Source organism: Rhodobacter sp. JA431 (assembly GCF_900217725.1).
In the GTDB taxonomy this organism is placed as follows: domain Bacteria; phylum Pseudomonadota; class Alphaproteobacteria; order Rhodobacterales; family Rhodobacteraceae; genus Rhodobacter; species Rhodobacter aestuarii.
On sequence record NZ_OBMP01000012.1, the window covers coordinates 1 to 56,445 of the forward strand.

Below are 56,445 nucleotides of genomic sequence, written 5' to 3' on the forward strand. Positions count from 1 at the left end.
CTCGGTAAAACGTGTCTTCTTCATCGGAATCTCCTCGTTCATCCTGCCGAGAAAATTCCACTTCCGCATCCCCTTAGGATCGGGGGGGATTACCCCGGGAACAACAGGCAAGAAGCTACAGGACAAAATCCGGTGTCGCGCTGTCATCGCCGCGCGTAAGGATCGCCCGTTGGAAAAATTTTCATCCGAAAGCCAGCGCGATTCTGCCCGAAAGCTGGTCGCGCGCTACACATCGAGAAGCAGGAAGAGCACACAAAGCGAACATGCCCTGTAAACCGTGCTGTAAACGGTCAATAACGACGATGCTTGATAGCGATGTAAGTGATTGGTTTTATTTGGTGGCGAGGGGGGGACTCGAACCCCCGACCCCGTGATTATGAGTCACGTGCTCTAACCTGCTGAGCTACCTAGCCACTGGCGCGCTGACTAAGGGATGGCGCGCGGGGCGTCAAGGGCGAAATCTGCAAAAACTTGTTCGAGGGGCAAAGCCCGGGATGGTTCCGCAAATCGCGCCGCAAAACCACTCCCCCCATGCGCTGTTTGCGTCCCCTGCCCCGCGGGGGGGATTGCCGAAGCAAAATGCGGCGCAAGCAAACCGAGCGGACGCCCGCAGGGTGGAATTGCCCCCAAAAGCCCCCGCGCGGCATCCGAACCGGAAGGCAGGGTCAATAAACGGTAACGGGCGTGCCCATTTCGACCGTGTCATAAAGCGCGATCACATGGTCATTCACCATGCGCAGGCACCCATTCGACACCGCATGCCCGATTGAGGAGGGTTCGGTCGTGCCATGGATGCGGATCGCCGTATCGCGCCCGTTTTGGTAAAGATAAAGCGCTCGGGCTCCAAGAGGGTTGCGCGGCCCACCGGGCATACCGGTTTCGGCATAGCGCGCGTAATGGCTGGGGGAGCGTTGCACCATTTCAGGCGTGGGTTTCCAGCTTGGCCATTCGACCTTGCGCCCCACCACCGCTTGGCCACGGAATTTCAACTCGGCCTTCCCCACCGCCACGCCGTAACGCATCGCCTTGCCGGGCGCGGTGATGTGGTACAGGAAGAATTTGTCGGAGACGACGATGATCGTCCCCACCGGGATCTCGGCCTTCACATCGACCGGGGTGGGGTAGAACTGCGGCGCAATCGGCCATTTCGGGGGAGCAGGCGCCACCTCCGGCGAGGCGGCAGGGGCCGCAACGGCAGGCAGACTGGAAGTTACCAGCGGCACCGTAGCGAGGCTGGCAAGAAAGGTGCGACGGTCCATGCGGGTCTCCGGGATCGTGGTCAAATCAGGCTAGCAAAGCGCCCTCTACCACTCAACGATAAAAGGAAAGATTCGGTTCCCGACTTTGGGTGACGGGTCTTTCGCCCAGCCACCATGCAACAACGCACAAGAAGGTCGCGCCACGAGCACAAGAAAAGCCCCTTGCCTGCCCCCTGCGCAGTGCTAGCTCTGAAGAGAAACAAGGCCCGCTCAAATGCTTCTAGATATTGCCATTTTACTTCTTGCCGCCGCAGTGTTCGGGGGGATGTTTCTACCCAGCTTGCGCAATCGGCCCCGCTGGCGCGCGATGATCACCCCGCTGGCTTCCATTATCGGCTCGGGCTTTTTGGTGCTGGGGCCAATTTTGCAAAGCCGCTTTGGCGTGCTGGCCCCTCTGGCGATGGCGGCGCTTTGTCTTGTCGCTTGGGCCTTTGGGGCTGCCATTCGCGTCACGATCGCGGCGGAATCCGAACAGGCGACCACGACAGTTGCCAGATTGCAGAGCCTTTCACAGGCAATCCTTGCCTTTGCCTATGTGATTTCGGTCGCCTATTACCTCAACCTTTTCGGGGCCTTCGCGGTTGCGCTGACGCCTTGGAACAGCGAACTCGCCGCCAACCTGACCACGACAGCTATGCTCGCATTGATTGGGGTGGCCGGGTTTCGGGGCGGATTTCGCGCCTTGGAGCGGATGGAATATGGCTCGGTCTCGCTCAAACTGGCGATCATCGGCGGGCTGCTTGTCGGGCTGGCGGGGTATTTTGTGACGCGCGTGGAGGCAGGGGCCTTGATCTTTAGCCCGCCCACGATTGGGGCTTGGGATGCGGTGCGCCTTGGCTTTGGCCTGATTGTCACGGTGCAAGGCTTTGAGACCGCGCGCTATTTGGGCAAAAGCTACGATGCCCCGACGCGGATCGCGGCGATGAAATGGGCGCAGATGCTCTCGAGCGCGATTTACATGGCCTATATCGGCCTGCTTGCGTTCCTCTTTGCCCCGACAAGCGAGATGCTGAGCGAAACCGCGATCATCGACATGATGCGCGTTGTCTCCCCGATCTTACCAGCCATGCTGGTGGCCGCAGCGCTTGCAGCGCAACTTTCGGCCGCCGTGGCCGATACCTCTGGCGCGGGCGGGCTAACGGCGGAACTCAGTCGGGGCAAGTTGCCGCCGCAGCCCGCCTATTTGGCGCTGGTGGCGGCAGGCATTGTGCTGACGTGGAGCACCGATCTTTTTGCCATTATCTCTTACGCCTCGCGCGCCTTTGCGGCCTATTACGCGGTGCAATCGCTGCTGGCGGCCTTGCACAGCCATGGTCCGCGGCGGATGGGCTTTGCGGCATTGGCACTTTTGGGCGTGGCGATCACCGTTTTGGGCACCCCAGCCGAAGGCGGATAAGTGCCAGCTTAACCCGGCAAGACAAGGCAGGTTGCGCCAAGCCGGTGCAGCTTCGCGCCGGTGCCCATTTTGAAATGCATCAGACCGGCACCCGCTTCTGAGTTTACATCGCCCAAATCCAAAAGCCGCACACCGCGCGCTTTGAGCCGCAGCGCAAGGTGCCAAAGCAAAAGGTTATGGGCGCCAAGGGCACGCCCCTCTGCACCGCTCCAGCCCAAGTGATAACTGGCAAGCGCGCCCGAAACGAGCGCCATGACCCCCGCGAGCCGCTGGCCTTGTGCGTCGCGCACCGAAAGTGTCAGCACGCCGTCAGGGACGGCCATCCCCCAAGCCGCAACAAAGCCGGGCGGCAAGGCGCGATAGCCGCGGTCGTCCCTTTGGCGCGCCTCGGCCTTAATCAGCCAATCGGTCTCGGTTTCTTCGCACAAGCGCAGCTTTGCCTTTTCCGCCGCGACCAGCCGGTTGCGCCATTTGCCCTGCATCCCCGCACGCAGTTCTGCTTGTGCGGGGTCAAGATCCCAATGCGCCTGATGACGAGAGGTAATAAGCGGCACAAGCCCAAAGCCTGAAACCGGCACCTCGGGCGTGGCAATGAACACCCCCGGAACCGCCCGCGCGAGCCGCCGCAGCGCCGCGCGCTGCAGATCCGGCGCAAGATCGGGTGCCAAGACCGGCCCGCGTGCGGCCAGCCATAGCCCTGCGCGCCCAACCAACTGCGCCAAACCGATCCGTTGCGCCCCAAGCATAATCTCATAGCGGCGCAGCCCGCGCCCGCCGCCTGCCGCAATTTCCCCGTAGCCAAAACGGTTTTGCAGCGCCGCCGCAGGGGCAAGCGCCTCCACGCCTGCCTCCCAAACGGGCGCTGCCACAGAAAATTTGCGAAGCGTGATCTGTTCCATGGTTTCGTTAAACACCTGTTTACCTAAGCTTTGGTTAATGCCCGCAGGACGCACCTCAAGCGTTGATGAAGAAAGACCGCGAGCATTCGAATGACCAAGACCCGACCCGCCGCCGCCCGCAGACCGCGCCCTGCCCCGCCCGCCTCGGCCCCGCTTGACATCCCCGCCCCGCGCTACACGCTTTGGGCCGCCCTGCTTTTGGCGATTTTGCTTTCTGGATTTTGGCTGGCGGCCGTGATCACATGGCAGTTGATTGGCATCCTCGGGCTTGGCTGAAACCACTAGACACCGGCCCCGCACAGGCGCAGGAGAGGGGAAGACCTGCCGGAGCCCCTCGTGACCAAGCCCCCCTGCCCCGCCACACCAACGCCCGCCCTTCCGACATCCGCTGCGCATCCGCCGATTGGCCGTGTGGCCCTTTGGATGCTCGGCGCGATTGGGGGCTTCACCACAATGGCCATGGCGGGCCGCGCCGCCGCCCCCTATCACGACACGTTCGAAATTATGCTTTGGCGCTCGGCCATTGGCATTTTCTTGGTCATGGCAGGCGCCGCACTGACCGGGCGGCTGGGCGAAATTCGTGCGCGCAACCTGCGCCTGCATGGGGCGCGCAATATCAGCCATTTCATCGGCCAAAACCTATGGTTTGCCGCGCTGCCGCTTATTCCGCTGGCACAGGTCTTTGCGCTTGAATTCTCCTATCCGCTGATCGTTGCGCTCGCCGCGCCGTTTGTTTTGGGCGAGGTGCTGACCGCGCGGCGCCTCTTTGCGGCGGCGCTTGGCTTTGCGGGAGTTTTGATCGTCGCGCAGCCATGGAGCGCGGGCACGGTGAACATTGGCACTGCCCTCGTTTTGGCGGCAGCCGTTGGCTTTGCAGGCTCGGCCCTTGCCACGAAACAACTCACCAAACGCGCACCCTTGGTAGAGATTTTGTTTTGGCTCACGGTGATGCAATTCGTCTTTGCGCTGATCTGTGCGCTTTGGGATGGGCAGCTGCGTTTGCCCAATTGGCATTCGATTGGGCCGTTGATTTTCATTGGTTTCGCGGGGCTTGGCGCGCATCTGTGCCTAACCCGCGCGCTGAGCCTCGCACCCGCCTCTGTCGTGGCACCGTTTGACTTTGCGCGCCTGCCAGTTTCGGCTTTGGTGGGGGTTGCGGTTTATGGCGAGCCACTCACCGCCGCGCTGGTGGTGGGAGCCGCACTGATCCTTTATGCGAACTGGATCAACATAAAATCTAAACCAAACCGTTGAGTTTACTTAATTTTCGTGTCCGTTCCGCCACAGCGCCCCCGCCGATTGTCACACAGACGTGACGTAAACGGAACGCAGAATTGATTCACCTGATCCGCATGCTCTAGGGTTTTGGGCAGGAGAGAGTGCAATAAACTCTGGGGATAGGAACACATGAAAAACATTCTGATGACGGCGAGCGCGCTGGCCCTTTGCGCCACCGCAGCCACCGCGGGCGGGATTGAACGGTCGAGCCAATCGGTCGGCATCCTGTTCGAAGAAGGCAATTACATTGAATTCAACGCAGGCCGTGCAAAGCCGAACGTTTCTGGCGTGCAAGAGGTAAACGCAGGCATAATGTCTTTGGCCGGGTCAAACTCGGGAGATATGGCCGAAAATTACAATACCTACAGCCTGAGCGCAAAATTCCGCATCAACGACAAGCTCGACTTCGCACTGGTCTTGGACGAACCGGTGGGTGCCGATGTTTATTATCCGATGGGCAGCAGTCTTGCTGGCTTCAACTACCTTTACGGGGGATCGACGGCAGACATCAATTCGCTCGCGACGACCGCGATGCTGCGTTACAAGTTGCCAAACAACTTCTCGGTGATTGGCGGCATCCGTCAGATCAGCACCTCGGGCACGGTGGCATTGTTTAACGGCTACCGAATGTCAACGGACACCCAAACCGACTACGGCTATTTGATTGGCGTAGCTTGGGAAAAACCAGAAATTGCAGCACGGGTCGCCTTGACCTATAACTCGGCAGTGACTCATCGCTTCAACGCCAATGAAGTATTCTTGGCGACCCCAGCTTTGAACGCGACGACCGTTTTTGAAACCGAAATCCCTCAATCCGTGAACTTTGAAGGACAAACCGGGATTGCCGCAAACACGCTGCTTTTCGGTTCGATCCGTTGGGTGGACTGGTCCGCTTTTGAAATCGCGCCGCAGCAGTATATGGCAGCTCAAGGCTTGGTGCCGGGGACGAACCCGGCCACCCACAGCGGTCTCGTGTCCTATGACGACGACAGTTTCACCTATACCTTGGGAATTGGGCGGAAGTTTAACGAGACTTGGTCCGGCGCCGTTTTCGTCAGCCACGAGACGAGCAAAGGCGGCTATGCGGGGAACCTTGGACCGACCGACGGACAAACCGCCCTTGGGGTCGCGGCGACCTATACGCGTGACAACCTGAAGGTCACTGCTGGTGTTCGCTACGTAAAGATTGGCGGCGCCTCGACCGAGACGCCAGAGCAGGTGGTGATTGGCGGCGGTGGAAGCTGTAGCGCCGGTGGCGATTGCGGCACCTTTGCCTCCTTCGAAGACAACCATGCGGTCGCGTTCGGTCTCCGTGTTGGCTATCGCTTCTAAGCCACACCCAAAGTCATTCAAAGGCCCCGCCACGGCGGGGCCTTTTGCTTTGTGCTTGGCACAAGTTCCGGGTGGCTGAATTTGCGTGGCTCGGCTAGCGTCGCGCCACTATGACTGCGCCCCGTCTTACCCCCTTCGTCTGGATGCTCCTTGGCGCGCTTGCGCTGATTTGGGGCACCTCTTTTCTGTCGAACCGCGCAGCCCTCGAGGGCGCGGGAGTGCTGACCGTTGTAAGCTTTCGCGTCAGCGGTGGGGCGCTTGCGCTTTGGCTTTATGTTGTGCTGCGCCGCCTGCCCTTGCCCGCCCATCGCGGCATTTGGGGACGATTTTTGATCATGGGCGCGCTCAACAATGCCATTCCCTTTTCGCTGATCGTCTGGGGGCAGCAACATATTGAAAGCGGGCTTGCTGCGATTTTGAACGCGTCAACCGCGCTGTTTGGAGTGCTGGTCGCCAGCGCCGTCTTTGCCGATGAACGGCTGACGGTGCCGCGCCTTGCAGGTGTCGGGATTGGCTTTGCGGGCGTGGTGCTGGCAATCGGGCCAGAGGCGCTTTCCAGCTTTACCCTCACCTCGGCGGGGCAATGGGCGGTGGTGGGCGCCTCACTGTCCTATGGCTTTGCGGGGGCCTATGCGCGCTTTGCGATCAAGGGGCTTGTGCCCGAGGTGGCGGCGGCGGGGATGCTGACGGGTGGCATGGTCTGGCTGATCCCGGCGATGCTTCTGATCGAGGGTGTGCCAAGCTTTGACTATGCCACACCTGTTTGGATGGGCATCGGCTGGCTGGCGCTTGGCTGTTCGGCGGTTGCCTATCTGATTTATTACCGCATTTTGGCGCTCGCCGGCGCAGGCAACCTGTCGCTTGTTACGCTGCTCATTCCGCCTGTCGCCATTTTGGCGGGCTGGGCGGTTTATGGCGAACGGCTTGGTCTGCTGGAGCTGGCGGGTTTCGCGGTTCTGACGGCGGGGCTTTGGTCGCTCAACCGCGTGCCCAAAACCGCGTGACGCCGCCTGCCCGGCGCGTTAAACCTGCCCCGACACAACGCGAGACGAGGCGGGGATGATCTATAAAACGCGCGCGGACTGGCTTTCGGCAAACCGCAAACGGCTGCTGTTTTTCGGCATGTCGGGCTTGGGCAAAACGCATGTGTCCTCGATGCTGCGCGCAGCGCCCTCGGGCTGGTTTCACTACTCGGTCGATTACCGCATCGGCACGCGCTACATGGGCGAATATATCGCCGATAACTTCAAGCGCGAGGCGATGAAGAACCCGTTTCTCGCGGAACTGCTGTTGAGCGATTCCGTCTATATTGCCTCCAACATCACCTTCGACAATTTGGCCCCGCTTTCCACCTATCTGGGCAAGCCGGGCAGCCCGTCGAAGGGCGGCTTGGCGTTTGAAGAATATATGCGGCGGCAAAACCAGCACCGTCAGGCCGAGCAATCCGCGCTGATGGACACGACCTATTTCATCCGCCGCTCGCAAGACATCTACGGCCTGCCGCATTTTGTGTGCGATTCCGGTGGCTCGATCTGCGAAGTGGTGGACCCCGAAGACCCGCAAGACGCGATCTTGAAAGAGCTTTCGTCGAACCTGTTGATGGTTTGGATCGAAGGCAGCGAGGAACACACCGACGAGCTGGTGCGCCGCTTCGACCGCGCGCCGAAGCCGATGTATTACCAGCCGCAATTCCTTGAAAAAGCGTGGCTCAAATACCGGGTGGAGCGGGGCTTAAAGGAAGAAGAGGTTAACCCCGATGACTTCATCCGCTGGACGTACCGCCAAGCTTTGGAGCATCGTCAACCCCGCTACGCGGCGATGGCGCGCAACTGGGGGGTGAAAGTGAAGGCTGCAGATGTCGCACTTGTGCGCGACGAGAAAGACCTTACATCCTTGATAGCCTCGGCCCTGCCAGCCTGACCGGCTCGCTTTGCGGCGCCGCGTAAGTACCTAAGTAACGGACCTAAAATGCCCATCACCTTGCCGGAGAACCTGCCCGCCTTCGATATTTTGTCGCGCGAAGGGGTAATGGTGATGACGCCGGAGCGCGCCGCTACGCAGGAAATCCGACCGTTGCGGATTGGGCTTTTGAACCTGATGCCGAAAAAGATCCAGACGGAGAACCAATTCGCCCGTCTGGTGGGCGCAACACCCTTGCAGATCGACTTTCAGTTGATCCGCATGACCGAGCATCAGACCAAAAACACCGCCGCCGAGCATATGGAAACCTTCTACCGCCCCTTTGCCGAGGTCGAAGAGAGCGGTGAGAAATTCGACGGCCTCATTGTCACCGGCGCACCGATTGAGCATCTGGCCTTTGAAGAGGTCACCTATTGGGATGAGTTGCAGCGCGTCTTTGACTGGACCCAGACCCATGTGTTTTCGACCTTTGGCGTCTGCTGGGGAGGTATGGCAATGGCCTACCATTTCCACGGCGTGCAAAAGCATATGCTCGATGCGAAATCTTTTGGCTGCTTCCGCCAGCGCAACTTGGCGCCGACCTCGCCCTTCTTACGCGGCTTTTCGGACGAGGTCTTGGTGCCGGTCAGCCGCTGGACCGAGATGCGGCAAGACGAGTTGGATGCGGCCGGGTTGAAAACGCTGATTGCCTCGCGTCGCACCGGCCCGTGCTTGGTGGAAGACGCCTGTCATAACGCGCTCTATGTCTTCAACCATTTCGAATATGACAGCACGACGCTGAAAGAAGAATACGATCGCGATGTGGCGGCGGGCAAAGAGATCAACGTGCCCGACAATTATTACCCCGAGGATGATCCGAGCCGGAAGCCGAAGAACCGTTGGCGCAGCCACGCGCATCTGCTTTACGGCAACTGGATCAATGCGATCTATCAAGACACGCCCTATGATCTTTCAAAGATCGGCCAAGGGGCCTGAGCCATTCGTTTTGCCGTTGGCTCGGGCGCCCAACCCGGGTCGGGTGCGGCGCTTTGCGCAAGCTTCCAAAGAGCCGTTCTGAGTAGATAAAAAACTGGCGGGCAAAGCAAAGCCCTGCCCGCCAGTTTCTTCAGCTCGCTGCAACGCCATGTGTGCTCGGCGCGTGGCCCATTTGCACGCTGGCGGCACCGGGCTGCGCCATGGTCAGTTGCACCGTATCAATCGCGATCATCTTCTCTTCATCGGTCGGCACAACCAAGGTGGCCGCCCGCGCGCTGATGGCGCTGATATTGGGGTGGCCCTTGCGCGCAATCTCGTTGGCGCGCGGGTCGATCTCGACGCCTAGGAAGCCAAGCCCTTCGCAAACCTTCGCGCGGATCTCGGCGCTGTTTTCGCCAATGCCTGCGGTGAAAACGAGCGCATCCAAGCCCCCCATCGCCGCCGCATAGGCGCCAATGGTTTTGCGGATATGATAGACAAAGACATCCACCGCCAACTGGCACCGCGCATTGCCTTTGGCGGCCGCTTCGCTCACTTCGCGCATGTCGTTTGAAAGGCCCGAAAGCCCCAAAAGCCCGCTTTTCTTGTAGCAAATTTCTTCCACTTCCTCGAGGCTCATGCCCCGGTCTTTGACAAGGTGGAAGATGATCGCCGGGTCAAAATCGCCCGCCCGCGTGCCCATCGGCACGCCGCCAAAGGTGCCAAACCCAATCGACGTATCAATGGATTGGCCGCCTTTCACTGCATCCATCGTCACGCCATTGCCAAGGTGGCAAACCACCATCGACAGGCTCTCAATCGGACGGTTCAATAGATCAGCCGCGCGCTGGCTGACATAGCGGCACGAGGTGCCGTGGAAGCCGTAGCGGCGAATGCCGTGTTCTTGGGTCAGCTCATAGGGCAGCGCATACATATGCGCACGCGCCGGAATCGTTTGGTGGAAGGCCGTATCAAACACCACCACATTGGGCGTGCCGGGGAACATCCGCTGCGCCTCTTCAATGCCGATGATATTGCACGGGTTATGCAGCGGCGCATAAGACGCGCATTCATGCAGCGCTTTCATCACCGCATCATCCACCAACACCGAGCCAAAGAAGACCGAGCCCCCATGCACGGCACGGTGCCCGATGGCGGTGATCGCGCGCGGGCATTCGATCACGTGATATTCGGGCGATTGCAGATATTCCATCATCAGCGCAAAGGCGGCGCGATGGTTTGGCACCGGGCAGCGGTGATGCTCGCCGCGATGGCCGACGAAATGGTCGATATAGCCTTCCGGTTCGCCGATTTTCGCAATCATCCCCGAGGCGACCACTTGCGCCAGATCAGGGGTATAGAGTTGGTATTTGAGGCTGGAACTGCCGCAATTGATAATCAAGATCATCGGGGTCGTCCTTGTGGGGTCAGGAATTAGGCAGCGCGACGGAAACCGCCGCGCCACCGTGATCAAATGAAACGGCTCAGACCGGCAGCGGCACCAAAGCCCAGAAGCCCAAGAAGCTCAGCAGGTTGACCACAAAGGTCATCACCGCAATCGCGCAGGCCGGGGGGTCAACGTGGGTGTCGCCATGGCACAGGAAGGCGCGGGCAAAGAATTCGCCCAGAAATGCGGAGAGTATACCGATCACTGCGCCCCAAACCACGCTGCCAGATGCCACACCAGCCAGCGCCGCCGGCAACATGATGTGGTGCGAAACCGGGGTCAGCACGCCAAGGGTCAGGAACAGAAGGCTTGAAGCTGCGATGCCGAAGGCCAAAAGCGCACCGGGCACGCCATAGCTCACGCCAAGCCAGCCACCGAGCAGACCGCCACCAAGGCCAATCACCCCGATTTGCGCAAAGCTAGATTGGAAGGCCAGCCATTTGGTGGCATCGGTCGGATGGAAGAAGCCCCGGCCCGGATCGGCCTTGCCGCAGAACCCGCAGGTGCCCCACAGGAAGCGCGCGATGAAGGCAGAGATCACCACGCCCACCGCCGGAAGGTCGCTAAACGCCAAGCCTTCGCCGAAGCTCGGCACAAAGGTCAGCGCCCAGAAGATCAGATAGCCGACAACACCGAAGATACCGCCCACCAGCAGCACATCGGGGCTGTTGAGGCCCATGCCTGCGGTCACAATGTTGCGCCCGCTATCAAGCTTGCCTTTCTTGGCGGCATAAGCGGCCGCCGCCACGCCCGCGGCAAAGCCACCGGTATGCGGGCCAAAGGCACCAAAGGGGATGCCAAAGAAATCCGTCGCTTCCGGCGCCACGGCGAGCTGGATCGCCACACCGATCATCGTCAAGAAGCCGACAAAGGTAAATGCCGGCAAAGCACCAATGGCGGCGCCGAATATACCGCCGCCAAAAGCGACGAGCAAACCAAGTAGTGACATTCTGGTCTCCTTGTATTTCCGGGCGGTCCTTGTTGGATTTTGTCCGGGTCATAGGGCTGTATTTATTTCAAGATGCCATTTGGCATTTGAAACGACAGTCTCCGAAATAAAGGCACGCCAAAATCGGCCCCGGAAAATTATATTTCCGAGTGAGCAGCCCGACTTTATTTAAGACGTGATTTCCTCCGATCGCGGATATGCCGATCGGGCATCAAATTACGCGCGCGCCCGCCCATGGATCAAGATGAGCCCCTTGGCCAGTGCGGGTAGTTTCTTGCGACAGGATCACGAATCGTGTGCTCGGCGGCCCTACCCCACGCAGAAAAATCCACACAACAAATTGATTACATTAGATTCTGACGCGTGTCATGCGAGTCGCCGTACACTGCATTTTGCGCCTTGGCGCAACAGCTCCCACGCCCCACCGGGTCAGCCTTGCCATGCGCACCGGGGCAAGCTTGCGCTCCCCATGACAAGAAATTACCCGGCGCTGTCTTTTCTTGTTCTGCGCAGCACAAGGGTTTTCTTGACGCACGTCACAAAAGCAGGCGCGTCACACGAAAACACCAATGAACAAAGGGCTTGGCAAGTTATTCCCCTTCCATGTCAAGGCCGTCACGTTGCTGTTTAACACCCCCCGGCCTATTCCTTTTTTCACGGCGCCGATGAACGGCACCGAAGGAACGGATCTTCATGAAACGCACTGTCGGACATAAAATTCTGATGATCGTCGGAGATTATACCGAAGATTATGAAGTGATGGTTCCGTTCCAAGCGCTCGAAATGCTCGGCTTCGCGGTGGATGTTGTCTGCCCGGGCAAACGCAAGGGCGAAACGATCCGCACCGCGATCCATGATTTCGAGGGCGATCAAACCTATTCGGAAAAACCCGGCCATCTGTTTCGGCTCACCGCCTCCTTCGCGACGGTCAGCCCGGAAGACTACGCCGGTCTCTATCTCGCCGGTGGCCGTGCCTGTGAATATCTGCGTCTCGACGCGCAGGTTCTGGCCATCGTGCGAACCTTCATGACGGAGAACCGGCCCGTGGCCGCGATCTGCCATGGCGCGCAGCTCCTGACCGCCGCTGACGTGGTGCGCGGACGTCGGTTGACGGCCTATCCGGCTGTCGAGCCCGAAGTGCGGGCGGCTGGAGCCACCTTCGTCGCAGTCGCGCCGGAGCAAACCGTGGTCGACGGGAACCTTGCAAGCGCACCGGCCTGGCCGGGGCATCAAACGCTGATGCGCGCTTTCGTGGGGCTCGTCGCTCCGACTCTTTTGACCTGACCGGCTTTCCGGCGCGTCGGCGTCGGGGGGCTTCCACAGCCTGGAGGATGCAATGATTGAGAAGGGCTTCACCCAACCCACCGACCGTATTAAACGGTTGAAGAACCAGATCCTGAACGCCCGGCCGCATGTCGAGGCGGAACGGGCGGTCTTGGCCACCGAGGCCTATAAGGCGACCGAAGGTCTGCCGGCGATCTTGCGTCGCGCTAAGGTGGTGGAGAAAATCTTCGCCGAACTGCCGATCACGATCCGTGACGACGAACTTGTGGTGGGCTCGATCACCATCAACCCGCGCTCGACCGAAATCTGCCCCGAATTCAGCTTTGACTGGGTCGAAAAAGAATTCGAAACGATGGCCGGTCGTGTTGCCGACCCGTTTGAAATCCCGAAAGAAACCGCCGCCGCGCTGCATGAAGCGTTCAAATACTGGCCCGGTCACACCACTTCGGACCTTGCCGCGTCGTACATGTCGCAAACCGCGAAAGATTGTATTGCAAACGGCGTCTTCACCGTCGGCAACTACTTCTACGGCGGCGTTGGCCACGTTTGCGTGGACTACGGCAAAATCTTGAAAATCGGCTTCTCCGGCGTGATCATGGAAGCGATCCGGCTGCGCGAGCAACTGGACGACAAAGACCCTGACACGATCAAGAAGAACCAGTTCTACACCTCGGTCATCATCGCTTACAAAGCCGCCATCGACTTTGCACACCGCTATGCTGACAAAGCCGCCGAACTGGCGAGCGCCTGCACCAACCCGACGCGCAAAGCGGAACTCGAGCAAATCTCGAAAAACTGCCGCCGCGTGCCGGAACATGGCGCAACCACCTTCTGGGAAGCTTGCCAGACGATGTGGTTCATCCAATGCATGCTGCAAATCGAAAGCTCGGGCCACTCGATCTCGCCCGGCCGCTTCGACCAATACATGTATCCCTACCTGAAAGCCGACAGCTCGATCAGCCGCGAATTCGCACAAGAACTGATCGACTGCATCTGGATCAAACTCAACGACGTCAACAAAACGCGCGATGAAGTTTCGGCCCAGGCCTTCGCTGGTTACGCAGTGTTCCAAAACCTCTGCGTGGGTGGGCAAACCGAAGACGGTCTCGATGCGACGAACGACGTTTCCTACATGTGTATGGATGCCGTCGCCCACGTTCGCCTTCCGGCCCCGTCCTTCTCGATCCGTGTGTGGCAAGGCACGCCCGATGAGTTCTTGCATCGTGCCGCCGAAGTTGTGCGCCTCGGCCTGGGTGTCCCCGCTGTCTACAACGACGAAGTGATCATCCCCTCGCTGCAAAACCGTGGCGTTTCGCTGGCCGATGCTCGCGACTACGGCATCGTTGGCTGCGTGGAACCGCAAGCGATCCACCGCACCGAAGGGTGGCACGACGCGGCCTTCTTCAACGTGGCCAAAGTGCTTGAGATCACGCTCAACAACGGCAAAGTGGGCAACACCCAACTTGGCCCGGTCACCGGCGACGCGAAAGACTGGAAATCGCTCGAAGACTTCTATGCAGCCTTCACCGGTCAGATGTCCTTCTTCGTCAAATACCTTGCCGAAGCCGACAACTGTGTTGACATCGCCCACGCCGAACGCGCGCCGCTGCCGTTCCTTTCCGCGATGGTCGATGACTGCATGGGTCGCGGCAAATCGGTCCAAGAAGGTGGGGCGATCTACAACTTCACCGGCCCGCAAGCCTTCGGTGTCGCTGACACCGGTGACTCGGTCTATGCGATGAAGAAATTCGTCTGGGACGACAAAAAACTCACCATGGCTGAACTGAAGGAAGCGCTGGACGCGAACTTCGGCATGGCGATGGGGGCGGATGCTCCGACCGGCGAAATGAGCGAAGCGCAAATCTACGAAGCGGTGAAAAAGGTGCTTGCCACCAATGCGTCGCTCGATGTCGCCGCGCTCAAAGACGAAGTCTATCGCACGCTCTCGAAAGGGGCCGCGCCTGTCGATGCGTCTAAATATGAAGGCATCCGCCGTCTGCTCGACTCCGCTGAAGCCTTCGGCAACGACAATGACGACGTCGACCTGATCGCCCGCAAATGCGCGCAGATCTACTGCAAAGAAGTGGAAAAATACACCAACCCGCGTGGTGGCCAATTCCAAGCTGGGATCTACCCGGTGTCGGCCAACGTGCTCTTCGGCAAGGATGTGGGCGCTCTGCCCGATGGTCGCCCGGCCAAGCTTCCGCTCGCCGATGGTGTGTCGCCGCGCCAAGGCAAGGACCGTCTCGGCCCGACTGCTGCGGCCAACTCGGTGGCAAAACTCGACCACTTCATCGCCTCGAACGGCACGCTCTACAACCAGAAATTCCTGCCCTCCGCTTTGGCTGGTGACACTGGTCTGCAGAACTTCGCATCGCTTGTGCGGTCCTACTTCGACCACAAAGGCATGCACGTGCAGTTCAACGTGATCGACCGCGAAACCCTGCTGAAAGCGCAGAAAAATCCCGAGGATTACAACGACCTCGTGGTTCGAGTGGCTGGTTACTCGGCACAGTTCGTCGTGCTCGCCAAAGAAGTGCAAGACGACATCATCAGCCGCACCGAGCAAGCGTTCTAAGCTCTCCCGCAGGCCCCGCCAGCCCATGGCGGGACCTGCCCTCCGGGGGGCATCGGCTACTCTCCCCTCCCGAGCCGATGCCCTCCGGGCCGTCCCTTCCACCAACAGGTGTTCCGATGACCCGCTACCAAACCTTCACGCCCCGCACCGAGATCGTCTTCGGCGATGGGCTGCTGGAGCGCCTGCACGCCTACCGTGGCCAGCGCGTCGGCATTGTGACCGATGAATTCATGGCCAAATCCGGTCCGCTTGATCGGGTGATGAGCTTCCTCGATGGCTGCGAAGTGAAAGTCTTCGCCGAAGCCATCCCCGAACCGCCGCTCGCCACCGTTTCGGCTGGGGCCCGCCTGTTTGCCGACTTCCGCCCGGATGTGGTGCTGGCGCTTGGTGGTGGTTCCCCGATTGATGCCGCCAAAGCGATCTTGTCTGTGGTGCGCGGCATGGACCCGGCGCATCCGATCCGCCTTGTGGCCATTCCCACCACCTCTGGCACCGGCTCCGAAGTGACCGCCTTCGCGGTGATCTCGGACCCCGCCAACAACCGCAAATTCCCGCTGATTTCCCCCGATCTGATCCCCGATGTGGCGATCTTGGACCCGGAATTCGTGCGCACCGCCCCGCCCAAAGTCACCGCCGATACAGGCATGGATGTGATCACCCATGCGATTGAAGCGGTTGTCGCCAAAGGCGCCTCCAACTTCACCGATGCCTTTGCCGAAAAATCGCTTGAGCTGGCCTTTGCCGCCCTGCCCAAAGCCTTTGACAATGGCAATGACATCGCCGCCCGCGATGCGATGCACCAAGCCTCGTGCCTTGCGGGGATGGCCTTCACGGAAGCGGGCCTTGGTATCAACCACGGCCTTGCCCATGCCATCGGCGGGCAGTTCCACCTCGTGCATGGCCGGATCAACGCGATCTTGCTGCCGCATGTCATCGCGTGGAACGCCGGGCTTGAGGACAACGCGCCAGAGACCCGCGAAACCGCCGCCCGTTATGCCCGCATCGCGCAACGCGTCGGGCTGGATGTGCCCGGCACCCGTGCGGGTGTTTTAGCGCTCATCCGCGCCATCGAAGCGCTGAACGCGCGCTTTGGGATCCCCGCCAGCTTGCGGGGGCTCGGCCTCGATATCGGGGCCTACCGTCGGGCGATCCCCGACCTTGCGGCAGCCGCATTCGCGGATGCCTGCACCGCGGGCAACCCGCGGCGTCCCGGACTTGCGGAGCTGTCCATGCTCCTTGACCGGGCCGGCGGTTGAATCGGGGAGGAGCACGCCTGGCACAGCGAAAAGAACCCGATTTCCCCAATTTAACCAACGTATGAACACCGGAAACCAAGGAGAAAGTCATGCAACAAGAAGCACTCGGAATGGTCGAGACCAAGGGTCTGGTCGCCGCCGTGGAAGCCGCCGATGCAATGGTCAAATCGGCCAATGTGGCGATGGTTGGCTATGAAAAAATCGGCTCGGGCCTCGTCACCGTGATGGTGCGCGGCGATGTCGGCGCGGTCAAAGCCGCCACCGACGCCGGTGCTGTGGCTGCCGAAAAAGTCGGCTCGGTCGTGTCGGTCCACGTGATCCCGCGCCCGCACACCGAAGTCGAAAAAATTCTGCCGGCGCCGAAAGCCTGAGACCCAGCCTAGGAAGGAGGATCAACGATGAAAGACGATCTCGTTGAAAAACTGATGGGTGAGGTTATGGCGAAGATGGGGGCCACCGCCCCCGCCGCGGCCCCCACCTGCGAAGCGGCCCCCACGCCGAAAGCAGCGCCGAAAAAAGCCTGCAACCTGACCGAATTCGTTGGCACCGCCATCGGCAACACGGTCGGTCTGGTGATCGCCAATGTCGACCCGCTTCTGCATGAGCAGATGAAAATCGACAAGAAATACCGTTCGATCGGTATTGTCGGTGCGCGCACCGGTGCTGGCCCCCATATCTTCGCCGCCGATGAAGCGGTGAAAGCGACCAACAGCGAAGTGGTTCTGATCGAACTGCCGCGCGACACCGAAGGCGGCGCTGGCCACGGCTCGCTCATTCTGTTTGGCGCGGAAGATGTGTCGGACGCGCGCCGCGCGGTCGAAGTGACGCTGTCGGAACTCAACCGCACCTTTGGTGACGTGTATGGCAACGCGGCTGGCCACCTGGAATTCCAGTACACCGCCCGTGCGTCCTATGCGCTCAACAAAGCCTTCGGGGCGCCGCTTGGTCAAGCCTTCGGCATCACCGTGGGCGCGCCCGCCGCGATTGGGGTTTTGATGGCCGATACCGCCGCCAAAGCCGCGACCGTGGAACCGGTGGCCTATTCGTCGCCCGGCAACGGCGGCACCAGCTTCTCCAACGAAGTGATCCTGTGCTTCACCGGAGACTCCGGTGCGGTGCGTCAAGCGATCATCGCCGCGCGCGACGTTGGCAAGCAGGTGCTCTCGGCGCTTGACGGCACCGAACTGGTCTCTTCGACCACGCCCTACATCTAAGACTGAAAGGAAATCGTCATGTCGGAACAAAGCCTTGGACTGATCGAGACGCTTGGCCTGACAACGGCTGTGGCTGCCGCAGATGCGGCGATGAAATCGGCCAATGTCACGCTGGTCGGCTATGAATTCGCCAAAGGCGACGGCATGACGATGGTCAAACTCCGCGGCGATGTGGGGGCGGTGAAAGCCGCTATCGCCGCGGCAGAAGCGGCTGCGGGGCGCGTCGGACGGGTGGTTGCCACTCGGGTCATCGCACGCCCCGCCCGCGGTCTCGCTTTGATCGTGGACAGCCAAGAAACCGTTGGGTTGGCCAAAGCCGAAAGCGGGGACACCCCTGCCGAGGCCACGCCGCCCCAAGCGCCCGTGCAAGAGGCGCTTACGCTCTCGGAAACGCCCGATGCGGGCGTGACCGAAACGCCGGTCCCCCCGGCGGCGGAGGTCCCGGCCGCAGCCCTGGAAGAGACCCCCGCGCCGGAGCCGACCGTAGAAGTTGACCCCGAAATCAAGCCCGAACCGGTGGTTGAGACCGCCGCGCCGGAAGCCGAGGCCCCCGCGCCTGAAGCGGTGAGCGACCCCGCCCCGGAGCCTAGCCCGGAAGCCGCGCCAGAGCCGGAGCCGAAAGCTGAGCCCGCGCCGAAACCCGCCGCCAAACCCACCCATTCGGGCCGTCCTGGTCGGGGGCCGAAGCGCCGCTAAGCCCCCCTGCCCCTTTGTTGAAAGATGTCCGCTATGTCCACAACCTCCACCATGATTGAGCGCATCGTCGCTGAACTTCTGGCCCAAGGCCAAGCCGCCGCAGCGGCCACGCCCCAAGGTGCCCGCGACCCCGCGCTGATCCCGGTGGGGGTCTCGAACCGCCACATCCACCTCTCGCGCCCCGATATGGACGTGCTCTTTGGCCCCGGCGCCAGCCTCACCCGCATGAAAGCGATGAAGCAGCCCGGCCAATATGCGGCCAAAGAAACCGTCACCCTGCGCGGCCCGCGCGGTGAGATCGGCAAGGTGCGGGTGCTTGGGCCTTTGCGCAAAGACACCCAGATCGAGGTTTCGGTCGCCGATGGCTTTGTGTTGGGCATCAAGCCGCCGATGCGGATGTCGGGCAAGCTCGATGGCTCTGCGGGCATCACGATAGTTGGCCCCAAAGGAAGCGTCACCAAAGAGAGCGGCGTGATCGTGGCGATGCGCCATATCCACATGCGCCCCGAAGATGCCCAGCGCCTGAACGTCAAGAACGGTGAAACCGTTGATGTGCTCGTTGATGGGCCGCGCGGTGGCGTGATGCACAATGTGGCCGTGCGCTCCGACGAGGTCTCAGAGACCGAAATGCATATCGACATCGAAGAGGCCAACGCCTTTGGCCTGAAAAACGACGCGCTTGTGCGGTTGCGCAAGCTTTGAGGACCCCGCCATGCCCGGCATCGACGACACCCTGCGCGCCTTCGGAGATCTTGTCCGCACCGGCGCCATCCTGCCCCAAGAGGCACGCGCCCAAGGGCCGCTGCGGGTGGGCGTCGATCTGGGCACGGCGAACCTTGTTTTGGCGGTGGTCGATGCGGCGGGCCAACCCGTTGCAGGCGCCACGCAACGTTCGGGCGGCATCCGCGACGGGATCGTGGTCGATTGGCCCGCCACCGTGCGCGCCGTGCGGCAGATGAAGGCCGAGCTGGAGAGCCGCCTTGGTCAACCACTGCCCCGCGCCGCAACTGCCATCCCCCCCGGCATCCACCCCGGCAGCTCCAAAGCCATCGGCAATGTGCTTGAGGCGGCGGATTTTGAACTCGCTGAAATCATTGATGAACCTGTTGCTGCTGCGCGCCTTTTGGGCCTACGCGATGGCGCGGTGGTCGATGTGGGCGGCGGCACCACCGGGATCTCGGTTCTGGAAGGGGGCAAGGTGCTCGCCTCGGTCGATGAGGCCACGGGCGGCACGCATATGACGCTGGTTTTGGCGGGCGCGATGCGGCTCAGCCTTGAGGCCGCCGAAGCGATGAAACACGACCCCGCCCAAGCGGGCGAGGTCTTCGCGCTGGTGCGCCCCGTGGTCGATAAAATGGCCGCCATCGTGGCCGAGGTTCTGGCGCGCTTTCCGCAAATGGACACGGTGCATGTGGTCGGCGGGGCCTGCAGCTTTGAGGGTTTCGTTCCGGTTTTTGAAAAGCATCTGGGCCGCAAAGTTATAAAACCCGCCGAGCCGCTTTTGGTCACACCCTTGGGCATCGCGCTTTACGAGGGGGCCCGGTGATGGATCTCGACCGTATCTTGATTGATCTGCTTTCAGACAAGATCGTTGCCGCGCTCAAAGCCCGCGCCACGCATGGGATCGTGCTTTTCTCGGACACCGATCTGGGGCTGGAACCCGCGCTGAGCGGGCTGGAAGGCCTACGCGCCAAGGGCTGGACGATGGAATGGCAGGCTGCACCCGCCTTTCGTGACATGCTCGCCCCCCGCCTGCCCTTCGCGGAAGCCCCCGCACAGGTGCAACTGGTGCGGGCGGGCCTTGTGCTGGTGCCGACGCTGAGCCTGTCGCTTGCCGCAAAAGTCGCCACCGGGATTGCCGATGACCCGCAATCGGCCCTTTTGGGCGAGGCGCTGGATCGCGGCCTGCGGATTGTGGCGGCGCGCGATGGTGTCTGCCCCGGCGCGCGTGACCGTGCGGCCCGTGGCCTGACCCCGCAAAACCCCGCTCGCCGCGCGCTGATGAGCGGGCATCTGGAAAGCCTTGCCGCGCAGGGGGTCGAGCTATGCTGGGCCGCGCGCTTGGCCCACACCGTTTTGGGCACGCAAGAGGCCGCTGCGCCTGCCGCCGTGGCGCAAGACACCGGCATCTTCGGCTGGCAACAGGCCCGCGCCTATGGCGCCCCCGTTTTGCGCCTTGGGCGCGCCGTTTTGCTGACGCCACTTGCCGCCGACATTTTGGCCGCGCGCGGCATCGCGATTGAGAGAGAGTGAGGATCAACCATGTATCTCGCCAAAGTCATCGGACGGGTCGTCGCCACCACCAAGGATGTCAGCCTTTCGGGCGCGAAACTCTTGATCGTGCGCCGCCTTGACGCGCAGCTTTCCCCCGAGGGCTGGAACGAAATCGCGGTCGATACCGTGGGCGCGGGTGATGGTGAAACCGTCATTGTCACCACCGGCAGCGCCGGGCGCTTCGCGGGCACCTTTGACCATTCGGTGGTCGATGCCTCGATCGTCGGCATTGTCGATACGGTCGAATGCCAACGCGGGGTGGAGGGCTAAGCGATGTCCACACTCGACATGATCTTGGCCACCGAACTCGCCGCCCGCCGCCCGCTGACGCTTTCAGAAGCCACCCGCATCGCGGCCTTGGCAGAGATCGAAGCCCGCCGGATCGCCCTGCCGGTCTGCATCGCACTTTGCGACGCGGCAGGCGAGGCGCTTTTGTTCCACCGCATGGACGGCGCGCTGCCCGCTTCCATCACACTCGCCCCCGCCAAAGCACGCACCGCCGCGCGCTACCGCATGGGCACCGATGAATTGGGCCACCAAACCCAACCGGGCGCGATGCTTGAGGGGTTGGGCGCCGCCGAAACCGGCACGGTGTTGTTTGGCGGCGGGCTGCCGATTTGCGCGGGTGCGGCTGTTCTGGGCGCCATCGGCATCAGCGGCGGCACAGTTGAGCAGGATATGCAGATCGCCCAAGCGGCGACCCGCGGACATTGGGGCGCGGCCCTTACGAAAGGACAAGTGAAATGAAAGACATAGACATTGAAAATGCCGTCGCCCGCGTGCTGAGCGGCTATACTGGCCCCGCCGAAACCCCCGCCCCGGCGCCCGCCTCCAAACCCGGCACCACGGGTTGCGTCTGGGAGACTGTCAAAGCCGTTGACCCGGTGGATGATATCATCGGCGGAATGTTGACGCGCGCTTTGGGCGAGCGCAATTGCTCCAACTGCAAAGCGGGCGATTGCCAAGGCAAAGCCGGGTGTCTGTCGATCTCGGATGCTGAAGCGCTGGAACTCGGCGATGGCGTGTTCGCGACGATGGATGAGGCAGTGAACGCCGCTGCCGAGGCGCAACGCAAATACCTTTTCTGCACGATGGGTGACCGCAAACGCTTTGTGGAAGGCATCCGCGCGATCTTCACCGATGAAGCGGTGCTGGAGCGCATCTCGCGGCTGACGGTCGAGCAAACCGGCATGGGCAATCTGGCCCATAAGATCATCAAAAACCGCCTTGCCGCCGAAAAAACCCCCGGCGTGGAAGACCTGACCACCGAGGCGCAAAGCGGCGACGACGGGCTGACGCTGGTAGAGCTTTCGCCCTTTGGCGTGATCGGCGCGATCACCCCCACCACCAACCCCACCGAAACCGTGATCTGCAACTCCATCGGCATGTTGGCGGCGGGCAATGCGGCGGTCTTCAGCCCCCACCCCCGCGCCAAGGGCGTGTCGCTTCTGGCGATCAAACTGATCAACCGCAAGCTGGCGGCACTCGGCGCGCCCGCAAACCTTGTGGTGACGGTGCAGGCCCCCTCGATCGACAATACCAATGCGATGATGGCCCATCCGCAAGTGCGGATGCTGGTGGCCACCGGTGGCCCCGGCATTGTGCGCACGGTGATGTCGACGGGCAAAAAAGCCATCGGCGCTGGCGCGGGCAACCCGCCCGTGGTGGTCGATGAAACCGCAGATATCCCGAAAGCCGCGCAAGACATCGTCAACGGCGCAAGCTTTGACAACAACATGCCCTGCATCGCGGAAAAAGAGGTGATCGTTGTCGATCAAGCCGCCGATTTCCTGATCTCGGAAATGCAGCGCAATGGCGCGTGGCTGGCCTCTGATCCGTCTGTGGTGGAGCGGCTCGCACAATTGGTGCTGACCGAAAAAGGCGGCCCGCAAACCGGTTGCGTCGGCAAATCAGCGGCGTGGCTCTTGGGGCAGATCGGCATTCAGGTCGGCCCCGACGTGCGCCTGATCATTTTGGAAACGACCAAAGATCACCCCTTCGTGCAAGAAGAGCTGATGATGCCGATCTTGCCGGTGGTGCGCGTGCCCGATGTGGACACCGCGATTGATCTGGCCGTCGATCTGGAACACGGCAACCGCCACACCGCGATGATGCATTCGACCAATGTGCGCAAGCTGACGAAAATGGCGAAGCTCATCCAAACCACGATCTTCGTGAAAAACGGCCCCTCTTACGCCGGGATCGGGGTGGGCGGCGAAGGGTATACCACCTTCACCATCGCCGGGCCGACAGGCGAGGGCCTGACCTCGCCGCGCTCCTTCGCGCGTCGTCGTAAATGCGTGATGGTCGAAGCGCTGAACGTGCGCTGAGACCCAAAGATCGAGGACAGAGCCATGCAAATTCGCATCATCAACGCCCCGCAGGAAAACCTGTTCGACATGCTGTCGCGCCGCGTCGCACCGCATGTGCGCAAATGGGTTGAAGAGCATCCGGTCTCGGCGATGGGGCTGGTGCAGGCCTCTGTCCCCGATCTGTTCTACTTCGCCGATATCGCCTCGAAATCGGCCAATGTGATGGCGGTGGAGCTGTTTGGCACCTGCCCGCAGACCACCACCACCTTGGCCGTTTTGGGCGAAACCTCGGCCGTGCGCGCGGCAATGGCCGCCATCGAAGAGGCCAGTGGCCCCGCTTTCTGAGCCCTCCCCCACAGGGTCAGACCCCAAATAAGGAAGTCCCTCATGTCCGTCATTGACACCACCGCCGAAGGCACCGTCTTCGATATTCAGCGCTATTCGATCCATGACGGGCCAGGGGTGCGCACCATCGTTTTTTTGAAGGGTTGCCCGCTGCGTTGCCGCTGGTGTTCTAACCCTGAATCGCAGGCGCCGGAACCGGAACTCTTCTTCCGCGCCTCGGCCTGCATCGGTTGCGGACAATGCGTGCCCGTCTGCCCGGTGCAGGCACTCTCCAAGGCCAATCCCGGTTTTGTGGATCGGTCGAAATGCATCAAATGTGGCGAATGCACCAAGGTCTGCCCGACCGAGGCGCTTAAACGCACGGGCCGTCGCATGACGCTGGCCGAAGTGATGCAAGAACTGCGCAAAGACGCGATCCACTACCGTCGCTCGGGCGGGGGCGTAACGCTTTCGGGCGGCGAGCCGCTGATGCAATCCGCCTTCGCCAAACAAATCCTGATGGCCTGCCATGAGCAAGGCTGGAACACCGCAATGGAAACCACGGGCTGCACCACGCGCGAAGTGATCCGCGATGTGATCCCGCATGTGGACAATTTGCTGATGGATATCAAAGCCATCGACCCGGCGGTGCATCAGGCCAATACCGGCGTCGATAACCGCATCATCTTGGAAAACGCGCTGATCGCCGCCTCGCTCAGCCCCAATCCGGTGGTGCGTGTGCCTGTGGTGCCCGGCGTGAATGATAATGAACGCGAAATCGGCGCAATTGCCCATTTTGCGACGCTGATGCCCAAGGTCAGCACGGTGCATCTGCTGCCCTATCACAGCTTTGGTGAGAACAAATACACGCTCCTTGGCCGTCAAAGCCCGATGGGAGCCACCAAAGATCTGCGCCCTGAATCGATCCTGCCGCTCAAAGCTGTGGTCGAGTCCGCTGGGCTCAATTGCGTGATCGGCGGCTAGTCCCTATCCACCCAGCGCACAAAGTGCAAACAAACCAGCCAGACAGGCCAAAAATCGTTCAAAAACAAGCCGGAAAATTGCGCTAAGTCATGTTGCATACTAGTTTCTGCGCTAAGTTCTGGGGCGAAAGAGCCGAGTCGGAACGGGGTCGGAGCAAGGCCGGGAAACCGGGTGCCTGGGATGTCTGGTCAGCATCCCCGGCAGCTCCCTCTCACCGCTGTGGGAAGCGGCGGAACTGGAAGGGGTTAGCATGGGAAGTGGCATACCGTTTGGGCATTCTGCAGGGTCGGTGCAGGATGTGCTCACGAGGGGCTCTGGTGGCGCGCGGGTTGCCCCAGAACCGGGCGGCGCGGGCGATCATACAAGCCCTGCCGAAAAAGCAGCCAGACGCCGCAAGCTTGCGGATCTGATGAGCACGGAGATGCTGCAAAAGGTCCAAGACAATTTCTCCGCCGCTGTCGGTGTTGCGATGGTGATTGTGGACCCCGATGGCGCGCCTGTGACGCAGCCCTCGGGGTTTTCGCCATTTTGCTCGGCGGTGCGCAAACGCCCCGATTGGCGCGAGCGCTGCTTTCACTGTGATGCGGTCGGCGGGCGCACCGCGCTGTCGACCGGGGAACCGGCAATCTACAAATGCCACTGTCAACTTGTGGATTTTGCCGCGCCGATCATCATGCGCGGCGAATATCTGGGCGCGGTGATCTGCGGGCAGGTCAAACTCGACAAACGCCACAGCGGCCCGGATTTCGTGGACCTGTCGAACATCTTCCCCACAGAAGGCTCGTGGAGCGAAAACGACGGGCTTTTGAAACTGCACAGCGAGATTGGCGAGATCAGCTATGAGCGGCTGCGCTCTGCCGCCTATTCGCTTTACTACATCGCCTCACATATCGTCGAAGAAAGCTATTCCAACGGTGTCACGCAGGAGCTTTACGCCAAAAACCTGCGGCTGGCCGAGGAATCCCAGCGCCGAGCGGAGTTAGAGCGCCTTCTGCGCGAGGCGGAATTGCAGGCGCTGTCCTATCAGGTGAACCCGCATTTCCTGTTCAATGTGCTCAACACGATCGGGCGGCTGGCCTTGGTCGAAGGCGCGCCGGAAACCGAGACCACCGTGCATGCTTTTGCCGATATGATGCGCTACATCCTCAAGCGCTCCGGCTCGCAATTCGTGCCGCTGCGCACCGAGGTGGAGCACGTCCGCAACTATCTCTATTTGCTCAAAATCCGGCTGGGCGACCGGTTCGATTTCACGCTTGATGCACCGGAAGAATTTGACAATGTGCTGAGCCCCTTCATGGTGCTGCACCCGCTGGTTGAAAACTGCATCAACTACGCGATTGAGCCGATGGAAAGCGGCGGCTTGATCGAAGTGTCGCTGTATCGCGATGGCACCGATGTGATCATTGACGTGGTCGACAATGGCCCCGGCATCAATGCTGAGCGCCGTGTTGAGGTGTTGCGCGGTGAGGCCGATCACGGCGGGCGCAAGAGCATTGGCGTCTACAACATCCATGCCCGGATGAAGCAGTATTTCGGCGACAGCCATGGGGTCGAGATCATGAGCCCGTTCCGCCAAGGCCGCGGCACATTGGTGCGACTGCGCCTGCCGCTCGAATTCGATCCTTGCGATTTCTAAGACCGGAGGCCCCGAATGGCCGATATTGTCATCGTCGAGGACGAAGAACTGGAACGCCGCGCTTTGCGCACGATTTTGGAGCGTGAACTGCCCGATGTGCGGGTGGTTGGCGAAGCCAAAAACGGCGCCGAGGCAGTGCAGTTGATCGAAAGCGTGCACATTGACCTGATGCTGCTCGACATCCGCATTCCACGCCCCAACGGCTTGGAACTTTTGGAGATGTTGCGCACCAAGCAATTGCCCACCAAGGTGCTGATCATCACCGCTTACGATCATTTTGAGATCATGCAAGCGGCCATTCAGCAACGCGCGGATGGCTTCCTGCTCAAACCCGTGCGCACCGAAACGCTGCTCAAATCGGTGCAAGATTGTCTGCAGATGGTACCGACAGAAACGATCCGCCCTGCTCCGGTGCCCTCGCCCCGTTTGGGCCCCGCCCCCTGCCCCGCCCAGCCTGACCCGGTGAGCCCCATCGCCTCGGTACAAGACCCGGCGACGATGCGCGAGCGGATCGGGGCGCTGGTGCAGGCCCATGCCTACCGCGATTGCCTGACGCTGGTGCGCCGCCAGATCGAGGCGCTCCACGCGCATCGTGAAACCGCGCCGCGCCAAGGGGTGCTCGACCTTTCGGAGATTCTGACCGACCTTGTCGCCTGCACCGGACGCCCCCTGCCCGACGCTTTGGCGCGCAAGATCGACGCGCTGACCGCGCAAAAGCTCGACCAGCGCAACCACTATAAGGTGCAGGAACTGTTCAGCGAGATCACCGATCTGCTTTTTGCCGATGATGAGGATCATGGCAGTTCCGCCGAAGCGCGCATTGAAACGGTGCGCAACTATATCGAGCGCAATCTGAACAAATCCGTCACGCTCGAAGATGCGGCAGAGCATGTGCACATTAGCCCCTGTTACCTGAGCCGGTTGTTCCACAAGCACATGGACATGACCTTCATCGCCTATCTGAAGGAACGCCGGGTTGAGCGCGCAAAGGAATTGCTGGCAGGGTCCAGCCTGCCCATCGTCAATGTGGCGCTGGATCTGGCCTATCAAGACGCGAACTACTTCTGCAAAGCGTTCAAAAAGGCGGTTGGCGTCTCCCCGACCGAATACCGCCGCCAATGCCTGCCCAGCACGTCCCCGGCCTAAGCACCGCGTTGCAGGCGCGCTGAGCCGCGCTTGCCGATCAGCCGCAGGCGCTTATAGTAAAGCACCGTAACATCGGCTGGGAGGGGTTCATGTCTAAGCATAAGGACAGCGCAAAAGGCGCGATCGAGATCCCACATGTGGGCGATATCTCGCATTACCTGCGCAAAGAGGCGCCCGAGGCGATCCGCAAAGCGATTGAGCACGCCGACAAGGATGAAATCCTCTCAAAAAGCTACCCCTACCGCACGGAGCTTTCCAAGAAAGACTACAAAGAGGCGATGGACCGACTTCAGGTCGAGCTCGTCAAAATGAGCTGGGGCCTGAAGGAAGCCGGGCGCCGCCTTATAGTGCTGTTTGAAGGGCGCGATGCGGCGGGCAAAGGCGGCACGATTGAGCGCATCCGCGAAAACCTCAACCCGCGCCAAGCCAATATCGTGGCCCTCCCCAAACCGACCGAGCGGGAGGCGACGCAGTGGTATTTCCAGCGCTATGTCGAGCGGCTGCCCGCTGCCGGGGAAATCGCGCTTTTTGACCGCTCTTGGTATAACCGGGGCGTGGTTGAACATGTGTTTGGCTTTTGCACCCCCGAACAGCGCGCGCATTTCTTTGCCCAGCTTCCGGGCTTTGAGAAAATGCTGGTTGATGAAGGGATCACGCTGGTCAAACTTTGGCTGTCGGTCGACCGGGCCGAGCAGCTCAAACGGTTCTTGGCGCGCGAAAAAGACCCGCTCAAGCAATGGAAACTGAGCTGGATCGACGTGGAAGGGCTGAAGAAATGGGATGCCTATACTGTCGCCATTTCCGAGACCCTGCGCCGCTCTGATACCGCCTATGCGCCTTGGACGGTGATCCGCTCCGATGACAAAGGCCGCGCCCGGATTGCCGCCATTCAAACGGTGCTGATGGCGCTGGATTACCCCGGCAAGGACATGGAGGCGATTGGCACACCCGATCCGGTCATTTGTGGGGGCATTGACCACGCCGATGGCTAAGGAAGGTTTGGCAAAGCAAGGCTACCATCACGGCAATCTGCGCCAAGCGCTGGTGACAGCGGCTCTGGAACTGATTGCCGTGCGCGGCCCGCAAGGGTTCACGCTGTCGGAAGCCGCCAAGGTCGCGGGTGTGACCCCGGCGGCCGTCTACCGCCATTTCGCGGGCCGCGAAGATCTGATCGCGGAATGCGCCCGCCAAGGCTATGCGATCTTTGCCGATCTGATGGAACATGCGTGGAATGATGGCCAGCCTTCGGCGCTCGCGGCGTTTGGCGCCACGGGCCGCGCCTATCTGGCCTTTGCCAAGAAATTCCCCGGCCATTACATGGCCATGTTTGAAAGTGGGCTATCGCCCAACCGCTCGCCGGAATTGGCCGCAGGCGCGGCGCGGGCCGAAGCTGTCACGCTCAAGGCGACGCAAGCGCTTTCAACCCATATCCCCGAAAGTCGCCGCCCGCCCGCCAGCATGGTGGCCGCGCATGTGCGCGCGCTTTCGCATGGGGTGGTGGAGCTTTACGCACGCGGCACGCCGGGCGGGCAATCCCCCTTCTCGCCCGAGGAATTGCTCGAAAGCGGCATCGGGGTTTATCTGCGCGGCTTGGGGCTGATCCCGCCCGATTGAGGCTTAGCGAAACGCCGTCGCAAAGGCCCAAAGGCCAAAGCCCGCCATCGTCAGGCTGGAAATCCGCGCCGTCCAAAGCGCGAAGGCCGGCGGCAAACGGTGGTGCAACCCCGCGACCAAACCGGCCAGAAACGCCCACCAGAGCATTGAGCCGAGAAAGACCCCAATCACCAGTGCGACAAGCGCGCTGGTCGCTGTGCCCTGCGCCAACCCAAGCGCTGCGAAAATGCCCGCAAAGAGCAAGATCGTCGGCGGATTGGTGATCGTCAGCCCATAGGTCACAATCGTGGTGCGCAAAAGCCCGCGCGTTTCTGGCGCTTTGGCGGCTTTGGGCGTATGGCTGTCGCCGCGCGGCCAACCTCGCCACGCCAGCACCATCATAAACGTGCCGCCAATCAGCCCCAAAGGCAGAGCGATCTGCGCCACCACACCTTCAAAGACCGCAAAGCCGGTGGCCGCGAGCATGGCAAAGCTCAAATCCGCCAAAGCGGTGCCCAAACCTCCCGCAACACCCGCCCAAAACCCGCGCGCAAGCGTGCGCTGAATGCACAAAGCCGCCATCGGCCCAACCGGGGCCGCGATCGCAACGCCAATCGCCAAGCCCTTCAAGAACATCGCTAAAATCAGCATCTCAGCCCCTCAACCGGAATGGCGGTTCGACCACGGTCGAAAGCGCTAGCATGGTTTCTGACCGCGCGATCCACCCTTCCGCCTTCAAAAGCGTCAAAAATTCTTCCACCGCCGCCAAAGACGGCATCCGCACCTGCACCAAATAGGACCACGGGCCCGTGACATGGTGGCAGGCTGTCACCTCGGGGCGCGCGGCAATGAAGCTGCGAAAGCCCGGCTCATCCGCCGCCTCGGGCAAAGCCACCCAGACAAAGGCACTGACCGGCAGCCCCAAAGCCTCGGCATCTAGATCCGCCAAATAGCGCCGCACCACGCCCCGCTCCGAAAGCCGCCGCAGCCGATCATTGACCGCCGAGGTCGACAGGCCCACCTGCGCACCGATCTGCGCCATGGATTGGCGCGCATCCGCACTCAGAAGAGTGCAAATCTTTCTGTCAATCTCGTCCATGACCGGAATCTCTATCGCCAAATAGATCAGACCCCGGATATTCGCCGCATCCTGAGCTATGGCAAGCCCCTTCCGGCAAGGGTCAAATTTTTTCCGATATTTGCCCAATCTATCCCCATTAAGCCGCAAATTTTCCGGCACAGATACCGCCCGCCAGCCCCAATTCGACTGCACCGCGCCGATTGCCAATCTGTTGATGTCAAAAAAATGAAAAAACCGGTTGCAAGCCCCGAAGCGGCACGCTAAATCCCCGCCTCACGAAGACCCCTGACGCGGAGAGGTGGCAGAGTGGTCGAATGCGGCGGTCTCGAAAACCGTTGTCGGTGCGAGCCGACCCAGGGTTCGAATCCCTGTCTCTCCGCCACTTCCTCTAAATCGTTGAAATGAAAACGTTTTCAGGAAAGATGTCCGAAGGCTCGTTGTCCAAACCAGACAACAAGAAGGCCCTGAAAGAGGACATGCGCTACCTCAAGCAACCCCGTGGCCCCGGCACGAGCTGGGTGTTCAAGATGGATACGCCGCCCGAGTTGATTGGGCTTCCGAACCCTTGGGATGGCAAACCGTTTCGCAAGGCGATCACCAGAGGGCTAGGCACCCGCCGCCTCACAGACGCCCGCAAGCTGCGTGACATCGCGCTGGGCGACATCCGCAGGCTTCAGGATGGATTGCGCGACAACGACGCGTTCACGCTGACCTCTGCGCTGGAATGGCGCGAAATGGTGAAAGCCGCTCGCCAAGAAGCCATCGAAGAAGGCGATCCCTTCAACGTGGGTGTTGAGTTCATCCTGCACGACAAACTGGAAGACGCCGCCAAGCGCAACGCCGTCCCACCCGAGGAGTTGAAGCGTTTCGCCCGCGTGGCGACCGGGACAGGCTTCCCGCTTGATCATGCCCATGCGCAATATGTCGAAGCGCGGCGAGAGGGAAACCCCTATGGCTATGCGCCGCTGAAGCGCACCACGGTGATGAACCTCGACACGGCGATCAAGCACCTCCGTGCATTCCTCAAGGATGACGCGAAGACCGCTTGTCTGGAGGATGTGTCGCCCGAGGATGCGCGGCGTTTCCGTGATGTCTATCTCCCCTCCGTTCGCGGTCACCGCAGCCCAGAGGGCCTTTCCGCAAAGACCATTGAGAAGAACACCACCCTCCTCAAACAGTTGTGGGTTTGGGCCATTGAAAGCGGCCACTTGGACAAGGACACAGCCAATCCTTGGGAGTTCACCCGAGGGCTGCGCCGAACCAAGAACCGGGGCGAGCAGAAGCGTGAGGACTATCAGCCAAGCGAATGCGCCGCGCTGCTGAAGGCCACGACACGCGGCAGCAAGGAAGGCGATCTGATCCGCCTCGCCATCGCTACAGGCTGTCGCGCCGATGAAATCGCTACCATCACCATCGATCAAGCCCGCAAGGACGGCTCAGGCTTCTACATCGCTGAAGGCAAGACCAAGAACGCCCGCCGCTTCATTCCCGTTGTGGGTGAGGCTCAGGCGCTCCTGCAAGCCCGCATCGCAGCGCATGGCGCATCCGGCAGGGTGTTCCCAGAGTGGCCCATCAGACCCGCTTCAGGGAAGGCTGCGGCTGTCTCTCAGTGGTTCACACGCTTCCGCCGCAAGGTGCTGGGCAAGGAAACCGATGACCGCTTGGCCCTTCACTCCACTCGCCACACATGGCGCACGGTTGCGCGACGTGCCGGGGTTAATGAAGCAACAATCAACGATCTTGGCGGCTGGGCTGGGGCGAGAACCTCAAGCTCTGTCTATGACCACGGTTTGCTTGAGGAACAGCTTGTTGATGCGCAGCGGCAGGTCTGGGAACGGCTTAAGCAGGACGGTTATCTAGAGGGGTTCTAGAAGCGAGCCCGAACAACCTGCTCAGGAGACATGTATTGAGGCTTTCAAAACGGGATGTCATCGTCCGCATCTGGAGCGCGCTTGGCAAGTAGAGCTTCGACGCGTTCGGGCACGCCCCACGAATGTCTCACCTGAGAGTTTTTCTCCACTGCATCGCGGAGTAGTTTCTTATACTCAGGCTTCCAGATATTTAGTTGTTCTACTAACGCCATTCTGCTTTTCGCGTCCGCAAATGAGGCGCTTTCTGTAAATTGGCCCACTACTACATCAGCCATCTTGTCATGCGTCTTGGGATGCACGAGGTAAGCCTCGAACAGCTCTTTTGCGATCTCCGATGCCTCCTTCCCATTGCCGTTAAAAGCCTGCTTTCGGCCAAATAGGCCATAAGGTGACATGCCAAGTCTCACCGAAAAAACAGGAACACCGCGCCCAATTCCATATCCGACTTCTTGGTCCGTCCATGTGCTGCGGTCAAATTCGGAGTGTAGCAAGGCCACTAGCGCGTCACACGTGCGCAACGCCTTTTCAATCTCGTCCTGCCAATCTGCAGTTGGCTCAATGTCTTCGTGGGCAACGAAAGCACAAATTCCAAAGGAAGACAGGGCACCCTGAACCTCGGAAGCAAATACTTTATGCGCTGAGAGGTGGGAGATAAAGACACGCAGCTTACCATCTTCCCAAAATGACGGAGCATCAATGACGCTGTCCCCCCCCGTCTCAATATTCTCGTGCGCCGCAAGCTGACAGAGCGTTTCATCGCTTATCTGCCTTAGCATGGCAACGACATAGGAAAATTGATCCCCCGACCAACTAGATGTATTAGCCCCGAATTCCTCCAACACGAGGTCTATCTCAGCCCATGAACGCGCTGATAGCCTGCGTCCGATTTCCGTTTTCAAAGTTGCTCGCTGGGAAGGTGTAAGAGACATTGAATGGCACCAGATAAATTTATAGGTTTCTTCGCGCAAATTTGCATGCCTACCGACCTTGTGGCAATCAAGTTGTGAGAAATTCGGAACCAATAACGGCTTTACATTCAACCCTCCTGCAAGACCCGGTAGACTGAGGTTCGCGCGATGCCGAGTTGCTTTGCAATCTCCGTCGCCCCCATGCCTTCTTGATCCCGCAACCGCTTGACCTCGGTCACGTCAATCGAAGGCTTGCGGCCTTTGTAGACGCCAGCGGCTTTGGCCTTTGCGATCCCTTCCATCTGCCGCTCCTTGCGCAGGTTCGTCTCGAACTCAGCGAAGACCCCGAGCATCTGGAAGAAGGCTTTGCCCGCTGCGGTGCTGGTGTCCACGGGCTGCTCCGTCGCCTTGAGCGCCACGCCTTTGGCTTGAAGCTCTCGCACGATGTTGGAGAGGTCATCCATCGAACGGGCAAGGCGATCCAGCCGCGTCACGACAAGCGTGTCGCCCGGCCTCACAAACTCTAGCAGCGTTTCCAGTTCTTTGCGGCCTTGCCTGCTGGTGCCGCTGATTTTCTCCTCGCGGATGACCTCGCACCCTGCCGCCCTCAATGCCTCGCGCTGAATGGTCAGGTCTTGATCTGCCGTGGAAACCCGCGCGTATCCATAAGTCGCCATCACAATCTGTCCTTTATGCCTCTAGACCCTGATCACATACTGTCCTGAAAATCCAATTTCAACCCTAAAGGAACACACATTCTGTCCTGCGAAGATGTTCCCTTGGGGTATACCCAAAAGGTTCGCCATTTACCTTTGAACCTCTCAAGTTGCTTTCGGTGGAAAGTGGGTTAGGATGATTTTGGTTTTGAGAGCGAGCGGATTGGAGTGCGGTTACCCACGGCTTGTGCGTGATGAGAAACCTGAGGGCGGCACGGGCGGCTGGGGCGGTTTGAGTTGACCGGTGGTGTCGGGCTTGATCTGCTTTGCTGAAAGTCAGTCGTTTGGAGTGCGTTGGTTCACTCAACACAAAGACATGCGCGCTAGTGCTCCACCTCGAGGCGCAACTGTTCAATGTCACGTTTAGGCGGATTGCCGAACTGGCGCGCTTAACTGCCTCAGTCGGGTAATATCGACTAGGCCCTGAGTTGGCGCACTTGAATCCCGCCTCCAACAAGGGCGGCGCGACCTCGCATTTTAAACATGATGGCGTGGCGGATCACGGCCACTAACCAAGTTAGCTTTCGACTCAGTCGTTCGGTGTCATCCCCCCATGAAACCCGCGGCCAGCCAAAAATGGAAAGTTGCCGACCACAACAGCGCCAAAGCTGGTCGGCAGGATTTCAATCCCTTCCAAAAATCTTCTGCGCGCCCCGTGAAACTAGGCGAAGGCGCAAGTTTCCTTGACGCTTTTTTCACATCTCAGTGATCAATTTGCGACGAAACGCCGCTCCCGATGTCGCCTTTGTCGTCTTGTGCGCGGTTTCGTGTTGTGACTGCAAGCCGGGAGATTACCAAATGGCGCTCGTCAAACGTTCCACTGCGCAAAAACCTGACCGTAGCGAAGAAGAGCTCGATGCCGATTTCGGCAAGACTGCGGCGCGCCGCCCGAGCGCCTCGGCCACGGATCAAAAGCGCCAGCGCGCCCGCACTCTTGCGCGCCAGCAACATGCTGCCGAACGGATCGCCTCTGCCGCCACCGATCTGAGCAGTGGTGTTGCCGAAGCGGGGGCTGCGACCGAGGAACTTTCGAAAGCGATGCAGCAAATCTCGGGCGGGGCGGAGGAAGCGGCCTCGGCCAGCGAAGAAAGCGCCGCGGCGATGGTGCAGATCAACCAGCGCGTGAAGCTGCAATCCGAAGCGGCGATCGCCTCGCGCGAAATCTCGTCCACGCTGCAACGCCTGCTCGATTCCACTAATGGCAACGTTGCCACCTTGATCGAAAACGTCAGCGAAGCCTCATCGCGCCAAGAAGCTTCGGTGCAGATGATGCAGGAGCTGGAATCGCAAGCGCAGGGCATCATCGAGGCGGTGAACCAAGTCATCCGGATCGCGGATCAGACCAACCTTCTGGCGCTGAACGCGGCGATTGAAGCGGCGCGCGCAGGCAAACACGGCAAGGGCTTTGCTGTCGTCGCCGATACGGTGCGCAAACTCGCCGAAGCCTCGGAAAAAAACGCCACCAACATCGAAAACTTGATCAAGCAAATCCAGACCGGGGCGCGCGATATTTCCGAAAGCGTGCGTGCCTCGGCGGCGACAGCGGCGAGCGAGGTCGAGAAGGGTAAAACCATTACCGAGCAATTGGCCGAGATCAAATCCGACATGGAAACGATCATGGGCGGGGCGCGGGCCATTGCGGCGAATGCCGAAGAGATGGGGAATGCTGCGACGCTCGCCCTGACCGGGGCGGAAGAGGTCGCCACCGCAGCCGAGGAGCAGGCCGCAGCCGCCGAACAGGCGCGCAAGGCGGTGGAAATGCAAGCCAAGGCACTGGCGGAAGCCGAACGCGCCTCGACCGATCTTGATGATCTTTCGGATGAGTTGAAAAACTCCACCGACATTGCGAAATCGGCCGAGGAAGTGGCGGCGGCGGCGGAAGAGCTTGCCGCGACGATCGAAGAGTTGAACCGCGCAAGTTCCGAAATCGTGGGGGCGATTGATCAGATCTCCACCACGGCCACGGCGCAAGCCACGGCGGTTGAACAAGGCGTGGCGGGTATCGGCCAGATCGAAGCGAACGCCCGCACCGCCGAGGAAAATGCGGGCGAGGCGCTGCGCAAGGGCGAGGCGATCAGCACGCTTCTGGTGCAAAACCGCTCCAGCATCGACGAGATCATCGGCGGGATCACCACGGCGATGGAGACCGGGCGCAAATCGGCCTCGGAGATTCAGGGGCTCGAGCAGATCAGCCGTCAGATCGACAAGATCGTCGATGCCATCGCCAATGTGGCGATCCAGACCAGCATGCTTGCCGTGAACGGTGCGGTGGAAGCCGCGCGCGCGGGCGAATACGGCAAGGGCTTCGCGGTGGTTTCGACCGATATTCAGAACCTTGCCGATGATGCGGCGCAAAACGCCGAGCAGATCAAGGACATGGTCAAAGGCATTCAGGATCAGATCGTGGTGGTGCGCGCCGACCTGCTGCAAACCGCCGAAGCCTCGCGCAACGAGGTGGAGCGCGCCAAGGCCACCACCGATCAGCTGGGCCGGATCAGTGCCGATATGGGCAAGGTGCTGGAGGGTAACCGCACGATCCAGACCGGCGCGCAGGAAATTGCCGCCGCGGTGGTGAATGCGAAACAAGGCATGGAGCAGATCGCCGCCGCCGCCGAACAGGCACAGAACGCAGCCAATCAGGCGTCGAGCGCGGCCAACCAGCAAAGCCAAGGGGGCAAAGAGCTTTCCGTGGCCATCGAGAATATCGCCTCGATCGCCGACGAACTGCAAAGCGCCTGATCCGCAGAACCGGCGTGGGGTTTGCCCGCGCCGGCTCCGGCCTCCCCAGCACGAAAGCCAGTGCCATGACCCTGATAGAGCACGACATCGCCGCCGATCTTGCCGACGATGACACCACGCGTGTTGCCTCTGACACGACCATTTTCCAATGCGTGAGCTTTGCGCTCGACGGCGAGACCTTCGCCTTCCCCATTGAGTTGGTGCAAGAAATCATCCGCGTGCCCGCCACGGTGAAAGTGCCTCTCACGCCCTCGGCGCTAATCGGGCTCACCAACCTGCGCGGCACGGTGCTGCCAATCGTTGATTTGCGCGCCGTGATGGGGCTGGCCGCTGTGCCGATGACCGATGCCTCCCGCGTGATGGTGATCCATGCAGGCGATACCTACGGCGTTTTGGTCGATCAGGTGGCGCAGGTTCTGTCCGTTCCCGCAGAGCGGATCGAACCCGCGGCTACGGTCGAGCGCACCTTGCGCACCGATATGCTGACCGGCGTGGTCAAAAACTTCGCCGCCCGCGATCTGATCCAGTTGATTGATCCGGTGGCGCTCATCGGGCAGCACTTCCCACAAAACGGGCAAGCGCGCGCGCACAAAGCCAGTGCCATGGCGGCGGCTTTGCGCAGCGACAGCGCAGAGACCGAGGAAGAGGAAGACGTGATCCAACTCGTCTCGCTGAGCGTGGAGGAAGAGGAATACGCCTTCCCGATCGCCGAGGTGGACGAGATCGTGCGGGTTCCGAGCCGGGTCACCAAAGTGCCGGGGGCTGCAGCTGAGATCGTTGGGTTGATCAATCTGCGCAACCGCTTACTCCCACTTCTGAGCCTGCGTGGGATTTTTGGCCTACCGCCGCTCCCCCATTCTGACAGCCATCGCGTTGTCGTGGTGCGACTGGGCGAAAATGCCGGGGCAGAAGTGCGCGTGGGCGTGGTGGTCGACCATGTGCGCGAGGTGCTGCGTGTGCCCGCGGCCGCGCAAGAAAAAGTGCCCGCCGGGCTGCGCCGCCAACATGCCGAAGAAATTCAGGCGATCTGCCGCCTTGAGGACGGGCGACGGCTGGTCTCAGTGCTTTCGGCGGGTGCGCTCTTTGACCGTCAGGGCCTGCAAGACAGCCTTTCTGAGGTGCTCGAAAGCGCCGCAGCGCATCAAGAAGATGACGAGGACACCATGAGCGAACGTGACACCGATGAAATTCAGATGGTTGTCTACCGGCTCGGCGAGGAGGAGTTCGGCATCGATATTCATCAGGTGCAGGAAATCATCCGCCTGCCCGAGCAACTGGTGAAAGTGCCCAAAGCCCCCGAAAGCGTTGAGGGCGTGATCAACCTGCGCGGCTCGGTGCTGCCGGTGGTGGAGATGCGTCGCCGCTTCGGCCTTGCCTCGATCGCGCGCAATGATCGGCAGCGGATCTTGGTGCTTAGCGTCGATGATGTCCGCACCGGCTACATCGTGGACAGCGTCTCCGAAGTGCTGCGCGTGCCTGAAGCCGCGCTGGAAGTGCCGCCTCACCTTTCGCCAGAGGCCGATAAGCTTGTGGGCCGTGTCGCGAATTTCGACGGCGGCAAACGGATGGTGCTGCTTCTTGAGGCAGCCGCGCTTGTCGAAGAAGGCGAAGCCCGGGCGACCACAAAAGCGGCCGAACGTGTTGCCTTTGAAACCAGCCGTAACGGCTAACCAGCTAAAGGACTTGGAAGGTTTTCGGTGATGCGACTTCTAGTTGTTGATGATTCCGCATTGATGCGCCGGATGCTGCAAGAATGCTTTGCGGGCGAAACCGATATTGACCTCCTTGCCGCGCGTGACGGCGAGGACGCACTAGCGAAGCTACACAGTTTCGAGCCAGATGTGATCACGCTCGACATCAACATGCCTAAGATGGACGGGCTGACTTGCCTTGCACATATCATGGAGCAGCGCCCCTGTCCGGTGGTGATGGTTTCGTCGCTGACCGAGCGCGGGGCCTTGGCCACTTTTGAGGCGCTGGAACTGGGGGCGGTGGATTACGTCGCCAAGCCTGATGGCACGGTCTCGCTTAGCCTCGATCTCGTCTATGACGAGCTGCGCTCCAAGGTGCGCGCGGCCTTTGCCGGAAAGAGGGCCAGCCAACGTAAAGCCTTGCGGCCCTCAGCAACGCGGGCGGCCCCGAAAACGCACCAATCGACCGCAGCGCGCACGGTTCAACTTGCCAGCACCCGCGCGAACAAAGACCCGGTAGAACTGGTGGTGATTGGCAGTTCCACCGGCGGACCAAAGACACTGAGCGACATTCTAGCCGCGCTGCCCGCCGACTTTCCCGCGCCGATCTTGATCGCGCAGCATATGCCGCCGCGCTTCACCCGCATTTATGCTGAACGGCTTGCGGGGATATGCGCCCTTGAAGTTCGCGAGTTGGATCGCGCACAACCACTCCATCCGGGCACGGCCTATATCGCCCAAGGGGCGAAAGATGTGGTGGTGACGCGCAAAATGCGCAGGCTTTGTGCGGAACCTATGCCCGTCGATACCGGACTAACATGGCACCCCAGCGTATCGCGTATGGTCGCCTCGGCGCTGGAAATAATCGCGCCGGAACGACTGGTAGGCGTGATGCTGACCGGTATGGGCGACGACGGTGCCTTTGAAATGGCGCAAATCCATCAAGGCGGCGGGCGCACGATAGCTGAATCCGAAGAAACCGCCGTGGTTTGGGGCATGCCGCAGCAATTGGTCGCCCAAGATGGCGCGTCAGTGGTGCTTCCCTGTGATCGGGTTGCCGAACAATTGCAGCATTGGCTGGCGGTTTCCCCCCTGCAAAGGACAAGCCGATGCCGTTGATCGCGCCGAAATCAAACCGCGCCCCACGCTCCGCACGTGCGCCCAAAAGCCCGATTGAGGACCTTTCGGCAACCGATCCCGGCAAGCGTCGGGCGGCGGCACGCGCGCTCTTGGGTGTCGAAGACGCCCGGCCAGAATTGGAACAAGCGCTGCGCAGCGAAACCGATCCGGCGGTGCGCCAAGCGCTGCTTTCGGCCCTTGTTTCTGTTGCCGATGACACGGTGGTGGACCTTCTCGCTGAAATGCTGCGCAGTGAAGAGGCGAGCCGTCGGTCTGAAGCCGTGAGTGCGCTGCAACAATTGCCCGAAACCGCTGCGCAAGTGATCGTTGGCCTTTTGCACGCCGAAGATGCCGATCTACGGATCATGGCGGTCGACGTGATCCGGCTTTTGCCCCATGCCGATGCGCCGGCTTGGCTGCGCGAACTCTTGGCGCAAGAAACGCACCCGAATGTGGTCGGCGTGGCCGTGGACCGGCTGGCCGAAATTGGCGGCGCCGACGATCTGCCCGCGCTTCAAGCTGTGCGGGAACGGTTTGCCGATGATCCCTATCTGGCCTTCGCGACCGATATGGTGATCGAACGCATCTCAACGCTGGCGCGCGAGGCTTCTGGATGAGTGTCACCGCGCTAAGCGCCGAAGACTTTAGGGTCTTTCGAGACTACTTTTACAAAAAGACCGGCATCGAGTTCGAGGAGAGCAAACGCTACTTCGTCGACAAGCGGATCTTGACGCGGATTGCGGCCACCGGGGCAAGCTCGTTCCGGGAGTATTTCGTCGGCATGCGCTTTGAGGCGAGCCAGAAAGAGTTCCAGAACATCGTCAATCTGATGACGGTGAACGAGACCTATTTCAACCGCGAAGATCATCAGTTTCGCACTTTGAGCCAACATGTCTTGCCAGAAATCGTGGCACGCCGCGGGCAGAGCGGCAAGCCGATCCGCATCCTGTCGCTGCCCTCCTCGACCGGGGAAGAACCCTATTCGATCGCGCTGCATCTGATCGCGCATTGGCCCGGCCTTGAAGACCATGATGTCGAGATTTCTGGCGCGGATATCGACACCGAGGTGCTACGTCGCGCTCGTGCCGGGGTGTTTTCGCGCCGCTCGGTGCAAAACCTACCAACCAACGTTCTGGCGACAAATTTCACCGCGTTGCCCGATGGCAAGTTCCAGCTTTCTGACGATATTCGCGAGGCGGTGCATTTCTTTCGCGTCAACATTTCGGAACCTGCCGACACCCGCAAGCTGCGCGACTATGACGTCGTGTTCTGCCGCAACATGCTGATTTACTTCGATGACCAGTCTCGCCGCCTAGCGATTGAAACGATCTATGACGCGCTTGTGCCCGGCGGGTTCCTGTTTTTGGGCCATTCCGAAAGCATCAGCCGCACCTCGGCGCTGTTTGCCCTGCGCCGTTTCCCCGAGGCCATAGTGTATCAAAGGCCCCAATCATGACCCATGACCCCAAAACCCGCCCGCTGGCGATGATCGTTGATGATGCAACTACGGTGCGGATGTATCACCGCAAACTGGTTGAGGAATACGGCTGGGATGTGATCGAGGCCGAAAACGGGATGGAAGCGCTTGAGCGCGCGGCCGGTCAGGACGTGGATCTGATGCTGGTCGATGTGAACATGCCGGTTATGGATGGCTATAGTTTCCTGCGCGCAGCCCGTGCGAGCGCTGATTTGGCGCGCGTTCCTTGCGTGATGATCTCGACTGAGGCGCAATTGAGCGATGCCGATAAGGCCTTTGTCTCTGGCGGCAATCATTACCTCATCAAACCCGCAAGGCCCGAGCAATTGCGCCCGATCCTTGCGCTTCTGACCCCGGAGGTCCGCACATGAGCGCCTTGCTGGCCCAATTCGTCACCGAAGGGCGTGACCTGCTGGAACAGGCATCGAGCGCGCTTTTGGAACTGGAGCGCAACCCAGGGGACACCACCCGGCTCGATGCACTGTTCCGCGCCGTGCATACGATCAAGGGTGCATCTGGGCTCTTTGAGTTTTTGCCTTTCACCCGCACGGTCCATGCGGGCGAAGATCTGATGGATGCAATCCGCGCAGGCGATGTGGCCTTCACCCCCGAGATTGCCGATCTGATCCTTGAAATGCTCGACCGTGTGAGCGGTTGGCTGGATGATCTGGCAGATACCGGCGCTTTGGGGCCGGGGGCCGAGGCGCAGGGCGACAGCCTCAGCGCTCGGCTGCGCGAGCGGATTGGAGGTGCAGAAGAAGCACCTGTTGAGGCCAACACCGCCGTCGGCACTTGTGTTGAGGCCAGCTGGCATCGGGTGCTCTACCGCCCGCATGAGGCGGCGTTTTTCAGCGGTGGCGATCCGCTGCGCATGGCGCTCAGCACGCCGGCGCTGCGCTCTGTCGGCCTCTTAATGCCCGAGACCGCCCCCGCACTTGAAAGCTATGATCCGTTCCTTGTGGCGGTGGGGATGGAGCTTTTGAGCAGCGCCCCATTTGCGGCGCTCGAAGAGCACTTCCGATACGTTTCAGATCAGGTCGAAATCCTTGCCGAACCCGCACCGCAGTCGGCGCCCCCGCAGCACTGTGCTGCGAACATGGGGGACGAGATGCTGGAAGCGGCGCAAGCCCTCATCACTTCGCAGCAACGGCTGATCGCCTGCCCCGAACATGAGGAGATCCGCGCTCCGAGCCTTGCTTCGGCGCAACAAGTTTTGGCGCGTGTTGCGGCCCATCTGCCCGATGCGCGCACCGGGCATGATCTGGGCGGCGCGCCATTGGAAGCCGACGCGCTTGATGCCATTGCCGCGCAATTGCTGCAAAGCCTTACGCCCCCACAAGCCGTGCCATCGGCCCCCGAAGCGGGTGTTTCGTCCTTGAACGAGACCAACGCATCGGAAGACCCGGTTACCGAGGGCCCTGCCAACACAGAGGCAGGCCCGCGAAAATCGGCTGTGTTGCGCGTCGACGCCGAGCGCATCGACCAATTGATGAATCTGACCGGCGAATTGATCGTTGCCAAAAACGCGATGCCCTTCTTGGCCCGCAAGGCCGAAGAAATTGAGGGGGCGCGCGAATTGCTGCGCGAAATCAAAACGCAATATGACATGCTCAACCGCATCACCGAGGAGTTGCAAAGCGCGGTAATGCAAATTCGCATGGTGCCGGTGGGCTCCGTGCTCGGACGCTTCAACCGATTGGTGCGGGATCTTTCGCGCAAACTTGGCAAGCAAATCGACCTACAAACGACGGGCGAGGAGACCGAGGCCGACAAGACCGTGGTCGAGGAACTGGCCGATCCGCTCGTGCATCTGATCCGCAACTCTATCGACCACGGGTTTGAGCCGCCGCAAGATCGGCGCGCGGCTGGTAAGCCCGAGGTCGGCACGCTGCATCTGCATGCCTACCAGCGCGACGATTCCGTGGTGATTGAAGTCGCCGATGATGGCCGTGGTATCGACCTTGTGCGAGTGAAGGCGAAGGCGCTTGAGCGTGGCGTGGTGGATGTCGATACGCTTGAGCGGATGAGCGATGAGGCTGCGCTGCAACTGATTTTGGCGCCCGGGCTTTCGACCAAAGAGGAAATCTCAGACCTTTCCGGGCGTGGCGTGGGGATGGATGTCGTCGCTTCGATGGTGCGCCGGCTGGGCGGTGCCGTGATGGTGGAAAGCACCCCGGGCGCGGGCACCACGGTGCGCATCACCCTGCCGCTTTCAATGGCGGTGCAACGGCTGATGATGATCGAGGTGGACCGCAACCTCTTCGGCATCCCGATCGACACCGTGGTCGAAAGCCAGAAAATCCCTGCCGCGCGCATCCGCCGCCACCGCGACAGCGAAATGTTCGTGCTGCGCGACCGGATGATCCCGCTGGTGCGATTGCGCAGCATCTTCGGCCTGCCCGGCGTGCCGGGGGAAGAGACGGTCAACGTGATGGTGGTCAATGTGGATGGCAGCGAAATTGGCCTCGCCGTGGACCGCTTCCACCCAGGTGTCGACACGATCGTGAAACCGATGAGCGGGCTCTTGGCCCAAGCCAGCGGCTATGCCGGAACCGCGCTTTTGGGAGACGGCTCAGTGCTTTTGGCCCTCGATTTGCCGGAGATCCTTGAATGTCACTTGAACTGAGCTCGGGCCGGGCCGTCTTGGCCGATCATATCGAGATCCACGAAGCGGAAACGCTGCTTGAGTGGCTGCGGGAGACCGATGACCCGGTCGTAGATGTCAGCGTGTGTAGCTCGATGCATCTGGCCGTTTTGCAATTGCTCGTGCTGGCGCAACCGCGCCTTGAAGGCGTGACGGGCGCACAAGATTGGCGTGCGCTTTTGACCGCGCCGCACAAGTTTCAACCGAATGTCTGAGGAGTGAGTGATGGCCGATATTCTGATCGTAGATGACAGCCCGACCGTGTTGATGAGTATGGAAGACCTGCTGCGCCGCTTTGGCCATCGGGCGATCCGGGCCAATAGCGCTGAAGAGGCACTGACCAAGGTGGCCGGTGGATTGGCCCCGAAATTGGTGATCACCGATTTTCATATGCCGGGCAAGAACGGTGCTGAACTGATTGCAGCGCTGCGCAGCAAGGGCCCGCTGCGTTTTACCCCGATGTTGGTGCTGACCACGGAGTCCCAGCGCGAACGGCGCGACGAGGCGAAAGCCGCAGGCGCAACGGGCTGGCTTGTAAAACCAGTTGACCCGAAACAGCTTGAAGCGGCGCTCGCGCAACTTCTACCCGCAGCTTGAGCGGCGGTGACGGGATTTACGGAGATCGAGACGCGATGGGTAGAGTATTGGCAACAGAGCATGACCCATATGGGCTGACCCCCGAGACCAACCCTTGGGCCAACCATCTTCCCGCGCTTTTGGATTTGCTCAATGGGCTGGCTCGGAATGCGGTGAATGACACGAACGCCACCAGTCTGGGGTTTCTGACGCATTTGCGCCAGATCGAAGATCGGGTTCTTGCGGCCAATCAGGGCACTGCTGCTTTTCTCGAGCGGCTCGGTGACATCGACAAGTTGGCGGCAGGGCAAGAGGAAGAGCGTCAGATGCTCGACCGCGCGCTCCATGACGCGATTGGCTTCGGGGCGCAGGTGCGCAACGACATTCTCGCCTCGCATCAAGCGTTGCAGTCAATATCCGGAGCGATTGAACAAATGCAGGGCGAGTTGGTGCGGATTGGCCGGATCAGCAAGGAAATCGGCATCCTTTCGGTCAACGCCTCAATTGAATCTGCGCGGGCGGGCGAGGCTGGGCTTGGCTTTTCGGTGATCGCGCAGAGCATTCGGGGCTTGGCGAACGACACCCAAGCTATCACTGAACGGCTGCGCCCCTTGGTGGAAAAAATGCACTCCGAAGTGCAGGCGAATGGGTTCGAGGCCGGGCGCAGTGCTGTGGATGCCTCTGGTTCAAAACTCGCAGATCAACTGACAGATCAAGGTGCGCTGCTCTCCGAAGTCGCCCAAAAAATGGCGGGCATGTCGACGAGCTATGCCGATCTCATTGATGTCAAACGCCAGCGCAATGCGGCCTCGCGCAAGGCCGGGGAGCAATTGGAAGACGAAATCCGCTCGGCTTTGGCCTCGGCGCAGACGGGGGACATTATTCGTCAACAAATCGAATTGATCATTGATGTCATCGGCCAGTTGCGCGGCATCGCCCAAACCGCACCCGACAATGCGACCGTGGATGTTCAACTTGGGGCCTTGATGGAGAGCATCGCCAATTCCTATGTGATGAAGATCCAGCACGACGTTCATCAAGGCGTTACGGGTAAGGCGGCCACCCAACCCGCCGACGATCTGCCACGTTTCGAGTTGTTTTAGGGGGTTAGGCGTTAAGGTTGTGCGGTTAGGGCAGGATGACCTTGCCGTATTCTGATTGCTTGAAATCACCGCGCAGCAGTTCTGCGATGGACCAAACGAAGCTGCCCAAGCTTTTAATATCGTTGTTGCTCATGAAACCCTCGAAACTTGCCGTCAAAATGCGCCGTGGGCTGGCGCTACGCAACAGAAATTGCCCGCACGCCACAGCAGTTGCATCGTGCTGAGGCAGAAGCACACAACCCACCTGGAACGTTAAGACACCGGCGTTGCTTGGAGTTTCGATGGCCCTGCCCGCGATTTCGTTTGATGTTACCCTTGATCCGAAGCCCTAAAGCGCCGCTAGGGCCTCCAAACGAAAACCGGCACTATGGCATCGAAATTCTGGCACCTGTTTCGCAACCGAAAAAAGTCGGAACAACCGCATCATCCGCAGCCGTCGATCCCGCTTCGCTGCCTTTCCCTGCGGGCATGTTTTCTACTTTGAAGCGTCGAGCCGGGCCGTGAGATTCTACCGGACAACGCAGATCGCTAGATCAACACCGAAGTCGCGCGGATCACGGCCCTCTGCAGCTTTTCGGGGTGATGCATATACCGCAAAGCGGCTTCCCCGAAGCGGCCGTCCATGGCACGGCGCAGCAAAACCCCGTGCCGAATGTCTCTGATGCAGATGAAGCTGTCATTGGCAAAACCATGAATCAATCATATGATTGATTCATGCGAGACCAGAAGCAATCCTATCTCCGCAAAGGCGAACGCCGGGCTATGATAGCTGAGGCAGCGCAGACGCTTATCTTGGAAAGGGGATATGCAGCGCTCCGCACCCGCGATGTCGCTGCGCGTGTCGGCATCAACATTTCCACGCTACATTTCCATGTGCCGACCAAAGCTGCGATGATCGCACTCGTGGCTGAGGCCACGCGAGACAGCTTCCTTGCGCTGCTGCCACCCACCCCCGATCCTGCACGGCCTGCCCGTGCGCAGCTTCGCGCGGAAGCACAGGCTTACCATGATAGCCTGCGCGATCACCCGGAACTGGTGGCCTGCCATACCCAGCTTCGGCAGATCGCAGCAACCGAACCGAAGCTTACCGATATGCTCGACACCTTCGCGCAGGGCTGGTGTCAGCGTTATGCCGAGGTTCTTGCCATCGGGCGGTCGCAGGGCGTGTTCCGTGCCGATCTGGTGCCGCAGCCGGCGGCGCTGGCTATCACCGGTGCGCTAACGGCTTTTGCTCATCGCGGACCTGATGGGCTGGCGATGTTCTGGCCGGTTTTCGATGAGATTGAACGTGGTTTTCTGGCGATGCAGAACAACGAAGGAGAATTACGATGAAATTTTCTGATATGGCCGAACGCCAAATCCTGAAAGCACAGGCCGAGGGGCAACTTGACGACCTCAAAGGCGCCGGAAAGCCTTTGAGCATGGCTGGTGATGGCAGCGCAGATGCCATTGGTTTTCGTATTATGGCCGAGGCCGGGGCCTTACCGCGTGAAATCCAGTTACGCAAAGCAGTGGAGGAACAGACGCGCATTCTGGCCGCCGCCCCTGATGATGAGGGGCGCAAGCAAGCGATGAAGAAACTTGCTGATCTCCAGTTGCGGCTCGACATTGAACAAGAAGCACGACGGCGCTTTTATCGTTAGTTTGGGTTCGAACCGATCACGCGGCGGCGCAGCAACTGGCATCAGCGTGAACCGCGCCTTAGGAGCGCCCCATGCACGCCGGGCAATCTGTGCGTCCCGATGACCAAGGCGCGTCACACCACGCCAGAGCACAGGTGATACAGGGCGTATCCGCTTGTTTGACGATGATGACCTCACACGACGGTGCGCGCTTTGTGGCAATGACAGTCTGCATGTCGATCTCCTTTCTGAGGGGCTGTCGATTCGTTTCTGATATCGTTTTGTCGCAGCCCAGGATGACCTAGACCTGAAGCGCCGCTCTGCTTCCCGTCAGCTTGCCGTAAGGTGCAACGCCTAAAGCCATTCTCGTTCACGGCAGCGACCGACCGGTATCTGATCGAGGTTACTGCGTCACACATAGAGAGCAACGCAACGACGACGGTTGACAACCGAAGCCGCCCTAAGGCATCAATGCCGCGATGAAAACGCAACGGACATACAGTCGCTAACTCACGGGGTGGGTAAACCGGTCAGGGACCGGAGGCGACTGCTAATCGTTCTGTTCTTCCAAAGAGAATGTGGTTCGAGACCACTGCCCACCGCCAAGGGTCATCAATCCGATCAGTTTGAAGGCCGCCAGTCGGTCAAGCCTTTGACGGCACAGATCTGACGTCTATAGCTGACAGATCTTCTTTCTGCGCACTGCGTCATGAGGCAGCCCCGTAACACCGTGATCGCGCTGAAGGGAGTGGAGGACATAAGCGCCCCCAACCGGCTGGCACCGGCTGCACCCCCATCGCAGCTGTGCCATCCTTCTAGGACTTCGATCTCGCCCGCCCAGAGCATGGCTCCTCAGAGCTCCGGAGCGAGTCACTGGTGAGTCTGGGGGGGGCTTTTTGCACCACACCTACCAGACGGACCCACAAACGCAGCCAGTGACTCGCTGCGTGAGTCTGGGAGGGCCTTGAGTGGTGGCCATCGCAAAGTCCCAACGATCGCTGGCGATCGGTCCCGCTTCGCTGCCACTCCCCGGCGAACCGGCACAGAATGCACCCGATGAACCGGTCACGCCGGATGCCCCTTGCGACCGGCTGCGGGATCTGGCTACGAGGGCGGCATGACATTGCCGACCAACGCCCCGCTTCCTTTCGCAAAAACACGCACGCGGCCTTTGCTGCTGGGGCACAAGTTGCGGGTGCTGCGCAATACGCAAAACCGGTTGAAAGGCCGCGTCGCATTGGTGCCGGAACTCGATCTCCGCGCCTATCGGTTCCGCGCCGTTTTTGACTGGATAGAGTTTCGGGTGCACTTCACCAAGCAAACGCAGGCCCGGTATGTGCAAGATGTGTTGCGGCGTTTTCTCGACCGGGACAGCCATATCACCCCCGCAGACGAGGGATTGGGCGGTGTCTTCACAGAATGCCGGATCAAGGTGCAAGAACCCCCAAGCATGGCGGTGGTCACGGCGATCCATAAAGCGCTGCAAGATACGTTCGGAGAGGCATCGCAGTCGCGCGTGACAGGCATGGAGATCAGTGTCGACGCCTATCCCACCGAACCGGCTGATAACGCGCGTGCGACTCTTTTGGGCGCGATGCAGCGCACGATTTGGACTGACCGGAGCATCTGGGCAGCAACGATGAGCCGCCCGCGCTCGGTTTTCGCAAAGGGGAAGAAAGGGGTTCAGAGGCTCGTGCGCGCTGGTCGTGCGCAAGAACCCGATCTCTTGGGCTTCGTGCCGGAGGATCACATGCCACCCGCGATAGATGGCACGATGTATCTTGGCGCCAAAACCGACCCGGTGATGATCCGCCTGATGGATAAGGTGATCGACACGCAGCACCCCACAACCGGCCCGGTTCAGCTTGAAGAGGACCGGCAGCGGGTGAGGATTGAAGCGACGCTGAAAGACGGGGAACTGGGCGCGATCGGCGTTTCAGACATTGCTTCGTTAAAAATACTCCGACCAAGCAAGCTTCAAAAACGCTACTTTCAGTTCAAACTGCCAACGTTCTCGCAAGACCGCAAAGTCACAAGAGGTGTCGAGCTGCCGTTCTCTGCGCTCACGGGCCAGCCGCATTGGAATGATCAAAGCTGCCGTTGAATAACTGCTGTTTTGCGGCGCTGCTCTGCACTGCCACAGATCGGCTCGAGCTTCGTCTTGGAAATCTGCTAAGGACTTCGATGCTGTTCTCGAGATCGGCTGCGGTGCAGCTGTGGAGAAATCGCCTACACGAGAGGAGCGAACACATAGTGCCGCGACCTAAGTGGGTTCGACGTAGTGCTGCGACTGAATATGCCCCGTTGCTCGCCGCAATCCAACGATATCGACGCAGTCAAAGCAAGCACTTGAACCCAGGAAGCGGTGGTGTATTGATGTTGCGGAATTCGACCTGTAGATGTGTTTGGGCAATATTGAAAGGGGGTTTGGGGTGGTATTTAAGCGGACGCGACATAGGCAAGAGGTTTCAGAAAATCCCATCGAGTTATTTCGATCGCTCTCAAAGCGAGCCTTTTCGACAGAGATGCCGCACCAGAGAGCGATAATCGAGTCATATATGGTCGACGCTCTTAATAAGTCAGATGTGGCCCTTCAGTTGCCTACAGGTAGTGGAAAAACTCTTGTAGGAGTGATGATTGGAGAGTGGCGGAGGCGCAAGCTAAACGAAAAGGTGGTTTACCTTTGCCCCACGCGCCAACTTGTTCATCAAACCGCCGAGCAGTGCGTTGACAAGTTTGGATTGGACGTAGTTAAGTTCGTAGGGAAGAAATCGAAATATTCCCCCACTGACGCCGCTCAGTATCGTCAGGGCAAAAAGATAGCGATTACGACTTACAATAGCCTGTTTAACACCAACCCGTTTTTTCATGATGCTGACACCATCATTATAGACGACGCTCATACCGCTGATAACTATATTGGCGGAATGTGGTCATTGGAAATTGATGGCAGGGAGAAATCGCACAAACCCATTCTCAGGGCTGTCGCCGGTATACTCAAGCCCCATATTGCCAAGCTCGACTACTCGATCCTGTGTGGTGACGTGGCATCTTTCGCCGACGTCGGATGGGTCGACAAGATCCCAACTCCAGTAATGCTGGCGGTGAAAGATGATCTGATCGAAGTCCTTGATGAAAGTGTCGAAGAAATAGGACTTCATTTCTCTTGGAAAATGATCCGAGAAAATCTGAATTCGTGCCATATGTATATTGGGTTTGGCGGCATTCTCATACGTCCAATTATTCCACCTACGTGGTCATTTCCCGCATTCGAAAATGCCAAGCATCGGCTTTTCATGTCTGCTACACCGGGGGAGGGTGGGGATCTTGAGCGCCTTACGGGTCGCGAGAAGATTCACAGACTACCAGCACCAGTTGGATTTGATCTCGAAGCCGTGGGTCGCCGGTTCTTTATGTTTCCGGGGATGTCCTTGGATGCCGAAAAAATTGACGAACTGCGCCTCAAGCTGATGGAACGTGCAGGTCGTTCCGTCGTCCTTACGCCCAGCGGGAAAGTAGCAGACAAAATTCAAGAAACCGTAAAAAAGGGCCTTGACTATTCGGTTTTCAGCTCTGATGATATCGAGGATTCAAAAGAAGTATTTATTAACAAAGATAAGGCTGTGGCTATCCTTGCTGGCCGATATGACGGAATTGACTTTCCAAAGAAGGAATGTCGACTTTTGTTTATTGAAGAACTCCCTAAGGCAGCAAACTATCAAGAGCGATTTCTTCAAAAGAAAATGGGAGCAGAGCTACTACTCAGCTCACGCATTCAAACTCGCGTATTGCAGGCAATTGGCCGCTGCACCCGTAGCATCGAAGATTATTCCGCTGTCGTCGTGAGCGGTGGAGAGCTACAGGATTACCTTTCTGCGGTGGATAGGCGCGAGTTTCTTTACCCAGAATTCCAAGCCGAAATTGAGTTCGGAGTGGAGGAGTCAATCGACGTCGAATTGGATGAGTTTCTTGCAAAATTTGACGCATTCTGGGAGCATGATGATGATGGGCTGTGGGGAGAAATCGAAGATGATATACGGCAGCTCACGAAAGCAAAAGCCAGAAGCCCATTCCCCGCGACTGAAGATCTCGAACGGGCGGTGCCGTTTGAAATAGCTTACCAAAAGGCTTTGTGGAAATCAGATTATCCCGCCGCACTTGAGAATGCGAAGCGAGTGCTGGCAGCATTGGAAGATCCAGAGTTGAGAGGATATCGTGCTTTGTGGCACTATCTTGCAGGGTCGGCGGCGCTGCTTTCTGGCCAAGACGGAAACTCCATGATGGAAAAGGTTGCCCAAGAGCAATACAATCAGGCGATGAAGGCGGCCAAGAACCTGCCTTGGGCATCTTCTTTGCTTCCTAAGGATAAGAAAGACCCTGAGGTCTTGGATATTGATGAAAACCTTCAGGATCAGGTTGAACAGATTGAAGCTACGCTTGTTCGAATGGGAACTTCGAACGATAGAAAATTTGTAAGGACCGAGAAAAAGATACTCGAGGGTTTGCAAGAGGCGAAAACCTTTGAAAGCTCTCAGGTCGAGTTGGGGCGGCTGCTCGGTTTCACTGCGGATAACAACGAGTCAGATGCAGCTCCTGATCCATGGTGGATTGGCAAGTCTAAAGGCATTGTGTTTGAAGATCATGCCGATGGCGAGAGTGGAACAGTGTTTGGAGCGGTAAAGGCGAGGCAGGCCAATGGGCACCCAGCGTGGCTTCGGGACAACGTCGATTAGGCAAGTGAATGCGATATCCTCGCGGTAATCGTGTCCCCTGTAAGTAAAGCAGGTGATGGTGCTTTCCCCCACCTAAGGTCGGTCGCCTTCTGGGACTTGGAAGACTTCAGGAACTGGGCTCAAGAGGCTTTAGCCACTTTGCGCCGATTGAAGAGCTCCCTCCCGGGCGCCGGCGATATGATTTGGCGCGCTGAAGCAGAAAGGGTTCTTGATGAGGAAGGTCTTTCAATGGCACGCCTGCGGGAACGTCTCGAAGGCCAGATTGCCTATGATGTCCTCGAGCGCCACAGCACCAAGTAGTTGATGGCCCATTGCTCGGCCCCAGCGAGCGCTCACTTTGGCCAGCATTGCATGTCCGCAATGACGGGCTGCAGTGTCGGCGTATCGTGCTCCCGGCGAAGGTCTGGTTTGGGCCGTTCTGAACTCGCTAACTGTGAGCCTCTGCCAAATGCCATGCCTCTCGATAGGGATCGAGCCAGCCTTGAGTGCGGCCAATGTCTAGTCCGACCTTGCTGTAGTCAGGCAAGAAACGTCTCATATTGCTGTCGTTTCGTTGTTGCCCGCGTTTACCAGGTGTCGCGAGCCAAAGAGCGTGGGACTCCTTTACGGCGGCGGCAACCTCAGCGCTTGGCACGATGAAGCACTCGGGCGGGTCAACCAGCGAGCCCCCGAAGTCGATGAAGGCATAAAGAAGGTTCTCCGACACAATGTCTTCGTGTTTCTTGCTCATGTGCCAGCCACCATCGCTGCCCTTGTCAACTCTCGTCTTAACTTGGATTGCGCATAGCTTTTCACCAATATCGTCGGTGACAATGAGGTCGGCGTTTGGGACCCCGACTGGGGCCAGTGCGGCGATCAAGCCGCGCCGCAGAAACTGGCACATGACGTAGTGCTCACCGGCTGCACCTAGCAGCATTGTAGCAGAAGGCATCGTAAATCTCCGGAGGTTCTCCTTGTTACCCTCCCTCAGCCTACGCTTGGCCGCAAGCCAAGGTTATAAATGACTGAAAAGCTGGAAGTCGTCGAATGGCTGCTTTGGCTGGCCGCGTTGCAACAACCTGAAGCGGGGCTGAAAGCCCGAATAGGGTCGCGCGCGCCTCTGTATTGCTTGCACAGGAAGGCAGACAACCCCAAGCGCCACCAAAGCGTATGGCTTTTCTCGATAAACTAAGGGCTATGAGATCGCCTAGGCTCTCATCGCCTAAGCCCCAATCACGCAGCCCGCAGAGGGTTGCGTTTGGGTTGCATTCTGGTTGCCTTTTGGTTGCGTTTTTGGGCAAAACGATAACAAAGCCGTAACAAAATACCCCAAAAGGGGTTGCATTTTGGGCGCGAGGCCCGAAAAAAGCAACCTTGCGCAACCACAAAACCCAATAAAATAAGGGGTTTCGAGCCGTCAGGTTGACAAAAATCACCGAAAACACTTTTTCGGCCCCAAAATGCACCCCGAAGCCCCCTCAGAAAAGTAACTTTGGGCTGTCATTCCCTTACGAAACGGACCGCAGGAAACGGCACCCAGAAATCGAAATCAGGCCAAACACGATCGTAAGAGGTGGAGGTATTTCGATGCTGATGGCGCGGATTTCGATCTTTTGGGTCTGTCTGCGCAGCACCGCAACCGAAAGGAGGCGTGGCGCAGGTCCGTGGAAAAACCAAGCAGCTAAAGAGCTACCTAACAGGGGTTCCCGCCCATATCCAAGCCGAGGCCGACCGGATCTTCAACTCACAGCGGCAGAAGCGGCGCCTTGAAGCCGCAGAACATGCGGCACAGAAAGCGCATCTCGAAGAGATGACGGAGCGCGAGGACGCGCTGCAGCGAAACAGCCAATTTCGGACAAAGTTCGCGGCCGAGAAACGCGCCATGGACGGCCGGCGCGATCGCGAACCGTCTCCCCTGCAGGATGCGCGGCATGTGCCCAAACCACAACCAGCCCCGGATGCGGCGCGTCACGCTCTCGCCAAGATCAGGAACATCCGAAAAACCGTTCGTGACAATGATCGCGAAGAACTGGAACATCTCAAACGGCTCGATATCGCCGTAATCGCGGCAGCCGGGGGATGGGCGGACGTGTCGCGGACGCATCGCGACAGTTCGGACAAGGAGGGCCGCGCCTTCCGCATCTATCAGCGCGGCGGCGACACGATCAAATGCTCGTTGAAGCCGGATGGACGCTGGCTCTGGGTGTCGAACAAGACGGGCGACAGCGGCACCATCTTCGATTTGTGGCTGCGGGACAATCCGGGTCGGACACTGGGCCACGCGCGGGCGGCGCTGCGGGATCTCGCGGGCACCGCGCCTGTCATGGTCGAGGCCGCACCGACGGGCAGATCTCCGGCACCGCCCGATCACACCGAGGTTCGGCGCCGCTGGGAAGCTGCGGGCCTCGTCGGCCAGAACACGACCTATGCGGAAAAGCGTGGAATATCGGAAGCGACCCTGCATCGCTTCGCCGACGCCCTGCGCTGCGGGGCATTCGGCGGCATCTATTTCGCGCATCGAAACCTGGCAACGGGGCACATTCAGGGCTTCGAGCAGCGTTGGGAGCGCGATGGGGAAAAGAACAAGGCTCGATTTGCAAAAGGCGGGCGCAAGTCAATCTGCATCTTGGGCGACCCAAGCATGTCTCGCCGGATGGTCGTCCTCGAAGGCGGGCTTGATGCGCTGGCACTGGCGGAGATCGAGAACCGTCATGACACGATTTACGTGTCGACCGGGGGCGGCTTCGGCCCCGAGACGGAGCGCGCCTTGGTGCGGCTTGCCGCTGGTCGGGAAACGCTTGGAGGCTTCGATAATGACCGCGCGGGTGAGGCCATGCATGCGACGCTTGCCGAGATAGTGAAAGGGGCAGTGCGGTTGTCGCCGCCAAGCCGGGTGTCGGGGGCAGATGTGGACTGCAAGGACTGGCTCGACGTGCTGAACGCAAGAAAATATGCGACGACCGAGCCCCGTGCCGCCCGGGAAATGATGGAGGCCGAGACGCGCGAGAAGACTGACGAGACGCCAAGACCGCAAATGCCTGGCGACGACTGCGAGCCCGGTTGGAGCTGAGGGCGCGTGCGGCCCTGAGCGGCCAAACAACTCGCTCGGTGCTGCTCGCCGAAGCGGTCGCTCGAACGTGCCGCAGCGAGGGCTCGAGCAGCCCTGAACGGACCACCCTTGCGCCGACTGCGGAATAAGGCTTGGCGACCACGCGAGAGCGGGAAGCCGCCCGTCATTATGCCGCTGCCGACTGCGACATCACGTCCGTTCGGCCGTGGACCTTTCGCGCGACAATTCAACACAGTGATGCAAGTCTGTCGTATCGTTCAAATTGGGATCCCATCCCATCGCATCGTCTTCGGCGTGCCGGAGATCGCTCTTGGCCAAACGAGGGAAAATTGCGCATTTCGTTTCTTTTGATGGCTTTGCTGGCGGGCACATCGACGGCACTCGCGCAGGAAGACTGCGCCCATTTCGCCAGCCGCGACTGGCTTGAAAGCCATTCCAGAGATCAAATCTGGACCTGTGTGTCGGCGGAACCTCAGAAGGTCAGTGCGATCGATGCAACCGGGCGTAATCTGATCATGAAGGCTGTGGGAGCGAACATCGCGCCCGTGGTCCTCGACGATATCCTTGCCGCTTTGCCCGAGGACGACCTGCGGCAGGTTCTGGAAGCGAAAGACTCGCAAGGCTGGAGCCTCGGTCACATCGCGGCGCGCGACGCGCAGGACCCTGGCATGATTTTCGTTCTGGCAAAACATGGCGTCAGTTTCTTTGAAGAGGTTGGCGGCAAGGGGGGATGGCTGGACATGGGAACCACGCCTCTTCACGTCGCCGCCGCTCGCGAGGACGAGCTTGAAATCATCGCAGCGCTTCGGGCGATCGGGGAGGAATCTTTCTCGGACCAATACAATCGTCTGCCGATCGATGTAGCGCTTGCGAAACCCGGGACGATGGGAAATGCTGTTTTGTTTGCGGACGGCAAGTGGCCCGAAGTCTACCGGGCGCAGATCGGTGCAGAAGATCCGGCAGAGGGAGCAGATTGTTCGCGCCTGTTGACGAAAGACTTCTTTGCACAGGCCTCTGAAAGCAAGGTCGTTGCATGTGTGACGCGCGCGACCAACTTCGACAGCGTGGATTCGAACGGAAACTCGCTCCTTCATCTCGCCGCGGCCAATGCCAATGATCCTTGGATCGTCGATTACATCCTATCCGTCGCCACGGATCCCGGTGCAGAGTTGAAACGTCACAATTCTGAAGGGTTTACCCCGCTACAGACCGCGGCTCAAAACGCGCCCGTCGCAGACACCGTCTTGCATCTTCTGGCTTGGGTTGCCGAACCCAATGCCCTGATCGCCGAAGAAACCAACTGGCTTCGCCAAAAACGCGGCATCTCTGCGCTCCACCTTGCGGCGAAACGGGATGACGATGAACGCGAGGCCATCATTCTTTACCTTCTCGCCTTCGGCGCGGATACGACGATGCAAACCGGCACGAAACACGGCGATGACTCCTCCGCCGGGCGCACGCCACTGCATTTGGCCGCTTTGAAGCCGGATCCATATATCGCGCTGATGATGCTCGAAGCGCAATATTCTCAGCAAGGTGTTCTGGATTTGCCACGCCAACTACTGGGGTCTCACCCAGTGAAGCAGATATCCGACGACAATGGGCAAACCGTTCTTCACATGGCGCTGGCACGAAATCCGGATTTCGACACCCTTGCGAATCTCTTGTTCTACGGATTTTCCGTGGACGCTCCGGACAAGATGGGAAACACGCCCCTGATATATGGCGCTGCCAACATCAGTGATCCCGACCTTTTTGAAATGCTCCTGAACCAGTCCGAAAATCCCTGCAAGCCGACGCCGAGTGGCACGACGGTGGAGGCGAGTTTGCTGGCAAACGAGGCCCTGATGAAGATCGGCGCCGATGACCAGAGCGGTCAGACGCTCTCTCCGCTGGCGATCTTCAAGAAGAAATGCCCCTGAGATGCGGTGGATCTTGATGCATATCGCTGCGATGACCCGATGGGTGCTGCGCAACCTGATGGCCGCGGCGGTCATCATTGCGCTGCTCGGGTTGAATTTCGCGACGCTCGTTTCCAGCTCGGTGTCGGATGCGCTGACGAATACGCTTCGCATCGCGCTGTCCACCCTGTCCGAAGGGATGGGCCAGAGCCTTCCCAAGAGCCGGGTGGAGATCGAGGCGGACCGCAAGGCCGCCCTGGGCACGGCGGACCGCGCGGTCGCCGAGCGCGAAATGGCCAAGGCCGAGACTGCCGCGACGCGGCGACAATTGACCACCGCCTTGACCGATCTCGAGGTCGCGCGACACGAGGTCGTCGTCGCCGAGCAAAAGGCGAGCGTTGCGATTGCGGACAGGGATGCCGCACGGCTGGAAAAAAGCGTGGCGGTGCGGGAGGCCGCCAGTGCGAAAGCGGCGCTGACTGCG

At 59.9% G+C, this 56,445-nt stretch carries 56 protein-coding genes and 2 tRNA genes (1 of these 58 only partly in view); 47 read left to right on the plus strand and 11 right to left on the minus strand.

Features of this window, described 5'->3' with window-relative positions; translation table 11 throughout:
• Window positions 1-274 (plus strand): hypothetical protein (locus CRO18_RS19045; protein WP_212710179.1); only part of this gene is annotated, 274 nt, incomplete at its 5' end.
• A gap of 62 nt (window positions 275-336) precedes the next feature.
• On the opposite strand, the gene CRO18_RS17355 is transcribed toward CRO18_RS19045, so the two are convergent.
• Window positions 337-413 (minus strand) — tRNA-Met (locus CRO18_RS17355).
• A 252-nt stretch (window positions 414-665) separates the two neighbouring features.
• Window positions 666-1,259: a L,D-transpeptidase gene (locus CRO18_RS17360; protein WP_097083059.1), complete on the minus strand. Its 594-nt coding sequence runs from the start codon at window positions 1,257-1,259 to the stop codon at window positions 666-668.
• A 265-nt stretch (window positions 1,260-1,524) separates the two neighbouring features.
• Here CRO18_RS17360 and CRO18_RS17365 point away from each other — a divergent pair, with 265 nt between their 5' ends.
• Window positions 1,525-2,655: a hypothetical protein gene (locus CRO18_RS17365; protein WP_249276101.1), complete on the plus strand. Its 1,131-nt coding sequence runs from the start codon at window positions 1,525-1,527 to the stop codon at window positions 2,653-2,655.
• An 8-nt stretch (window positions 2,656-2,663) separates the two neighbouring features.
• On the opposite strand, the gene CRO18_RS17370 is transcribed toward CRO18_RS17365, so the two are convergent.
• Window positions 2,664-3,554, minus strand: a complete 891-nt coding sequence (locus CRO18_RS17370; RefSeq protein ID WP_170952721.1) for a GNAT family N-acetyltransferase — start codon at window positions 3,552-3,554, stop codon at window positions 2,664-2,666.
• A gap of 90 nt (window positions 3,555-3,644) precedes the next feature.
• On the opposite strand from CRO18_RS17370, the gene CRO18_RS18920 reads away from it, so the two are divergent.
• From CRO18_RS18920 to metA, 6 genes are all read left to right on the plus strand, one after another.
• Entirely contained in the window at window positions 3,645-3,830 is a 186-nt protein-coding gene (locus CRO18_RS18920; protein WP_076486072.1) for a hypothetical protein, read from the plus strand.
• Window positions 3,831-3,890: 60 nt separating this feature from the next.
• Window positions 3,891-4,808 (plus strand): DMT family transporter, encoded by a 918-nt coding sequence (locus tag CRO18_RS17375; protein ID WP_249276102.1) that lies wholly within the window; start codon window positions 3,891-3,893, stop codon window positions 4,806-4,808.
• A 153-nt stretch (window positions 4,809-4,961) separates the two neighbouring features.
• Window positions 4,962-6,164: an outer membrane protein transport protein gene (locus tag CRO18_RS17380; protein WP_097083063.1), complete on the plus strand. Its 1,203-nt coding sequence runs from the start codon at window positions 4,962-4,964 to the stop codon at window positions 6,162-6,164.
• 110 nt (window positions 6,165-6,274) lie between these two features.
• Window positions 6,275-7,168, plus strand: coding sequence for a DMT family transporter (locus CRO18_RS17385; RefSeq protein ID WP_097083064.1), 894 nt, complete (start codon window positions 6,275-6,277; stop codon window positions 7,166-7,168).
• A gap of 55 nt (window positions 7,169-7,223) precedes the next feature.
• Entirely contained in the window at window positions 7,224-8,084 is an 861-nt protein-coding gene (locus tag CRO18_RS17390) for an ATPase (RefSeq protein WP_076486069.1), read from the plus strand.
• Between the two features lie 48 nt (window positions 8,085-8,132).
• On the plus strand, window positions 8,133-9,059 hold the full coding sequence (metA, locus tag CRO18_RS17395) for a homoserine O-succinyltransferase (protein ID WP_097083065.1): 927 nt from the start codon (window positions 8,133-8,135) through the stop codon (window positions 9,057-9,059).
• A gap of 130 nt (window positions 9,060-9,189) precedes the next feature.
• Here the strand turns inward: metA and CRO18_RS17400 are convergent, their stop codons facing one another.
• On the minus strand, window positions 9,190-10,446 hold the full coding sequence (locus CRO18_RS17400; protein ID WP_076486067.1) for an acetate/propionate family kinase: 1,257 nt from the start codon (window positions 10,444-10,446) through the stop codon (window positions 9,190-9,192).
• A gap of 76 nt (window positions 10,447-10,522) precedes the next feature.
• Window positions 10,523-11,434, minus strand: a complete 912-nt coding sequence (locus CRO18_RS17405; protein WP_097083066.1) for a permease — start codon at window positions 11,432-11,434, stop codon at window positions 10,523-10,525.
• A gap of 693 nt (window positions 11,435-12,127) precedes the next feature.
• Between CRO18_RS17405 and CRO18_RS17410 the strand changes: the two genes are divergently transcribed.
• The 18 genes from CRO18_RS17410 (at window position 12,128) to CRO18_RS17495 (ending at window position 28,752) form a co-directional block, all read left to right on the plus strand.
• Window positions 12,128-12,718 (plus strand): DJ-1/PfpI family protein, encoded by a 591-nt coding sequence (locus CRO18_RS17410; RefSeq protein ID WP_076486065.1) that lies wholly within the window; start codon window positions 12,128-12,130, stop codon window positions 12,716-12,718.
• A 52-nt stretch (window positions 12,719-12,770) separates the two neighbouring features.
• Entirely contained in the window at window positions 12,771-15,296 is a 2,526-nt protein-coding gene (locus CRO18_RS17415; RefSeq protein ID WP_097083067.1) for a glycyl radical protein, read from the plus strand.
• 116 nt (window positions 15,297-15,412) lie between these two features.
• Complete coding sequence (locus CRO18_RS17420) at window positions 15,413-16,552, plus strand: 1-propanol dehydrogenase PduQ (RefSeq protein ID WP_076486063.1); 1,140 nt, start codon at window positions 15,413-15,415, stop codon at window positions 16,550-16,552.
• Window positions 16,553-16,641: 89 nt separating this feature from the next.
• Window positions 16,642-16,923: a propanediol utilization microcompartment protein PduA gene (pduA, locus tag CRO18_RS17425; protein ID WP_076486062.1), complete on the plus strand. Its 282-nt coding sequence runs from the start codon at window positions 16,642-16,644 to the stop codon at window positions 16,921-16,923.
• A 27-nt stretch (window positions 16,924-16,950) separates the two neighbouring features.
• Window positions 16,951-17,766 carry a propanediol utilization microcompartment protein PduB gene (gene pduB / locus CRO18_RS17430; RefSeq protein WP_097083068.1) on the plus strand — a complete coding sequence of 272 codons (816 nt, stop codon included), beginning with the start codon at window positions 16,951-16,953 and terminating at the stop codon, window positions 17,764-17,766.
• A gap of 18 nt (window positions 17,767-17,784) precedes the next feature.
• Window positions 17,785-18,462, plus strand: a complete 678-nt coding sequence (locus CRO18_RS19255; protein WP_097083069.1) for a BMC domain-containing protein — start codon at window positions 17,785-17,787, stop codon at window positions 18,460-18,462.
• 33 nt (window positions 18,463-18,495) lie between these two features.
• Window positions 18,496-19,164, plus strand: a complete 669-nt coding sequence (locus CRO18_RS17440) for a phosphate propanoyltransferase (RefSeq protein ID WP_097083070.1) — start codon at window positions 18,496-18,498, stop codon at window positions 19,162-19,164.
• A 10-nt stretch (window positions 19,165-19,174) separates the two neighbouring features.
• Entirely contained in the window at window positions 19,175-20,008 is an 834-nt protein-coding gene (gene eutJ, locus CRO18_RS17445) for an ethanolamine utilization protein EutJ (protein WP_097083071.1), read from the plus strand.
• Window positions 20,008-20,715: a hypothetical protein gene (locus CRO18_RS17450; RefSeq protein ID WP_076486057.1), complete on the plus strand. Its 708-nt coding sequence runs from the start codon at window positions 20,008-20,010 to the stop codon at window positions 20,713-20,715. The genes eutJ and CRO18_RS17450 overlap by 1 nt, the downstream gene beginning before the upstream one ends.
• 9 nt (window positions 20,716-20,724) lie before the next feature.
• A complete protein-coding gene (locus CRO18_RS17455) occupies window positions 20,725-21,006 on the plus strand; it encodes a EutN/CcmL family microcompartment protein (protein WP_076486056.1) in 282 nt (93 codons plus the stop codon).
• Between the two features lie 3 nt (window positions 21,007-21,009).
• The gene (locus CRO18_RS17460) at window positions 21,010-21,483 is read left to right on the plus strand and encodes a heme-binding protein (protein ID WP_097083072.1); all 474 of its coding nucleotides are present in this window, start codon (window positions 21,010-21,012) and stop codon (window positions 21,481-21,483) included.
• Window positions 21,480-23,066 (plus strand): aldehyde dehydrogenase family protein, encoded by a 1,587-nt coding sequence (locus CRO18_RS17465; RefSeq protein ID WP_097083073.1) that lies wholly within the window; start codon window positions 21,480-21,482, stop codon window positions 23,064-23,066. The genes CRO18_RS17460 and CRO18_RS17465 overlap by 4 nt, the downstream gene beginning before the upstream one ends.
• A 24-nt stretch (window positions 23,067-23,090) precedes the next feature.
• Entirely contained in the window at window positions 23,091-23,393 is a 303-nt protein-coding gene (locus CRO18_RS17470) for a BMC domain-containing protein (protein ID WP_076486053.1), read from the plus strand.
• Between the two features lie 42 nt (window positions 23,394-23,435).
• Window positions 23,436-24,356 (plus strand): glycyl-radical enzyme activating protein, encoded by a 921-nt coding sequence (locus CRO18_RS17475; protein ID WP_076486052.1) that lies wholly within the window; start codon window positions 23,436-23,438, stop codon window positions 24,354-24,356.
• Window positions 24,357-24,765: 409 nt separating this feature from the next.
• Window positions 24,766-25,992, plus strand: a complete 1,227-nt coding sequence (locus CRO18_RS17480) for a PocR ligand-binding domain-containing protein (RefSeq protein WP_097083100.1) — start codon at window positions 24,766-24,768, stop codon at window positions 25,990-25,992.
• A gap of 15 nt (window positions 25,993-26,007) precedes the next feature.
• Window positions 26,008-27,138 (plus strand): response regulator, encoded by a 1,131-nt coding sequence (locus CRO18_RS17485; protein ID WP_097083074.1) that lies wholly within the window; start codon window positions 26,008-26,010, stop codon window positions 27,136-27,138.
• Between the two features lie 89 nt (window positions 27,139-27,227).
• Entirely contained in the window at window positions 27,228-28,130 is a 903-nt protein-coding gene (ppk2, locus tag CRO18_RS17490; RefSeq protein WP_394341461.1) for a polyphosphate kinase 2 family protein, read from the plus strand.
• Window positions 28,131-28,137: 7 nt separating this feature from the next.
• Window positions 28,138-28,752: a TetR/AcrR family transcriptional regulator gene (locus tag CRO18_RS17495; protein ID WP_097083075.1), complete on the plus strand. Its 615-nt coding sequence runs from the start codon at window positions 28,138-28,140 to the stop codon at window positions 28,750-28,752.
• A 3-nt stretch (window positions 28,753-28,755) separates the two neighbouring features.
• Here CRO18_RS17495 and CRO18_RS17500 read toward each other — a convergent pair whose 3' ends face one another.
• On the minus strand, window positions 28,756-29,382 hold the full coding sequence (locus tag CRO18_RS17500) for a LysE family translocator (protein ID WP_097083076.1): 627 nt from the start codon (window positions 29,380-29,382) through the stop codon (window positions 28,756-28,758).
• A 1-nt stretch (window position 29,383) separates the two neighbouring features.
• Window positions 29,384-29,830 (minus strand): Lrp/AsnC family transcriptional regulator, encoded by a 447-nt coding sequence (locus CRO18_RS17505; RefSeq protein ID WP_097083102.1) that lies wholly within the window; start codon window positions 29,828-29,830, stop codon window positions 29,384-29,386.
• Window positions 29,831-30,104: 274 nt separating this feature from the next.
• Between CRO18_RS17505 and CRO18_RS17510 the strand changes: the two genes are divergently transcribed.
• Window positions 30,105-30,194 (plus strand) — tRNA-Ser (locus CRO18_RS17510).
• Window positions 30,195-30,213: 19 nt separating this feature from the next.
• Window positions 30,214-31,683: a site-specific integrase gene (locus CRO18_RS17515; RefSeq protein ID WP_097083077.1), complete on the plus strand. Its 1,470-nt coding sequence runs from the start codon at window positions 30,214-30,216 to the stop codon at window positions 31,681-31,683.
• Between the two features lie 44 nt (window positions 31,684-31,727).
• Here CRO18_RS17515 and CRO18_RS17520 read toward each other — a convergent pair whose 3' ends face one another.
• Both CRO18_RS17520 and CRO18_RS17525 read right to left on the minus strand, forming a co-directional pair.
• On the minus strand, window positions 31,728-32,651 hold the full coding sequence (locus CRO18_RS17520) for a toll/interleukin-1 receptor domain-containing protein (protein ID WP_143128676.1): 924 nt from the start codon (window positions 32,649-32,651) through the stop codon (window positions 31,728-31,730).
• A gap of 68 nt (window positions 32,652-32,719) precedes the next feature.
• Window positions 32,720-33,268 carry a recombinase family protein gene (locus tag CRO18_RS17525; RefSeq protein WP_097083079.1) on the minus strand — a complete coding sequence of 183 codons (549 nt, stop codon included), beginning with the start codon at window positions 33,266-33,268 and terminating at the stop codon, window positions 32,720-32,722.
• 592 nt (window positions 33,269-33,860) lie between these two features.
• On the opposite strand from CRO18_RS17525, the gene CRO18_RS18925 reads away from it, so the two are divergent.
• The 11 genes from CRO18_RS18925 to CRO18_RS17575 all read left to right on the plus strand — a co-directional run bounded on the left by CRO18_RS18925 (window position 33,861) and on the right by CRO18_RS17575 (window position 44,656).
• On the plus strand, window positions 33,861-34,016 hold the full coding sequence (locus CRO18_RS18925; protein ID WP_170952722.1) for a hypothetical protein: 156 nt from the start codon (window positions 33,861-33,863) through the stop codon (window positions 34,014-34,016).
• 89 nt (window positions 34,017-34,105) lie between these two features.
• Window positions 34,106-36,046 (plus strand): methyl-accepting chemotaxis protein, encoded by a 1,941-nt coding sequence (locus CRO18_RS17530; RefSeq protein WP_097083080.1) that lies wholly within the window; start codon window positions 34,106-34,108, stop codon window positions 36,044-36,046.
• A gap of 65 nt (window positions 36,047-36,111) precedes the next feature.
• Window positions 36,112-37,716 (plus strand): chemotaxis protein CheW, encoded by a 1,605-nt coding sequence (locus CRO18_RS17535; protein ID WP_097083081.1) that lies wholly within the window; start codon window positions 36,112-36,114, stop codon window positions 37,714-37,716.
• Between the two features lie 30 nt (window positions 37,717-37,746).
• The gene (gene cheB, locus CRO18_RS17540) at window positions 37,747-38,856 is read left to right on the plus strand and encodes a chemotaxis-specific protein-glutamate methyltransferase CheB (RefSeq protein WP_249276104.1); all 1,110 of its coding nucleotides are present in this window, start codon (window positions 37,747-37,749) and stop codon (window positions 38,854-38,856) included.
• On the plus strand, window positions 38,847-39,473 hold the full coding sequence (locus tag CRO18_RS17545) for a HEAT repeat domain-containing protein (protein WP_097083083.1): 627 nt from the start codon (window positions 38,847-38,849) through the stop codon (window positions 39,471-39,473). Before cheB ends, CRO18_RS17545 begins: the two co-directional genes overlap by 10 nt.
• Window positions 39,470-40,312 carry a protein-glutamate O-methyltransferase CheR gene (locus CRO18_RS17550; protein ID WP_097083084.1) on the plus strand — a complete coding sequence of 281 codons (843 nt, stop codon included), beginning with the start codon at window positions 39,470-39,472 and terminating at the stop codon, window positions 40,310-40,312. Before CRO18_RS17545 ends, CRO18_RS17550 begins: the two co-directional genes overlap by 4 nt.
• Complete coding sequence (locus tag CRO18_RS17555) at window positions 40,309-40,704, plus strand: response regulator (RefSeq protein ID WP_212710181.1); 396 nt, start codon at window positions 40,309-40,311, stop codon at window positions 40,702-40,704. The genes CRO18_RS17550 and CRO18_RS17555 overlap by 4 nt, the downstream gene beginning before the upstream one ends.
• Complete coding sequence (locus CRO18_RS17560) at window positions 40,701-42,959, plus strand: chemotaxis protein CheA (protein ID WP_097083085.1); 2,259 nt, start codon at window positions 40,701-40,703, stop codon at window positions 42,957-42,959. The genes CRO18_RS17555 and CRO18_RS17560 overlap by 4 nt, the downstream gene beginning before the upstream one ends.
• Window positions 42,944-43,192, plus strand: coding sequence for a hypothetical protein (locus CRO18_RS17565; RefSeq protein ID WP_097083086.1), 249 nt, complete (start codon window positions 42,944-42,946; stop codon window positions 43,190-43,192). Before CRO18_RS17560 ends, CRO18_RS17565 begins: the two co-directional genes overlap by 16 nt.
• 10 nt (window positions 43,193-43,202) lie before the next feature.
• Window positions 43,203-43,574 carry a response regulator gene (locus CRO18_RS17570; RefSeq protein ID WP_097083087.1) on the plus strand — a complete coding sequence of 124 codons (372 nt, stop codon included), beginning with the start codon at window positions 43,203-43,205 and terminating at the stop codon, window positions 43,572-43,574.
• Window positions 43,575-43,609: 35 nt separating this feature from the next.
• On the plus strand, window positions 43,610-44,656 hold the full coding sequence (locus CRO18_RS17575) for a methyl-accepting chemotaxis protein (protein ID WP_097083088.1): 1,047 nt from the start codon (window positions 43,610-43,612) through the stop codon (window positions 44,654-44,656).
• A 25-nt stretch (window positions 44,657-44,681) separates the two neighbouring features.
• Here CRO18_RS17575 and CRO18_RS18695 read toward each other — a convergent pair whose 3' ends face one another.
• The gene (locus CRO18_RS18695) at window positions 44,682-44,789 is read right to left on the minus strand and encodes a type I restriction-modification system subunit M N-terminal domain-containing protein (RefSeq protein ID WP_143128677.1); all 108 of its coding nucleotides are present in this window, start codon (window positions 44,787-44,789) and stop codon (window positions 44,682-44,684) included.
• 581 nt (window positions 44,790-45,370) lie between these two features.
• Here CRO18_RS18695 and CRO18_RS17580 point away from each other — a divergent pair.
• The 4 genes from CRO18_RS17580 to CRO18_RS17595 all read left to right on the plus strand — a co-directional run bounded on the left by CRO18_RS17580 (window position 45,371) and on the right by CRO18_RS17595 (window position 51,011).
• Window positions 45,371-45,988 carry a TetR/AcrR family transcriptional regulator gene (locus CRO18_RS17580; RefSeq protein WP_097083089.1) on the plus strand — a complete coding sequence of 206 codons (618 nt, stop codon included), beginning with the start codon at window positions 45,371-45,373 and terminating at the stop codon, window positions 45,986-45,988.
• Entirely contained in the window at window positions 45,985-46,299 is a 315-nt protein-coding gene (locus CRO18_RS17585; RefSeq protein ID WP_097083090.1) for a DUF1992 domain-containing protein, read from the plus strand. The genes CRO18_RS17580 and CRO18_RS17585 overlap by 4 nt, the downstream gene beginning before the upstream one ends.
• Window positions 46,300-47,395: 1,096 nt before the next feature.
• Window positions 47,396-48,382: a hypothetical protein gene (locus tag CRO18_RS17590; RefSeq protein WP_097083091.1), complete on the plus strand. Its 987-nt coding sequence runs from the start codon at window positions 47,396-47,398 to the stop codon at window positions 48,380-48,382.
• 421 nt (window positions 48,383-48,803) lie between these two features.
• A complete protein-coding gene (locus tag CRO18_RS17595; protein ID WP_283234905.1) occupies window positions 48,804-51,011 on the plus strand; it encodes a DEAD/DEAH box helicase in 2,208 nt (735 codons plus the stop codon).
• 427 nt (window positions 51,012-51,438) lie between these two features.
• On the opposite strand, the gene CRO18_RS17600 is transcribed toward CRO18_RS17595, so the two are convergent.
• Entirely contained in the window at window positions 51,439-51,927 is a 489-nt protein-coding gene (locus CRO18_RS17600; RefSeq protein ID WP_212710184.1) for a hypothetical protein, read from the minus strand.
• A gap of 84 nt (window positions 51,928-52,011) precedes the next feature.
• On the opposite strand from CRO18_RS17600, the gene CRO18_RS18930 reads away from it, so the two are divergent.
• From CRO18_RS18930 to CRO18_RS17615, 4 genes are all read left to right on the plus strand, one after another.
• Window positions 52,012-52,182: a hypothetical protein gene (locus CRO18_RS18930; RefSeq protein WP_170952725.1), complete on the plus strand. Its 171-nt coding sequence runs from the start codon at window positions 52,012-52,014 to the stop codon at window positions 52,180-52,182.
• A gap of 459 nt (window positions 52,183-52,641) precedes the next feature.
• Complete coding sequence (locus CRO18_RS17605; RefSeq protein ID WP_097083094.1) at window positions 52,642-54,060, plus strand: toprim domain-containing protein; 1,419 nt, start codon at window positions 52,642-52,644, stop codon at window positions 54,058-54,060.
• 350 nt (window positions 54,061-54,410) lie between these two features.
• Complete coding sequence (locus tag CRO18_RS17610; protein ID WP_170952726.1) at window positions 54,411-55,982, plus strand: ankyrin repeat domain-containing protein; 1,572 nt, start codon at window positions 54,411-54,413, stop codon at window positions 55,980-55,982.
• Window positions 55,983-55,998: 16 nt separating this feature from the next.
• A protein-coding gene (locus CRO18_RS17615) for a hypothetical protein (protein ID WP_143128678.1) crosses the window boundary here: on the plus strand, window positions 55,999-56,445 show its start. It continues 483 nt past the right edge of the window; only the first 447 of its 930 coding nucleotides appear in the window; the start codon lies at window positions 55,999-56,001; the stop codon falls past the right edge of the window.

Bases quoted from the DNA above. Each gene is read 5' to 3' on its own strand.
- CRO18_RS17360 (WP_097083059.1), bottom strand. From the start codon at position 1,259: ATGGACCGTCGCACCTTTCTTGCCAGCCTCGCTACGGTGCCGCTGGTA.
- CRO18_RS17365 (WP_249276101.1), top strand. From the start codon at position 1,525: ATGTTTCTACCCAGCTTGCGCAATCGGCCCCGCTGGCGCGCGATGATC.
- CRO18_RS17370 (WP_170952721.1), bottom strand. From the start codon at position 3,554: ATGGAACAGATCACGCTTCGCAAATTTTCTGTGGCAGCGCCCGTTTGG.
- CRO18_RS18920 (WP_076486072.1), top strand. From the start codon at position 3,645: ATGACCAAGACCCGACCCGCCGCCGCCCGCAGACCGCGCCCTGCCCCG.
- CRO18_RS17380 (WP_097083063.1), top strand. From the start codon at position 4,962: ATGAAAAACATTCTGATGACGGCGAGCGCGCTGGCCCTTTGCGCCACC.
- CRO18_RS17385 (WP_097083064.1), top strand. From the start codon at position 6,275: ATGACTGCGCCCCGTCTTACCCCCTTCGTCTGGATGCTCCTTGGCGCG.
- CRO18_RS17390 (WP_076486069.1), top strand. From the start codon at position 7,224: ATGATCTATAAAACGCGCGCGGACTGGCTTTCGGCAAACCGCAAACGG.
- metA (WP_097083065.1), top strand. From the start codon at position 8,133: ATGCCCATCACCTTGCCGGAGAACCTGCCCGCCTTCGATATTTTGTCG.
- CRO18_RS17400 (WP_076486067.1), bottom strand. From the start codon at position 10,446: ATGATCTTGATTATCAATTGCGGCAGTTCCAGCCTCAAATACCAACTC.
- CRO18_RS17405 (WP_097083066.1), bottom strand. From the start codon at position 11,434: ATGTCACTACTTGGTTTGCTCGTCGCTTTTGGCGGCGGTATATTCGGC.
- CRO18_RS17410 (WP_076486065.1), top strand. From the start codon at position 12,128: ATGAAACGCACTGTCGGACATAAAATTCTGATGATCGTCGGAGATTAT.
- CRO18_RS17415 (WP_097083067.1), top strand. From the start codon at position 12,771: ATGATTGAGAAGGGCTTCACCCAACCCACCGACCGTATTAAACGGTTG.
- CRO18_RS17420 (WP_076486063.1), top strand. From the start codon at position 15,413: ATGACCCGCTACCAAACCTTCACGCCCCGCACCGAGATCGTCTTCGGC.
- pduA (WP_076486062.1), top strand. From the start codon at position 16,642: ATGCAACAAGAAGCACTCGGAATGGTCGAGACCAAGGGTCTGGTCGCC.
- pduB (WP_097083068.1), top strand. From the start codon at position 16,951: ATGAAAGACGATCTCGTTGAAAAACTGATGGGTGAGGTTATGGCGAAG.
- CRO18_RS19255 (WP_097083069.1), top strand. From the start codon at position 17,785: ATGTCGGAACAAAGCCTTGGACTGATCGAGACGCTTGGCCTGACAACG.
- CRO18_RS17440 (WP_097083070.1), top strand. From the start codon at position 18,496: ATGTCCACAACCTCCACCATGATTGAGCGCATCGTCGCTGAACTTCTG.
- eutJ (WP_097083071.1), top strand. From the start codon at position 19,175: ATGCCCGGCATCGACGACACCCTGCGCGCCTTCGGAGATCTTGTCCGC.
- CRO18_RS17450 (WP_076486057.1), top strand. From the start codon at position 20,008: ATGGATCTCGACCGTATCTTGATTGATCTGCTTTCAGACAAGATCGTT.
- CRO18_RS17455 (WP_076486056.1), top strand. From the start codon at position 20,725: ATGTATCTCGCCAAAGTCATCGGACGGGTCGTCGCCACCACCAAGGAT.
- CRO18_RS17460 (WP_097083072.1), top strand. From the start codon at position 21,010: ATGTCCACACTCGACATGATCTTGGCCACCGAACTCGCCGCCCGCCGC.
- CRO18_RS17465 (WP_097083073.1), top strand. From the start codon at position 21,480: ATGAAAGACATAGACATTGAAAATGCCGTCGCCCGCGTGCTGAGCGGC.
- CRO18_RS17470 (WP_076486053.1), top strand. From the start codon at position 23,091: ATGCAAATTCGCATCATCAACGCCCCGCAGGAAAACCTGTTCGACATG.
- CRO18_RS17475 (WP_076486052.1), top strand. From the start codon at position 23,436: ATGTCCGTCATTGACACCACCGCCGAAGGCACCGTCTTCGATATTCAG.
- CRO18_RS17480 (WP_097083100.1), top strand. From the start codon at position 24,766: ATGAGCACGGAGATGCTGCAAAAGGTCCAAGACAATTTCTCCGCCGCT.
- CRO18_RS17485 (WP_097083074.1), top strand. From the start codon at position 26,008: ATGGCCGATATTGTCATCGTCGAGGACGAAGAACTGGAACGCCGCGCT.
- ppk2 (WP_394341461.1), top strand. From the start codon at position 27,228: ATGTCTAAGCATAAGGACAGCGCAAAAGGCGCGATCGAGATCCCACAT.
- CRO18_RS17500 (WP_097083076.1), bottom strand. From the start codon at position 29,382: ATGCTGATTTTAGCGATGTTCTTGAAGGGCTTGGCGATTGGCGTTGCG.
- CRO18_RS17505 (WP_097083102.1), bottom strand. From the start codon at position 29,830: ATGGACGAGATTGACAGAAAGATTTGCACTCTTCTGAGTGCGGATGCG.
- CRO18_RS17515 (WP_097083077.1), top strand. From the start codon at position 30,214: ATGAAAACGTTTTCAGGAAAGATGTCCGAAGGCTCGTTGTCCAAACCA.
- CRO18_RS17525 (WP_097083079.1), bottom strand. From the start codon at position 33,268: ATGGCGACTTATGGATACGCGCGGGTTTCCACGGCAGATCAAGACCTG.
- CRO18_RS18925 (WP_170952722.1), top strand. From the start codon at position 33,861: ATGAAACCCGCGGCCAGCCAAAAATGGAAAGTTGCCGACCACAACAGC.
- CRO18_RS17530 (WP_097083080.1), top strand. From the start codon at position 34,106: ATGGCGCTCGTCAAACGTTCCACTGCGCAAAAACCTGACCGTAGCGAA.
- CRO18_RS17535 (WP_097083081.1), top strand. From the start codon at position 36,112: ATGACCCTGATAGAGCACGACATCGCCGCCGATCTTGCCGACGATGAC.
- cheB (WP_249276104.1), top strand. From the start codon at position 37,747: ATGCGACTTCTAGTTGTTGATGATTCCGCATTGATGCGCCGGATGCTG.
- CRO18_RS17545 (WP_097083083.1), top strand. From the start codon at position 38,847: ATGCCGTTGATCGCGCCGAAATCAAACCGCGCCCCACGCTCCGCACGT.
- CRO18_RS17550 (WP_097083084.1), top strand. From the start codon at position 39,470: ATGAGTGTCACCGCGCTAAGCGCCGAAGACTTTAGGGTCTTTCGAGAC.
- CRO18_RS17555 (WP_212710181.1), top strand. From the start codon at position 40,309: ATGACCCATGACCCCAAAACCCGCCCGCTGGCGATGATCGTTGATGAT.
- CRO18_RS17560 (WP_097083085.1), top strand. From the start codon at position 40,701: ATGAGCGCCTTGCTGGCCCAATTCGTCACCGAAGGGCGTGACCTGCTG.
- CRO18_RS17565 (WP_097083086.1), top strand. From the start codon at position 42,944: ATGTCACTTGAACTGAGCTCGGGCCGGGCCGTCTTGGCCGATCATATC.
- CRO18_RS17570 (WP_097083087.1), top strand. From the start codon at position 43,203: ATGGCCGATATTCTGATCGTAGATGACAGCCCGACCGTGTTGATGAGT.
- CRO18_RS17575 (WP_097083088.1), top strand. From the start codon at position 43,610: ATGGGTAGAGTATTGGCAACAGAGCATGACCCATATGGGCTGACCCCC.
- CRO18_RS18695 (WP_143128677.1), bottom strand. From the start codon at position 44,789: ATGAGCAACAACGATATTAAAAGCTTGGGCAGCTTCGTTTGGTCCATC.
- CRO18_RS17580 (WP_097083089.1), top strand. From the start codon at position 45,371: ATGCGAGACCAGAAGCAATCCTATCTCCGCAAAGGCGAACGCCGGGCT.
- CRO18_RS17585 (WP_097083090.1), top strand. From the start codon at position 45,985: ATGAAATTTTCTGATATGGCCGAACGCCAAATCCTGAAAGCACAGGCC.
- CRO18_RS17590 (WP_097083091.1), top strand. From the start codon at position 47,396: ATGACATTGCCGACCAACGCCCCGCTTCCTTTCGCAAAAACACGCACG.
- CRO18_RS17595 (WP_283234905.1), top strand. From the start codon at position 48,804: ATGCCGCACCAGAGAGCGATAATCGAGTCATATATGGTCGACGCTCTT.
- CRO18_RS17600 (WP_212710184.1), bottom strand. From the start codon at position 51,927: ATGCTGCTAGGTGCAGCCGGTGAGCACTACGTCATGTGCCAGTTTCTG.
- CRO18_RS18930 (WP_170952725.1), top strand. From the start codon at position 52,012: ATGACTGAAAAGCTGGAAGTCGTCGAATGGCTGCTTTGGCTGGCCGCG.
- CRO18_RS17610 (WP_170952726.1), top strand. From the start codon at position 54,411: ATGGCTTTGCTGGCGGGCACATCGACGGCACTCGCGCAGGAAGACTGC.